Origin of the sequence: uncultured Veillonella sp. (assembly GCF_963522475.1) — a bacterium.
GTDB lineage: Bacteria > Bacillota > Negativicutes > Veillonellales > Veillonellaceae > Veillonella.
Genome location: NZ_CAUQYW010000012.1, coordinates 1 through 57,671 on the forward strand (window position 1 = coordinate 1; position 57,671 = coordinate 57,671).

Consider the following 57,671-nt stretch of genomic DNA (forward strand, 5'->3'; position numbering starts at 1 on the left):
TTATCGACCCCCAGTTTAACTGGGGGTTTAGTCATGCCTATTCGGCGTGCAATAAAAAATGTGGATTGCTCGTAAGCAATCCACATTCTATTAGTCTTTAAAGTAAGGTTTGAAACCTTCACCTTGATGACGAGGTTTTTTTTCACCACGCGGACGATCAGATCTACGATCATCTCTGCGGCGGTCCCCTTTGCGGTCATCACGACGATCACTTCTACGGTCATCGCGGCTGCGACGTGGACGATCATCACGACGACGATCTCCGTCACGGCGACGATCACCATCTCTACGACGGTCACCACGGCGACGGTCACTACGTCCACCTTCGCGGCGACGGCGTACACGCAATGGTTTTTCTTCTGTAATATTTACAGGAGTTGTATCTGGTTCTTTTGTTAACAATTTAAGAGCTGCTGCCAAAAGTGTTACGGAATCTGTATCATTCAACAATTCCTCTGCACTAGATTTGAATGGCGCTAATGCTTCTAAATTATCTGTCATTTCAACGAGGCTTTCAATTGCCAAACGTTGTTGACCTTCAAGAACTTCACCTAAGGAAGGTGCACGGCGGCGTACGATTTTACGTTTTGTTAAACGCTCGATAGCATGTAAATGCTCCATTTCACGAGGGATAACGAACGTGAAAGCTTGACCAGCTTTACCGGCACGGCCTGTACGACCTACGCGGTGCGTGTAGCTTTCAGGATCTTGAGGCATATCATAGTTATATACGTGAGATACGCCTGAAATATCAAGACCACGAGCTGCCACATCAGTAGCCACGAGAATATCAATGGTACCTTCGCGGAATTGACGAATTACGCTGTCCCGTTTTTGTTGAGACAAATCGCCATGAATACCTTCCGCCATGTAACCACGTTTTTTAAGACCTTCTGTTACTTCATCAACACGACGTTTTGTACGTGTGAAGATAATAGCAAGTTCAGGTGTTTGGATATCAAACAAGCGGCAAAGAACATCGAATTTTTGACGGTCTTGCACTTCGATATAATATTGTTCAATTAAGTCCATCGTAACTTGAGTCGGTTTCATACGAATCAATGTTGGCTCTGTCAAATATGTTTCAGCTAATTGTTGGATAGCTTTAGGCATAGTTGCGGAGAACAACAATGTTTGATGGTCTTCTGGGATAGCACCCAAGATTTTATTGATATCATCAACAAAGCCCATGTTTAACATTTCGTCGGCTTCGTCCAATACCACAACTTTCACATTGTCAAATTTAATAGAACCGCGATCCATATGGTCCATCAATCGGCCTGGAGTGGCAACGATGATTTGAGGGTTCTTTTTCAAGGCACGGAACTGACGATTAATATCTTGACCACCATAGATAGGTAGTGCTGTGATATTTGTGTATTGAGCCATTTTGTTAAGCTCTTCAGCTACTTGGATAGCTAATTCTCGTGTAGGGGATAAAATAACTACTTGAACGTGACGCTCATTCCCGTCTACGCGTTCCAATACAGGCAAGCCAAATGCTGCTGTCTTACCAGTACCTGTTTGAGCTTGACCGATCATGTCTTTACCGCTCATGGCTACTGGGATAGCTTCCTGTTGAATTGGCGTAGGCTCTTCAAAGCCCATATCGTTTAACGCTCTTAGAACAGGTTCGCTAATCATTAATTGTTCAAATTTTTCTAACATCTAAATGTGTTTCCTCCTATCGCGCACGAATTATGCGCGTTAGAATAGTATATCATATTTCAAAGGTGAACGCTATAAAAGTAATTACAAGTCAAAACTAAATGTGCTTTCTTCTCCCCCTTAACTGTTCTATTAAAACGATTCCACTCAAAACAACACCCAAAAATCTAAATTGATATATTTACTACTAAAAGAACATATGCTTTAATGCATAACCTAAACCGGCAATACCGAATAATATAGAAAAAATAGCAAAAAGGCCACGTTTATAATATAAACTATTTCGCTTTTGATAAAAACCTGTACACATTATCAAAAGCACGAAAATGCTCCAAGCAACACCATATCTCGCAATAAATAAATAATCTCTATCAATTAAAAATTTACAATTTAATAGGACTACAATTATAATTGCAATTATTGTTAAATACTTGGCTAAATTACCAAAAGTTCTATGCTTTTTGATATATTCATATTCTTCATCAATGACACGTTTACTAAGCTCAAGTTTATATAACCCTATACATAACGATATAGATGTGAAAATCCAAATATATCCTAACATTTCAAGTTTTTTCATTTTACACCGTCCACTATATGGTTACTTACTCAAATACTGCTGTAGGGTTTGATTTTCTAACGGCCCTAATTGTAAAGCCTTCCTATTTTTAATTGCATTAATAGCTAAGGCTTCAAAGGTATCTTTATCAAAATCAGAAAAGTCATTAAAGGAATTAAACACTATAAATTGTTGATTCAATAAGTTAGGTAATACCTCTAAGTCTTTCGTTCTTACTGTATCTAGCTCATTTCGTGCATAAGATTCATATCTCTCATCACCTGAATTATTCTTGCTAAACCGACCTATATCAAGATTATTAGAATAATAGCTATATATAGCTTTCTGAGAGAAATCAAGTTTAGTCAATTTTCCAAATTCAAAATTATAATAAGCATTATTTCTTAAAATATGCTCACTACCATACTTACCAATAATAGTTCCTGTAGAAAGATCCACTATATCATTATGCTTAACCATATCTTCCTTTCTATATGATACATAGAAAGGTAGCTTTATAGTATATCCAGCGTGTGGACCTGTATATCGTTTCTCACTATCATAAAAAATCTCATGCCATATATCTCTATCATTTTCATCAAGACTAGAAATATTAGGATATAACTCATCAAGACTCACATTAAAGTCTGTTTTTTTAGCATCTATTCGAGGAATGAAAGTATTATATTTATTAAGATCTTTATTCCAAGCATCTAACAAACTTACATTTTCATCAAAAATACCAATACCGTCTAAAGTTATGTAATAGAGTTTATTATCCACCTCATGAACAGCAACTACATTATCAGCAATCTTATGTTCTTCATCGTCATAAAATAATGTACTATTACGAAATTCAGTTAAATGAATGGAGCTATTTTTAAACTCACTGCTACCAGCTAACAATAAAATTACTATTACCATTAAAGTAATATAAATTAATAATATGGCAGCAATAACACAACCAATCCATTTTAATACTCTCTTTGAACTCATAATATCCCTCTCTAAACAATACGATTTTATATGGCTACAATTATAGCATACCGTATCCTTTCACAGATAATAAGCTATTGTTAAGCACAAAAAAGGCACCTCATTCGAGGTGCCTCATTGTTATAGTTCATAGGAGAGTTGAAGTTTATTAATCTAAATCGTAGAAACCAGATGGTTTATCGCTCAAGTTAATAATGATATTTTTCATTTGAGTGTAGTGCTCAAGGATAACTTTGTGAGTTTCACGGCCAATACCAGATTGTTTATAGCCACCAAATGGTGCACCTGCTGGGATGGAGTTATATGTATTTACCCACATACGACCTGTTTCGATTGCTCGAGCTACGCGGATTGCGCGGTTGAGATTTTGTGTAAATACGCCGCCGCCAAGACCGTATAAGCTGTCATTAGCTTGTTCGATCACTTCTTCTTCGCTGTGGAATTTAATAACAACCGCTACAGGACCGAAGATTTCTTCGCGAGCTACGCGCATATCATTTGTCGCATCTACGATAAGTGTAGGTCTAATGAAGCAACCTTTACCAAGTTCACCATCAGTAACGCGTACGCCACCAGCTGCAATGCGAGCCCCTTCTTCTTTAGCTAGTTCTACATAACTAAGTACTTTCTCAACTTGTGCTTCGTAAATCAAGGAACCAAGTTGTGTAGATTCTTCCCAAGGCAAGCCAATTTTTACTTTATCAAATAAAGCAGAAAGTTCAGCTACGAATTTATCATAAATTGTATCTTGTACAAAGATACGGGAACCTGCGCAGCATACTTGACCTTGGTTAAAGAGAATGCCGAGCATTGCCCCATCGAGAGCTTGTTTCCAATTCGCATCGTCAAAGAAGATATTCGCAGATTTACCACCTAATTCCAATGTAGCAGGAATCAAACGTTCAGACGCGGCTTTATATACATCAAGACCTACTTCTGTAGAGCCTGTGAAAGCAAGTTTGCTGAAGCCAGGATGGTCAAGGATATATTGACCAGATTTAGAACCTTTACCAGTTACGATATTCACAACGCCTGCTGGTAAAATGTCTTTCAAAATATCGCCTAATACTAAAAGGCTAAGAGATGTATGGCTAGAAGGTTTAATTACAACTGTACAACCTGCTGCAAGAGCTGGTGCCAGTTTCCAAGCAGCCATTAGGAATGGAAAGTTCCAAGGTACGACTTGACCTACAACGCCAATCGGTTCACGAATGATGAGGCTCAATGTATTTTCATCAAATACTTGGGCGGAGCCTTCTTCGGAGCGAAGTACGCCAGCGAAATAACGGAAATGATCTGCCCCAAACGGAATATCTACATTCAAAGTCTCACGGATTGGTTTACCATTGTCATATGTTTCAACTTGTGCCAAATACTCTTTATGAGCATCGATAGCGTCAGCAATTTTTAACAAGTAATCAGCGCGCTCTACTTGAGATACTGTTTTCCAAGTTTTAAAAGCTTCTGTTGCAGCATCTACTGCTTTATCAACATCGTCTTTCGTAGCCTCTGCACAGATAGCAAGTTGTTCGCCATTAGCAGGGTTATATACATTGAATTCAGCACCATCAGATGCCGGTACCCATTCATTATTAATTAAAAGTCCATATCTTTCTTTAAGGTTCAAGCTCATAGCATTACCTCCTATGTAGAAATATAGATTGAGGAAGATGTCCTCTGTGATTTCATCATACTCCTTATATCTAAATATTTCAATCAGATATATCATTTTCGATATATCACTTCTGCATTAATATACATAGTTTTAAGCTATATAGAAAAACCGCACCCTCAAAATCCATAGAGAGTGCGGTTTTGTGTACAATGACTTTTAGTCAAGAGTATTTCTCAATAATATAATTCAATTGATACTAATTGTTTTGCCGACCACTATTATTACGGTTATTGTTACGATCGTTGTTTCGACGTTGTCCGTTGTTATTTCTGTTTCGGTTATTATCGTTATTCTTTGGCTTTTCTAATTGTAATGCCTTTACAGATAAACCGATACGATTACGTTTTACATCAACAGAAATAATTTGTGCTTCAATGATATCGCCTACAGCCAGCACATCAGATGGATGTTGACGGCTGTTACAGAGTTCACTACGATGTAAAAGACCATTAGTTTTTAAGCCAAAATCTACGAAGGCACCAAAATCAACTACGTTGTGAACAGTACCTTTTACAACAGTACCAACTTGAATATCTTCAAGGCTTACTACATGTTTTCTAGTAAGCGGTGCTGGCAAATCTTCACGAGGGTCACGACCTGGTTTTGCCAAAGCCCCTAAGATATCTCGTACAGTCGGCACGCCTGCATCCAGTTTTGCGGCCATTTTTCCGGCATCAACAAGCGGTAATTTCACTTGTAATGCTTCCAGTTGCGCTTTGTCTTGCAAATCTTTTAAGGTAAAACCTAATTCACCAATAATGCGTTCTGCCAATTCATAGGACTCAGGATGGACAGATGTATTATCTAGTGGATTTTTACCGTGTTGTAAGCGAAGGAAACCAGCACATTGCGTGAATGCTGCAGGACCTAAGCGAGGTACTTTCAACAATTCTTTACGGCTTTTAAATACACCATTCTCTTGACGATATGCAACGATGTTTTTAGCCACTGTACTAGAAATGCCTGCAATATGTTGCAAAATAGCTGGAGATGCTGTATTGAGCTCCACCCCAACGTGGTTAACTACAGTTTCCACTACTTGATCTAAGGTATGAGTCAATTGTTTTTGGTTTACGTCATGTTGGTATTGACCTACGCCGATAGATTTAGGATCAATCTTAACAGATTCAGCCAATGGATCTTGTACACGACGTGCAATGGATACTGCACCGCGTATGGTTACATCTAAATCTGGTAATTCATCGATAGCCAATTTAGAAGCAGAATATACAGACGCGCCTGCTTCATTGGTGATGATGTAATGGCAGTCTAACTTTTCCTCTTCAATCATGGTGGAAGCAAACTGCTCTGTTTCGTAGGATGCAGTACCATTACCAATTGATAAGAGAGTAACTTTGAACTTACGGATTTTATCCGCCAATACCTTTTGCGCTTCTTTGCGAAGCTTTTCACTATTCGTTAAATAGTAGGCACCGTAATCCAGCACATTACCTTGTTGGTCGATGATAGCCATCTTACAACCTGTACGGTAACCAGGGTCAAGGCCCATGATAACGTGCCCTACCAAAGGTGGCTGCAATAATAGGTTCTTAAGGTTTACACCGAATACCTTGATAGCTTGCTCGTCCGCATTTTCCGTCAACTCATTGCGTATATCACGCTCTAGAGCAGGGAAAATTAGACGTTTGTACGCATCGGCTACTGCAGCTACTTTATAATCTGCGAATATGGATTTTGGATTTTTCTCTAATTTCTGCACCATGTAAGCAACATAAGTATCACCTGGTACAGTGAGGGCTAACTTTAAAGCACCTAGTTTTTCACCACGATTAACCGCCAAAATACGGTGAGATGGCATCTGACGAACCGGTTCGGCATATTCTGCGTATTGTAAGAACTGTTGTTGTACCTCTTCATCACCAGTCAACTCAGCTTGAATAAAGCCTTCGTTCCACATCTTTTTACGCAAGTACGCACGGAAGTCAGCACTATCACTAACGATTTCCGCTACGATATCAGATGCACCTTGAATAGCGTCTTCTGGGGTTGGCACCTCTTCCGTTACATATTCTTTTGCAATCTCTAAAGGATCACCAGATGTAACCGTATCGTTAAGGATCATTTCCGCCAAAGGTTCTAAACCACGTTCACGGGCAATCATAGCACGAGTACGCTTCTTAGGACGGTATGGTAAATACAAATCCTCTAACTCTTGAAGCTTTGTGGCGGCCTCTAAGGACTTCATCAATTCGTCGCTCATCTTTTCTTGCTCTGTAATAGATGCAATGATTTCTTGACGACGTGTTTCCAAGTTACGCAAGTATTTAATGCGCTCTTCAATGGTACGCAATTGCTCATCTTGCAATTCGCCCGTTACTTCTTTACGATAACGCGCAATAAATGGCACCGTATTGCCTTCGTCCAATAATTCTACGGCAGCTTGCACCTGCTTTGGCTTAACATTTAATTCACTGCCAATAATGGCAAACATTCTTTCACTCATTTAGATGCCTTTCTGCGATAGGTTACAAAACGATGAGGATATTTGTGCTTTTCATCCACCGCGCCGTCTACTACGGATTCAATGGTGAAAGCCTCTTCTGGAAACTCTGGGAAATATGCATCCCCTTCAAATTCGTGGTCTACTTCTGTAATGTACATCGTATCCACGTAAGGCAAGAAAGCCTCATATACTTGAGCACCACCGATGACATAGGCCGCATCAAGAGCACGTGCTGCTTCTGCAGCCGCCTTAGGACTATGGAATATCTTAACCCCTTCTGGCGCATCAAAGCCCTTATCACGAGTAATCACCCAGTGCTCACGATTTGGCAACAGGAACGGCAAACTTTCAAAGGTCTTACGGCCCATAATGATGACATGACCTGTAGTTTTTTCTTTAAAGAATTTCAAATCATTCGGCAAGTGCCAAATCAAGGTATTATCTTTACCAATCACACGATTATGTGCTACGGCTACGATTAATGCTAACATACTGGCCTCTTTCGGTTAATACTATATGGCAACAGTCATACATATGATTCCATTTAGCAATGGACATGAACTCAGTTCTATACAGCAACAGTCATGGACAACTTACCTAGATGTTCATATCCATCTAATGTAACGTCCTCTGGTGTGAAATCATAGAAGTCTTTTACCTCAGGATTCACAATAATTTTTGGTGCTGGCAACGCTTGATCACAACGTGCTAACTGCTCGCGCAATGCTTCTACATGGTTTTCATAGACATGAGCATTGTTAATAACATGAGTAAATTTACCAGGTTTAAGACCTGTTACTTGAGCAATCATGCATTGTAACGCTGCATATTGAGCAGTATTAAACGGAACGCCAAGGCCCATATCGCCACTGCGTTGGATGAGCATGCAGTTTAAGTGTCCATCAGCTACATCCCATAATGTTTCATACGCACATGGTTGCAATGCCATATCATCTAAATCGTCAATATTCCACAGTGTAACAATCATACGACGGCTATCAGGATCTTCCTTGATAGTCTTGATGAGATTATCAAGTTGTTTGTACTTTGCAATTTGGTAACCATAGGCCTTACCAATGGTACCATCTTCACGCATCCACTCATCCCATACGCGGACGTTCATTTCTTGTAATTTGCGTACATCGTTAGATTGCATTTGCCAAATCCACAGCAATTCTTTTATAGCCGTTTTGAAGGCTACAAATTTTGTGGTCAAAATGGGAAATTCCTCTTGCAAGTCAAATTGCATAATTTGATGTGGCAATTTATAAGTTGCAACACCTGTACGGTTTTGACCATACGTGCCATGTTCTAAAATATTTTCAATAATACCGAGGTATTGTGTATCTGCTAGACTCATATGTCCCCCTAAATCTATGTATAATACGTCGAATAATACTAACCTTATATCTTACAATATATAGTACTATCATACTAAAAAATACATAGTACTACCATATATACAGTAAAATTTATTATCCCTTATATTCTGCAATGGCCTGTAAAAAACTGAGGCCATATTTTTTCAATTTTGCTTCCCCTACACCCTTAACATTGCCAAACTCACCTAATGTTGTGGGCCGTAAATTGGCTAGGTCAATAAGTACTGTATCGGGGAAGATAAGATATGGTCGAAGCCCTGCCTCTTCGGCTAAGAGCTTGCGATGTTGTCGTAAATGTTCAAATAAACCACCTGACCCAGAACTAGATTTTCCTCGTGCTGTAGTAGACGTAGACCGACTAGTTCGAGATGGTACAGACACATGTTGTCTGATTTCCTCCACCTCTTTATGCCCACTGAGGACCTCCTCAGCGCCAGCCGTCAAGGATAGAACAGGATACTTACCTGAAGAACTACGCAAATAACCAGAAGCTACAAATTGTTGGATGAGCCCTTTAATAGATTTCTCGTCTACATTACTTAGTAAACCAAATACAGGGAGTGCATCGTGGCCAGCTCGCATAATACGGTCAGTTCGCTCACCGCGCACGATAGAGGTAATCATAGAGGCACCATAGCGCTCATCAGTGCCCATAATAGCACGGAAGATAGCCTTCGCCTCTTTTGTTACATTCACCTTATCACCGGAGCCTTTACAGGAACTACAATTATCACAAGTAGTCCAAACGGTGCTTTCACCAAAATAGTTAAGCATATATTGACGTAAACAATTACTACAGAAACAGTAGTCAATCATAGACTGTAACTTGCGGAGCTCCACCTCTTGTCGCTTAGGCGTCTCGATGGACTGTTCAATCAAATATTTATGAACTTGTACATCCTGCCCACTGTAGAGCAAGATACATTCTGCAGGAGCCCCATCACGACCTGCACGGCCCGCCTCTTGATAATAAGACTCCATGTTACGCGGCATTTGGTAATGCAATACATAGCGCACATTACTCTTATCGATGCCCATACCAAAAGCATTGGTAGCCACCATGACCTGCAGTTTATCATCTGCATAAGCGTTTTGCATCTCACGGCGCACCTCATCGCTAAGGCCTCCATGATAATGGCCCACCTTAATGCCTGCACGGGTTAGATTTTCATACACTCGATCTACATCCTTGCGTGTCGCACAGTAGATAATACCATTTTCGTTGGCATGTTGACGCACGTAATGGACTACATAATCCATGCGCTTTGGTGTACGGAGGACTGAGAACGATAAATTTGGCCTATCAAAGCCCGTTACGTATACATTAGCCTTGTCTAGGCCCAATAGTTTCTTAATATCATTTTCTACATATTTCGTCGCCGTCGCTGTGAAAGCCCCCACAATAGGGCGCTTTGGCAGTGAGTTGAGCCACTCACCGATAAGACGATAGGACGGTCTAAAGTCATGCCCCCATTCAGAGATACAGTGAGCTTCATCCACAATGACTTGAGCGATAGGCAATGCTCGCAGCACATTGCAGAAAAAATTAGACCCTAATCGTTCAGGTGCAATATATAAGAGTTTAATCTTACCACTTCGCACTTCGTACATCGTTTTATTAAACTCCGCTTGGGTGAGCGTACTATTGATGAGCGCCGCTGGTATATTCTGCACTAACAAGCCATCTACTTGGTCTTTCATAAGAGAAATCAGTGGTGAAAATACGATTGTAAGCCCCGCCTTACAGAGTGCAGGTATCTGAAAGCAAATAGACTTCCCTGCCCCCGTCGGCATAATGCCAATTACATCTTCATTGCATAATAAGGATGCAATAGGAGCCTCTTGAGCCGGTCTAAAGGAGGTATACCCAAAGTAAGTTTCTAACATGCGCAGTGCTTGTTGCTTTGTCACAACTGGTTGCTTAACAGTTTCTTGTTTTCTCATTTCCTGTTGTTCCATGGGCCCTCCTTTCATATTCCGTATTTCATTCTTTTATTTTAACATATTTCATATGCCATTGGACTTATTAGTATATACAATTTTACGCCAGCTAGTCTAATACATATCGTGAAAGACTAGACGTAAATTTATATAGAAACTATGAGTACATCACTAATTTTTTACACTCTAACACATTAATATATGGTACAATAGGAATTATTTATAATACTATAGAATAAAACTACAACCTAAGGAGGTCTTATATAGGCATGACACAAGACAACTTAATGATTATCATCGCCTTTGCCTTATACCTAGGACTCATGATGTATATCGGGGTCTACTATTACAGGAAATCTAACAGCATTGGTGATTACATTCTCGGTGGCCGACAACTAGGACCATGGATCACAGCACTTAGTGCGGAAGCATCAGATATGAGTGGTTGGATGCTCATGGGTGTGCCTGGCCTAGCGTATACTACGGGGATTTCTGGTGTATGGATTGCCGTAGGTCTCACATTAGGTACATGGGCAAACTGGAAGTTTGTTTCTAGACGCTTGCGTAACCATACTGAGGTAGCTAGTGACAGTTTAACTTTACCGGACTATTTGAAAAACCGTTTCCACGATCAATCTCATTCGGTAGCCGTTATCTCCGCCCTATTTATCTTGATTTTCTTCTTGATTTATACATCATCAGGATTCGTAGCAGGTGGCAAACTGTTCAACACCATCTTTGGTCTTGATTACACCGTATCTCTATTTATTACAGCGGGTATCGTCGTATTCTACACATTCCTCGGCGGCTTCCTCGCCGTATCTTGGACAGATTGTATCCAAGGGGCATTGATGTTCTTCGCTATCTTAGCGGTACCAATTACAGCTGCCATGTTTATGGGTGGTCCTATTGAAACATTCCAACTCATTCAACACGAGTTTCCTCAAGGACTTAGCCTATTCGGTGATCCATCTGATTGGTTCACTTGGGTTATTGGCTTGATTTCTTCTCTTGGTTGGGGGCTTGGCTACTTCGGTCAACCTCACATCCTCGTAAGATTCATGGCCATCTCCGATGCAAAAGAGCTCAAGAAATCTACAAATATCGCCATGGTATGGGTTATCCTATCCCTTATGGCGGCCATTGCTGTAGGTCTCATCGGTCACGTATATATGTTGCCAGATAAATTGGTAGGCACTGATGCGGAAACTGTATTCCTCATCATGACAGAACGTCTCTTTACACCATTTGTAGCAGGTCTCATCTGGTCTGCAGTACTCGCAGCTATCATGAGTACCGCGTCTGCCCAGTTATTAGTAACAGCCTCTGCCATTTCTAATGACTTCTATGCGAATATCATTCATCCAAAAGCGAGTGATAAAGAATTGGTACTCGTAAGTCGTATCGTAGTACTTATCGTAGCATTAATTGCCATCTATATGGCAATGGATCCTGATAGCTACATCTTAACCATGGTTGCCTATGCATGGGCAGGTTTTGGTGCTGCTTTCGGCCCAGCTATTTTGTTCTCCTTATTCTGGAAACGTATGACACGTCATGGCTGTATCGCAGGTATCGTCGTAGGTGGTTTAACCGTTCTTATTTGGAAACAATTTGGATTCCTCGACCTTTACGAAATCGTGCCAGGCTTCCTCTTCTCTTCCATCGCTATCTACGTAGTGAGTATCATGGGTAAATTGCCTCCTCGTTCAGTTCTTAAGGACTATCGTGAAGCAGAAAAAATGCACGTTCTATAAATTAGTAATTGTACATTTGAAGATTGCATATACAAAAAAGAGCTAGTTGATTCAACGATCAACTAGCTCTTTTTTATGAGTATTGTTCTAAGCCTTCCTTAATAGCATCTTTCACTTCTGCTACCAAAGATGCTGGTGAAAGTACTTTCACACTTTGCATATATTGAAGTGCCCAATACTTAAATGCATCATGATTTACACGTACACGGCATACAACATCATCAGATGTGACGTTGGTGAATTCCACATTGCCATCGAACCAATCTAAAATTTGGTTTACAATAGACCGCTTTGCCTTAAAACTTACGGTAACGGATTCACCGCCGAACATGTAAATATGTTCTTTTACATATTGTGATACATTGAAGGTGCGTTGCTGGTTATATCCCTTTATCTCACGTAAAGGTTTCCTACGTTCGCTCAGCACCGTAATGTGTGCAATTCGATCGACACGCAATGTAGACATGTCATCATAATTTTCATGGTTCCCAACTAGGTAATAGTGTCCTCGATTCATAACTAGTTGGAATGGATTGAATACATACTTTCGCTCCTTATTATCTGGACCGAGATTGATATGTAATCGTTTATCCACGTCAGGTTGGCAATAAGCCAAGGAAATTTTTCTCCCCTTTTGTATTGCTTCCTCTATGAGATCAATGTTAAGGAATAAGTCCTGACTTCTATGAAGGTAACCCGTAGCACTTTCAATATCAATACCATGGGGCTTGAAATGAGAGCTACCCAATTTAGCAACACGACTAATTAAATCCTTACGTTGAGATGCGGTAATATGACGAGACGCCAATATACCATCAATTAATAATCTCAATTCTGAATCCTCAAAAGTATGAATCATATAAAAATCAGTACGGCGAATAGTACCATCTGCTCCTACGGCAGATTCTTCACATTGAATACCAAAATCACCAGATTCATATAAATCATTTAAATGACGGCCTAAGGTCTTCCGATCGACGGATACCTCGTACCGCTCGGCTAATATACTGCGAATCTCCTCTTGAGATAAAGTATGATTAGCATCCGTTTCACTTTTCAGGATCTCTAGTATATATACTAGAACAGCCTTCTTAGATGCCATAAAAGACTCCTTTTACAAATAATACAATAAAAACAACATTGTAACTAATACAATTTATAATATCATCCACAACACATCGGATGATGTTCACAAAAATACCCATACATAGTATACCACACTTTTCATATATGGTTCATTTATTTCTCATTAATTTTATCGATTTACTATACTTTTTTGGCAATATTAAATAACTAAATGTAATAATTATTAAAAAAGATTAAATTAAATTATATAAAACAAAAACCCATTACTACTTAATACACATAAATGTTATAAGTATAATGGGTCTTATGTTTATCCTGAAGATTATATGAATCACCAAAATATTATCTTAGAAATTTTAAAAGAATTACGAAAGACCATCGTTTTTCTTACTTCTAATAAAGCCTAATTGCTCCATACGCTTCGTCAATTCATTATAGAATGCTTCCGCCATGGCATTTTGGTGTTTACCAGTTTGGGCCTTATCAGCGCTAAAGAGAGAATCTTTAATCTTCTTAATCATCGTAGACTTGGCTTTAGGCTTATTCAATAATTCCATGAACAATAAATCTTCTTCAGAAATATCACCAATAGCGTCATTGAACATATTGGCACCATAAATATATTCACTACCACCATCAGCAATAGCTTTTACAAAGTTTGTAAAACGAGCGGGTACATAGGATAAGCCCTCCATATATTCCTGTTTATCAGGGAATGTTTTATAGAATCGAATACCACCGCGTACCATATGTTCAACGATAGCTTTATATAAACTACATACAGCTGGTTCTAAGTCATCTTCAGATGCATTAGCAGCATCATGAGCAGCTTTTAAAATGGCAAGGGCTTCAATCATATTGAAAGTGCCACCATCTTTAATGAGCGCTTGGAATGTATCTCGCATAAGCTCATTTTCAAACATTTCTAATGCTTCTTCATCAAAGAGGATTTGGAATACAAAACTATTTACGATAGACCGTACAGGTACTGTATTCACCTTATCTGGATTAGCTACATCATAGCTAATATCCTTTGCAGCACTTTCTTTACAAATAATAGACTTGCGGAATGTTGTATCAAGCATAAAGTCTAAATATTGTTCTTGATCCGCTTGGCTATTAGGAGCCAATTTTTCAAGTTTATCGGCGATACTGTCATCATAGGTACGAACCATTGATAATGTTAAATCTGCATCACACACATATGTAAGATTGTGAGCTTTCAAATGATCATTGAATTGATAGAAGTAACATGGATCATTATGAGGTTCTAAATGGTCATGACCTACATAATAATCATCCTTTTGCATAACGGAACGCAAGGCACCTAAGAATTTACTATTACGCTCTTTAAGGTTATCATAATTAAGAATTTGAGCACCTACTAGACTACCTACAGTTTTACCGCGTAATACCTTTTCCTTATGAGTCAACTCATCATAACCACGATTAGCAAATAACATAAGTTGACGAACCTCTTCCATCGTATGCCAACCTGGGTATGTATTATAGGATGCATATGCAATGCCATTATCAGCCAAATGATTGGATATAATATCAAGTAGCTTATCCTTCATTTCATCGCTAATCCAAGAGTAAAAACCATGGGCAATAATGTAATCAAAGTTTCCTAAGGATTCATCAAAGTTCAAAATATCCCCTTGCAATAGAGATACATTATCTAACTTGGCATCACTAATAATTTTGTTGCCCTTCTCTACTTGATCTTGGGAAAGCTCAATACCTACAAAGGTTGCTTCTGGATTATGCACAGCTTGAGAAATAATATTTCCTCCATAGGTAGCACCTAATTCAAGTACACGTGCTGTTTTAGCCGTTGGTGGTTTAAGACCTACAAGTGTACCATACGCTTCTAAATACGCAGGTGTTGTATATGGAAATGGATAGGATTTATAGCCTAACTCTTTATATATTGTTTGTTGCATATCGTCTGTTGCAATCTGTTGATTATCCTTAGCCATAAGCACCTCTATGTTTACTATTAAAGTTATCAAATCATATATCAGTACAATATACCTAGTAGTATATGCACAACTATTTAATATTATACCAAATTCCCAGTATATTACCTATTGTAAAAGCATTAGTAATTCAGGAACTACCTATTCAAGAAATCGCCGCATTAATTTAAGATACAATAACATAAATTCCAGATAAAATTAACTATATTATATACAAAAGAGGCACCCTCGAAAGGGTGCCTCTTATTAGTTCTTAGTCGTTAAATAATGAATTATTTTACGTCTTCGAAACCTTTTTGTAAGCGAACGTAGCTTAAGCGACGATCTTTAGCGTCTTGTTCAGTTTTAGCGAACAATTCTTCTGCAACATCTGGAGCTGCTTTAGCCAAGGAAGCATAACGAACTTCACCTTTAAGGAAGTCTTGGAAGTTTTCAGTTGGTTCTTTGGAATCCAAGGAGAATGGATTTTTACCTTCTTCTTTAAGTTGAGGGTTGTATCTGTAAAGATCCCAGTAACCAGCTGCAACTGCTTTACGTTGTTCTTCTTGAGCTTTACCCATACCAGCTTTGATACCATGGTTGATACATGGGCTGTAAGCGATGATCAAGGAAGGACCTGGATATGCTTCAGCTTCTGCAACAGCTTTCATCAATTGGTTTTTATCTGCACCCATAGCTACTTGTGCTACGTATACATAACCATAAGACATAGCCATCATGCCAAGGTCTTTTTTCTTAGTACGTTTACCAGAAGCTGCGAATTGAGCAACTGCTGCGATGTTAGTGGATTTGGAAGCTTGACCACCAGTGTTGGAGTATACTTCAGTATCGAATACAAAGATGTTGATGTCTTCGCCAGAAGCTAATACATGGTCAACACCGCCGAAGCCGATATCGTATGCCCAACCGTCACCACCAAAGATCCAGTGGGAACGTTTGATCAAGAATTGTTTTTTCTCAAGAAGTTCTTTTAATTCTGGAGTTGTAGCACCTTCAGCTTCGATAGCTGCTACTAAACGTTCGGAACGTTGACGAGTTGCTGCACCAAGGTTAGCAAATTCAATCCATTGTTCCAAAGCGTCTTTCAATTCGCCTGTAGCAGTTTCTACAGCTTTAGAAGCTACTGCAACTAATTGTTGACGAATTTTCTTAACGCCGATGTACATACCATAACCATACTCAGCATTGTCTTCGAACAAGGAGTTTGCCCAAGAAGGACCTTGACCTTGTTGGTTAGTTGTGTATGGAGAAGCTGGCATGGAAGCACCCCAAATGGAGGAACAACCAGTAGCATTCGCAATCATCATACGATCGCCGAACAATTGAGTTAACAATTTAGCGTATGGAGTTTCACCACAACCTGCACAAGCACCGGAGAATTCGAACAATGGTTGTTCAAATTGGGAACCTTTAACAGTTTCCTTCTTCATAGGGTTTTCTTTTACAGGAAGGTTAACACCGTAGTTCCATGCTTCAGCTTGTTCGATTTCAGAATCGATGGAAGTCATTACGATAGCTTTGCCTTTAGGAGCTGGACAGATATCAACACAGTTACCGCAACCCAAGCAATCTAATGGGGATACTGCGATACGGAATTGAAGGTCTTTAGCACCTAATGCAGGAATTGTATCGAAATGTTCTGGAGCCGCAGATACTTCTGCTTCAGTTGCCAAGATTGGACGAATTGTAGCATGTGGACATACGAAGGAACATTGGTTACATTGGATACAGTTTTCTGGTAACCATTTTGGAACGAACAATGCAGGACCACGTTTTTCGAATTTAGCAGTACCAGCAGGTAATGTACCATCTTCGTAACCAGCGAATGTGGATACTGGAAGATCATAACCGGCTTGTGCATTGATTGGTTGTGCAATATTTTGAACGAAGGATGGGCAAGATTCGCAACCAGGTTTAACTGCGTGACCGCCTTCATCAACAGCGTTTTTCCAGTCAGCAGGAACATCTACTTTTACCAAAGCGTTAACGCCTTGATCGATAGCAGCGTTGTTCATGTCAACGATATTTTGACCTTTTTTACCGTAAGAAGTTACTACGGATTCTTTAAGGTATTTAACAGCGTCATCTACAGGGATGATTTCAGTCAATTTGAAGAATGCAGCTTGAGTTACCATGTTGATACGACCGCCCAAACCGATTTCAGAAGCGATTTTCGCAGCGTTGATGATGTAGAAGTTCAATTCTTTTTCTGCGATTTGACGACGTAATTTAGCTGGTAAATGTTCGTTCAATTCTTCAGGAGACCAAGTACAGTTCAACAAGAATGTACCGCCTTTTTTGATGCCGCGGATCAAGTCGTATTCATGTACGTAAGATTGACGGTGACATGCTACGAATTGAGGTTCAGTTACCAAATATGGCAAGTTGATTGGGTTTTTACCAAAACGAAGGTGAGACATTGTTACGCCACCAGATTTTTTGGAGTCGTAATCGAAGTATGCTTGAGCATACATGTCAGTATGGTCACCGATAATTTTGATAGCGGATTTGTTCGCACCTACAGTACCGTCAGAACCGAAGCCCCAGAATTTACATTCAGTCAAACCAGGAGTTTCAACTTCTACGCCTTCAGCACGATCTAAGGACAAGAATGTAACATCATCATTGATACCCAATGTGAAGAATTTCTTGCCGTTTTCAGCAGCCAAGTTATCGAATACAGCTACGATGTCTGCAGGGATAACGTCTTTGGAGCTCAAACCATAACGGCCAGCGATAACTTTTACGTTACGACCACCATCGATTACAGCAGCTTGTACGTCCAAGAACAATGGTTCAGCCAAAGCGCCTGGTTCTTTAGTACGGTCAAGAACTGCAATGCGTTCTACTGTTTGAGGAAGAGCTTTCAACAAACGATCTGTTGCGAATGGACGGAACAAGTGAACGTTGATGAAACCAACTTTACGACCCAATTTGTTTAAGTAGTCAACAGTGGATTGAACTACTTGAGCGGAGGAACCCATAGTTACGATTACATCTGTTGCATCAGCAGCACCATGGTAGTTGAACAATTGGTAGTTAGTGCCAGCCAATTTGTTAACTTCGTTCATGTAGTGTTCTACAACGTCAGGAACGTTCAAATAGAATTTGTTGGCTGCTTCACGATGTTGGAAGTAAACATCAGGGTTTTCTGCAGTACCACGAGTTACAGGAGCATCTGGATTCAATGCATTTTTACGGAATGCATTAACAGCGTCCATATCAACCAATGGTTTCAAATCTTCATAGTCCCAGATTTCGATTTTTTGAATTTCGTGGGATGTACGGAAACCGTCGAAGAAGTTGATGAATGGTACACGAGTTTTAATAGCTGTCAAGTGAGCTACAGCGGACAAGTCCATTACTTCTTGTACGGAGGATTCAGCAAGCATAGCGCAGCCAGCTGCACGAGCAGCCATTACGTCTTGGTGGTCACCGAAGATAGCCAAAGCATGTGCAGCCAATGCACGAGCAGCTACTTGGAATACACCTGGAAGTAATTCGCCGGCTACTTTGTATAAGTTAGGAAGCATCAATAACAAACCTTGGGAAGATGTGAAAGTTGTTGTTAATGCACCAGCTTGTAAAGAACCGTGAGTTGCGGCAGCAGCACCTGCTTCAGATTGCATTTCTACAACTTGAACAGTGTTGCCGAAAATGTTTTTACGACCAGACGCAGCCCATTCGTCAATGTGTTCTGGCATTGGGGAAGATGGAGTGATTGGGTAAATCGCAGCAACTTCTGTAAAACCATAAGAAACGTGAGCAGCCGCTTGGTTGCCGTCCATAGTTTTAAATTTACGACTCATGTGATTATTGCCTCCTTAAGCATTTAGCAAAAATAGAACACTTGCTTAATCTATCATTATGTTTAGGAATAATAACCATTACAAACTTGCGCACATGAAAAAATAATGCAATAATATATATGTTATATATAATATTGGCATTATGTGTGAACATACTTTTGTAGTGGGCACAACCATAATTCCTAATATCATAACTTGATATAGCCCTATAAGCACATTATAACGTGCTGGGCCCTATCAACGCAACACATACAGTGACTGTCGCTTTGCCAATATTGCTATCCATACTTTACATAAAGTAATAGCTAATTGCATTATAGTAATAACTTTTCTCATTTAGTTTAAGTCACTTCCTATAACCAGGTTTTATTTTTAGGGGGTTAATTATGGATTTTCATCATTTGAAATACTTCGTTGAAGTAGCTGATCAAAAAAGCTTTAGTAAAGCTGCGCGGAATTTGCACATCTCCCAATCTGCTATCAGCCGTACTATTAAAGCTTTAGAAGATGAACTTGGTGTTGTTCTCTTCATGCGTAATGCTAAATCTGTAGAACTTACTGATGGGGGTACCATCTTCTTAACCCACGCAAAACGCGTAGTATTCATGTTTGAACATCTTAAAACTGATTTTGAAAACGAATTTCGTTTGGAACAAGGTTCCATCAGAATTGGTATTCCACCAATTACCGATGCACCTATTTTTGCACAGCTCTTAGGGGAGTTCAAAAAAGTATATCCACAAATTGAATTAGAACTTTATGAACAAGGCTCTAAAAAAGTTGAGATCAGTGTTCAGGAAGGCTTAATCGATATTGGTATCATTTGTACAAAACCAAATCCTAAAGAATTTGAATCCTTCTACCTCACTAGCGATCCACTTTCCGTTATTGTTCCTAAATCTAGTCCTCTAGCGAAAGAAAAAGAAATTCGTTTAGAAATGCTGGCTGATGAATCCTTCGTATTGCATAAAGATGATTTTAACTTACATGACGAAATCATCAAAGCTTGTAAACATACAGGTTTCCAACCTCATATTGTATTTGAAACGAGCCAACGTGATCTTATGTTACAAACAGTTAGTGCAGACCTTGCTATTGCATTGTTACCGTCTCGCCTCTGCCCTGAAGTAGGTGAAAACACAGAGGTTGGTTCCAAGGTTGTTGTACGTCCACTTGTACCAGAAATCATTCATACACTTTATGTTATTTGGAAAAAAGGTCATTACCTCTCCCACGCTTCTCGCTTGTGGTTAGACTTCGTAAATTCCAAATTACCATTACCTGGATTACAACTTGAGGATCTTCAATAATGAATAAACCATCTGGGCTCGCATCTAAATTGCGGGCCCTTTTGAAAACTAAAGAAACACCCATGTGGGGCGTTATCATTGTGCTGGTCATCGTCATAATCTTCCAGCAAATACAAATCTCAGAATTGCAATGGCGCGTCGATGAAGACCACGATGGTTCTTCCGTTGATAGTGTAGCTGGTCGCCTTTACATCCTAGAAGGGATGGCTAATAAACATAGCGACCAACTGGATGGTATCTTTAAAGACATTCGCCAATTACAAAACGACGGTGCCAAATACGACTGGGAACTAAAACAACTACAATGGTTGCATCCAGAGCTCAAAGTACAACCACCAGAGGCAAACCCACGCCCATTCAAATCCACAGATCTAAACCTCGATATGAATCCTGGGAAAGTGCCTGATGTAACAAAACAAAATCAATAAAGAAATCAGAAATAAATAAAAGCACCTTACATACCTACAAAAGTCATCACAAATGACTCTTCTCATAGGATATAAGGTGCTTTTATCGTTATTCTATTATAGATTTAATTGCTAGTTTTCCCATACATCTCTGCAACGACAAGTTGCTTCTACTTGCGATACGCTTCTAATTTATATGCATATTCACTTAAAAGCTCCTTTGAATAAATTTTTTCATTTTTTGAATCTCTAACTTCTTTCCAAATAATAGATGCTACTTTTAATTTATTCGAATAATTGCCACTACATTCGTCTGCACAAAAATCCTTAAAAAATTGATTCCATTGACAAACCGAATTGTCATACTTTGCATAATCTGATTCACCATAATATACTTTCAGCAAATCTCCAATTGTAAAGCTTGTATTTTTTTCACTTTTTACTTTTCTCCAAGCAGTAGCCATATCAGCATTAAATTTAAATCGTGAAACACCTATTAAAGCAGAGAAATATTCTCTAAACTTCGTATTAAAGGAAAAATTACATTCAAGTAATGGTGTATCTAAAGTAATACTTTCCACTTGCCTTCTTCTATTTTTTATTGATGATTTTTTAATTAAATCGCCTTTAAAGTACTGCTCAATAATATAATTGAGTTCTTGTTTTGTTCCCCTATATTCTAATCCTAATGATTTACATATTTGTGAAAGTTCATCACGATACCAATAATATTTATTAAATTCATCAAATGATGTAATTTCATCAAACTTAGGTCTACACTCTTTCAATATTTGTCTCCTCAAGTTTAAATAATACTATTTTGTAAATTGTAACATAAAATTGAATAGTACCCAAAATCACACCATTGAAGCATTCGTTAAATATTTTCCTATTAAGTTGTCTATAATCTAGTTATCTATAATATAGCTCTACTTAATCCTCTTTATGTTCCATAGATTTTGGTAAGGTCAAAATCAATAGACCTGCTAGGAACATACAAGCGCCCATTACATAGTAACCGTAAGTAAAGCTACCAGTGTGACCATTGATGAAACCAAGCATGTAAGGACCTACCCAGCCCCCCATGTTACCAGAGGAGTTAATAAGGCCCATCGCCCCTGCCGCAGCAGCACCAGATAAGAAAGTTGTTGGCATTGTCCACCATACACCCATGCCACCGTAAACGCCTACAGCAGTTAAGCAGATAAAGAATAAACTAATTTCTGGAGATGGACTATGTGGTGTTGCTAAGAAACCAATAGTACCAATGAACAATGTAGTAGCAACATGCCAACGTTTTTCATTGCGCTTTTCAGAGGAATGACCACAATATACTTGTACAAGTAATGCAGCAGACATCGGAATTGCAATAGACCATGCTACTACGCTTGGCGGCCAACCAGATAAGCTTTTAAGAACTTGAGGCATCCAGAAGCTAAAGCCCCAGAAACCAATAACCCATAAGAAATAGATTAATGCTAAACGCAATACTTTTGGATCTTTCAAAGCTTGCCATGTAGTATATTTCTTTACAGCTTGCTTTTGTTGTTCTTCTTTTTCAAGTTCAGCCTTGATATAGGCTTTTTCTGTATCAGTTACCCAAGATGCATGGTCGGGACGTTCTTTCATCCAGAACGCAAAAATGAAAGCAAAAATGACTGCCGGAATAGCTTCAACGATGAAGAGTGTGCGCCACCCATGAAGACCAAAGAATGTTGTATCAAGCAAGAGACCTGCCAATGGACCACCGATGATATTAGAGAACAATAACGATGTTAACATCAAGGAGATTGCCTTAGCGCGTTCCTTTGGTAAGAACCAATTTGGAATGAGTAACGAATAAATTACAGGATATAAAGAGGCTTCACATAGACCAAGAAGGAATCGATAAATATAAAACTCCAACTCTGTGGTCATCGTTGTCATAAGAATACATACTAGGCCCCAACTAAACATAATACGCGCAACCCAATGCATAGCATTACAGCGAGCAGCGATTAGGGATGCAGGGACTTCAAATAAAACATAGCCTATAAAGAAAATACCGGCGCCCATACCAAATACCTCAGGCGTCAACCATGGTAAATTCTCCTTCATGGTCAAGCCAGCATAGGCAATGTTTACACGGTCTAAGAAAGCTATAATAGAAACAATAAATAATGGCAAGACTACGTGTAGCATACGACGCTTCGTAAAGTCTTTAAAATCAATAACCCCACTTTGAGGCTCTGGTGTAGATGAGTTCATATAATTCCTTTCTACTACTTAAGATATTACATACCTTATTATCTTAAGTAAACAAAAGTCCTCTGTCAATGGAATTATATAGAATATAGAAATAACAAATAAGAATAGCAAAATCAAAATGATGACATATAAAAATAAAAAAGTATATTCATTAGAAATAACTGTATAAAATAAAAGCACTTTATAGTATAACGCTGTCTCTATTACAAGATAACAAAATACTATAAAGTGCTTTCATATTAATTAGTACTAACAGGGTCATAATCAGCAGGTATAGGAGCAACGATACTCACAAAGATAACATCTTCTGTTCCAGTATTTTTTGCACCATGACATTCACCCTTTTTAGATACTATAACTTGCCCCTTTGTAAAAGGCACCTCCGTATCAGGCGTTGGATAAAATACCCCCTTGCCTTGCAATATAACCCATATATCATCAGAGTTATGATGATAATGCTTTGGTAAGGTTTGACCAGGTTTAATAACCCATACTGAACCACCTGTGGAATCAGTTTCATAAAATGGTGTCCTAACAGCTTTCTCTAGACTTTCAACTTTCACAAGTTCCATGTCAAAAACACGTTGATCACTCATAATGCTCACACCTTTCATAAATTAACAACTAGCGAGTACCAGATGCGTATTCACCCATATTGATATCTATAACAGTACGAACAGGTTGAATTAAGGAGTCCTCATATTGAACCTTCCATTTAATATCTGGATTCATATCTCCATTTTCTAAGCCTGCAATAGTTTGCCCGTCATCAATAGGATTATCATCTTCAAAGATATAATACAACACACTATATAAATAATCAATACTTTCAAAACAATTGCCTCGTTTACAGCTTTCCATATCAAATAGGTTTCGATAAGAAATATCTCCAGGTAACACAGACATCCAGTCTAAGGCATACTCTGATACACCAAATACGGTCTTTTCTGGATTAGGTCCATCTAAATCATCCTGTAACCATGCTGATATTATTTGGTACATATTTAATGTTTCATATTCATCTACTTCACTATAAAACTCACGTAATCCATCTAGGTCAATCTCTAAATTAGCAATATATCGATACATAGAAACTACCTCCTAAAGCTCCCCAATCTTGCTATGGTAAAAGTATAACTATATCTATGTACCATTTTTACCACATTAAATATTATGAATATTTTAAAAGTGAGCACTAAAGTATTATTAAAATACCAAAAGACCCTCTCCATAAGTCCGAGAACTATGGAGAGGGTCTTTATAGTCACTAATCAGTGAGGACTGGTAAAGCGATAGTGACATCACTATAGTTATAGTGATATGCGCCGATTACCAATCAATTATAGAGGTTTACGAACCACGTCGATGATAGAGCCATCACGATATTCTACGATTGCGATGATATCTTCGTCTTTATCAGATACAGGGATATCTTGTGGTTTACCTACTAAATCAAATGCTAATTGTTGTAATTCTTCAATTGTGAAGATAGGCAAGTTGCTATCTTTGAAGCGTTCAATCAAATCAGTACGAGCTGGGTTGATTGCGATACCGTATTCAGTAACGAGTACGTCAACAGAGGAGCCTGGTGTAATTACAGTTGCTACTTTGTCACGGATCATTGGCAAGCGGCCACGAATCAATGGGCAAGTAATAACTGTGCATTTAGCACCTGCTGCTGTATCGGAGTGACCGCCAGAAGCACCCATCAATACACCGTTGGAGTCAGTCATTACGTTTACGTTGAAATCAAGGTCGATTTCAGTAGCACCAAGGAATACTACGTCTAGGTAGTTTGTAGTGCAGTCTGTCCATGGGTTAGCGTACATGGAAGCAGACATTTCGATGTGTGCAGGGTTTTTATCTAAAGATGCTGCTGCAGTTGTATCGAAAGTTTGAGTATCGTAAATTGCACGGATCAAACCTTCTTCAAGCATACCAGTCAAAATACCAGTAGCACCACCGATAGCGAAGCCACCTACTTCACCACGTTTGCAAAGTTTTTCAGCAATGAATTTCGCCACAGTCAATGGAGCACCACCAGCGCCCAATTGGAATACGAAACCATCTTTAATGATGCCAGCTTGGTCAAGGAATTCACCAGCTAATTCAGCAATTTTAATTTGGATAGGGTTTTTAGTGAAACCTACCGCACCAGAAGCGATACCTTCTGGATCACCAATGCTTTCAACCTCAACAACATAATCTACGTCAGTTTGAGGGATTGCATAGTTGTGTACATAGTCAACTAAGTTATCTGTGATAATAACAGTTGTATCTGCATAGTGGGAGTCAACTTTAGCATAGCCAAGCGCACCACATGCGGATTTACCCATACGACCAGTTGCATTACCACGTGGGTCAGCTGTAGGAGCAGCCATAAAAGCTACGTCGATATGTACTTCGCCAGATTCGATAGCACGAGCACGGCCACCGTGGGAACGAATCACTACAGGGCGTTTCAATACGCCTGGATTTTGAGTCAAGAATTTACCAAGACGATCGCGCAAGCCAGATGTTTCAATAGCTGTTACAGTACCATCTTGAATCATTTCTACTAAGAATTCATGGCATGGAGACAAGGAAGAAGACGCAATTGTAATGTCTTTAATGCCTTTTGCTTGAACGCGTTCCATAACCATTTTCATTACATAGTCGCCATTGCGCAAGTGATGATGGAAGGACAATGTCATGCCATCTTTTACGCCAGCTTTTTCGATTGCTTCATCAATAGAAGCTAGTACTTTATTTGTACCAACACGACTCATGTGTACAGGTTTACCTGCGCGATGAGCTTTAGGTTCAATAGCGAATTCACCTTGATATACTTCGCGACCTTCTAGTGCTGGGATATTTGTTGGGATATCGCGACCTACTTTATTTAACATCGTATTCTGCTCCTTCCTCTAATTCAACTTTAATGCCTGCTGCACGTGCTTTATCAACTACGCGTTGTGCACGTACTACGATAGGACCATCGATCATTTTGCCATCTACGGAGATTACGCCTTTATTGTTGCGCAATGCATCTGCGTAGCTGTTCAATACCTTAACGGAGTGAGCGATTTCTTTTTCGTCAGGAGTGAATACTTCGTGAATAATTTTGATTTGGCTTGGGTGGATACAAGATTTGCCATCGTAACCCAAAGCTTTAATGAATTCAACTTCTTCGCGGAAACCTTGTGGGTCTTTCACGTCGGAGAATACAGTATCAATTACGCGGATACCTGCTTCACGTGCTGCGTGAAGGATTGTTTGACGAGCGAACAATAATTCAACAGCTGGTTTATGTTTACCTGTACGAAGGTCCGCACGGTAGTCTTCAGCGCCAAGAGCGATAGCAACTACGCGAGGGCCGTGACAGATTTCGCGAACATTATACAAGCCACGAACGGATTCGATAGCTACGATAATATTGATAGTACCTTCTGGCCAGCCATTAGCTTTTTCTACTTCTTCAATTTTCTTCGCTACGATTTCAACTTCAGACACATCTTCAGTTTTAGGTAAACGAATCATATCAGGTTTAGCTGGAACGATTACATCAAGATCGTCATAGCCATAAGGAGTTTGTGTAGGATGGTTGATACGAACAACTGTTTCTGCACGGAATTTACGAGATTTTAATGCTTCTGCAGTTAAAAGACGAGCTGTATCTTTTTCTGTAATAGGCACGGAATCTTCGATATCGATCATAATGGAGTCAGAGCCGTGAATATCAGCACTGTTAATCATTTTAGGTGTATTACCAGGTACGAACATCATGGAACGAGACAAACGTTTTTTAGCAGCCTCTGTTAATGGATTTGTTTTAACTTCTGGGAATGTTTTATCGTTAGCCATTATGCTTTGCTCCCCCTTTCCAATGCGCCTAATACGCGAGCTTTAATTGTGTAATCCCAAGCATTTTTATCTTGTACGATTACTTTTACGCCATCAAAACCTGCTTCTTTTACTGTGTTTAAGATAACGGATTTAATTTGGTCGCCGTATTGGCGAATAACTTTGGATGTTAATTCAATTTTGATACCGCTAGCAATCGGTTCAACCGTTACTAATGCATCATTTTTTTCGTCGAAGCCAGCTTGTGCAGCTTTTACTAATTGTGCCATGTTGCATCCTTTCCTTATAAAAGATTTTTAAAACCCAAGTCTGTACAGGCTCGTCGCGAGAGCCATATACAGACATTGAATATAACAATTAAATTCTAACACTCCATAGTGAAAGTTTCATATTACATGAAACCAGCGATTTTCCACCAAGGGATACCGATTACGTAGTTCAATACTAAACATACAACGGAGGAGATGAGACCAACTGTCCACCAGTCTTTTACATTGTTGTAACCAGCGGAGAAGATAATTGGACCAGGTGCTGCACCATAGTGAGTTACGGATCCACCATACGCATTTGTACCAATCAAAACGAAAGCTAGTAATGTAGGATCGATACCTGCGTTAATACCTACAATCAAAAATACTGGAAGCATTGCAGAGATGTATGCAGTACCAGATGCGAAGAAGTAGCGAACTGCAACAGAAATAATAGAGATAAGGATAAGCATCATAAATGGATCTAAACCAAAGTTCATATGCACTTCTAAGTATTTTGCTAACCATTCAAAGAATTTACCTTTAGTCAATGCAGAGGATAAGCCCAAGATACCACCGAACCAGATTAATGTATTCCAAGCGGCTTTAGTTTTGAGCAAATCATCCCATGTTATGATACCAAATACAAATGTTGCAAGCATTGCTAAGACAGCAACAGCAGTAGCATCAATTTTAATATCAAATGTTGGTAGAATCCAACCAGTGATTGCAAGAAGTGCAATTACGATAAGGCCCTTTTCAGAACCTTTCATAGGTCCTAATTTAGCTAAACCGTCTTCAGCAATTTTCTTGTTATCGATTTCTTTTACAGATGGGCGTTCATACATATAACCAATAAGAGGAATAAGCATTAACATGATGAAACCAGGTACGAACATAGCTAATGCCCATTGCCCCCAGTTTAAGGATACACCTGTTAATTTAGTAATGAAGTCCAATGCCAATAAGTTTGGTGCCATTGCTGTAGCGAATAGGAAAGATGTTACTTTTGTTGCAAAGTAACCATTCTGTAAGAGGTAAGCACCTGCTTTTTTAGCCGTTTCACCTGGATGAGAACCAACAGCTTCTGCAATGGACAAGTTGATTGGATAAACGATACCTGCCGCACGTGCTGTGTTGGATGGAGTTGCTGGAGACAAGATCAAGTCAAGGAATGCAGTTACATAACCAAGACGAAGTGTAGTGCTACCAAACAATCGAACTAAGTGGTAAGCGATACGGTGACCAAGGCCAGTTTTACCAAACGCAACAGATAATGCAAAAGCTGCAAAAATCAACCATAAGGCTGTATTGCTATAACCAGCTAATACATCTTTTACATTGTTTAATAAAATAGAAGATGTGGCAACACCTAATAATACTGTAATAGGTACTGGAAATGGTTTTAATACCAAACCCACGATAGTTGCTAAATAAATACCAAATAATTGCCATACTTGTGGTTTAAGGCCTTCTGGTGTGCCACCAAACCACGCGATTGCGACAATAGCAGCCATAACTGCAACGCGCCATAATTTGTCTTTCATGCGTGTCTTTACCTTTCTTAACTAACTTAGGCATACATAAAATCATCTAGTCTTTAACAACCTAACTGCTCGCGACGTCAGTTACATTGATTAAGTCTACACTCATTATATATGCTTAAAAGAATTATGAATAATAGATTACCTTTATAGGGGTTATAAAAACTTTTATATCTACCAATCATACTTTTTATGCATTTCGAGCATAGATTTGCAGTTACAAATGAAAAAAATGCATGTATACGTCCCCAAAGGGGGTATACATGCACTTACATGATTACTGCCTTGCTCTTTCGAGACACTTTTATTATGACCTATTATATCGAAAAAGTCTAATACTGAAAAAGCATGGATAAACAGTTATAAAGCCTTATATAGGCTTGATTTGTATAATCTATTCTTTATATTCTCTAAAAATACTATGATCTACAACAGTATGTTTTTTATAGTAATCGCGAACATATTCAATAAACGTTTTAACGACTACAAGATTTTCCGCATCCTTTGTATATACCATATTTGTATCACGAGTGATATATGTACCATCTTTACTACGCAATGGGCTCACATAAATATCTCTATCCTTACAAGATCCAAGCCCCATATAAGTCAATATGGACCAACCAAGACCAGCGCGTACAAAGTGACGGCACGTACTCATAGAGTTTACATCCATCGCAACACTCGGAGGTTCTTCAAAATGTTCGGCACACCAAGTTTCAATAATATTAGCTACGGATGCATCAGTTTGGTATTTAATAAAGGGTACCTTTTCAAGTGATTCAGGTGGTACTAATTCTTTATAAACTAAGCAATACGGTTCCTCTAATAGTAATTCAGACTTACCGGACACATCATAGCCACCACGAGCAAAGGCAACCATACAATCACCAGTATTAAACATCTTGACCACTTGATGACTGAAAGCAGTCTTAACTTGAATATGCACATCTGGATATTGTTCCCGGAAAGATTTTAACAAGGCTGGTAGTTCATAGTCTGCAAAATTGATAGATGATGCGATTTTCAAGGTTCCTTGAATCTTACCAGATGCTGAGTTCATAGCATTTTCTAAAGCCTCTTGATCTTGCATCATTCTTTTACAGTAGTCATAGAAAATCTCGCCTTGTGCCGTAAGGGCAATCCCTTCAGCAGTACGCAACAACAGAGAATGGCCCAAAGCTTTTTCCATATGGCGCAACCGATAGCTTAAAGCCGGTTGTGATAAAAATAATTTTTCTGCCGCCCTTGTAATGTTACCTTCATCCACAACGGTTACAAAGGTTTGCCATTCTCTATCGTCCATAATATCTCCTTTTATCGCTTATTACCAAAAATTCGCAATAAGGATAAGAACAAGTTAATGAAATCCAAGTATAGACTTAATGCACCTGTAATTTCAATGCGGTCTAGAATTGTTTCGTCTTCCACTAGAGCTACTTGTGTCACATTATTTTTAATGCGGTTCACATCAATCGCTGTAAAGATGGAAAATACTACAACCCCTAAATAACCAAATACGAGGCTAATAGTATCACTAAAACCACTAAGTACAGTCCAGTTAAAGTAGCGAGCCCCCATCATCACCAAGGATACGATGATCATACCGAACAAAGCAGCCATTACATACGGTGTAAGAGATGATAAATTGCGTTTTGTAGTAGCCCCTACTATAGCAAAGCCAATAAAGAATGCCAGCGTACCGATTAACGCAGGGATAACCACTTCAAATACATTATAACGCAAGGATATGAGTGTTAATGTAAGACCATTCAAGGCACTATAGAGGAAAAACATACCTTTTAAAGTCATAACATTGGCACTATATGCACGAGCGCTAAATAGGAATACTACTCCTAGTTCAACTAGTAGGATAATATTAAAGTTTTGGTACGCAAAGCGTAACCAGTTAGGATTTGCCAACGCAGCCACTCCAACACCGATAGTAGTAAGTAATCCTACAACCATCCACAAGAAGGAGCCTTTTAAACGTTGGGATACGATACTTTCAACCTGTGCAACCTCAGTTGCAGTAGGTCCTGTTACATTATACGGATTCATGTTATCCCTCCTTATTTAATTATCACTCAGTAAAGATTATCGAGCATTTGCAATGCCTGCAAATACCTTACCACGTTCACCGTCGATAGTTACTTCTTGACCTTCTAAAAGCACTTCATGAGCATTTTTAGCACCTAAAATAACAGGAATACCATAAGTAATGCCTGCAATAGCGCTATCAGATGTATAACCATCCTCTACGGCAATAATGCCACCTGCACGTTTAGCAATAGCCATCAATTCAGGTTCCATAGTACCTACAACGAGGATGTCGCCGTCTTTGAAGCTGTCATAATTATCTTTATGATTTGCCGCCACAAATACATTACCTGTAGCGGATTTACGTAAAATACCATTACCAGACAAAAGTACTTGACCTGCAATGTGAACGCGAATCATGTTTGTAGTACCGCTTGCACCAGATGGTACACCAGCTGTAACAACTACAAGATCACCAGACTCGATAGCACCGGTACCCAAAGCACATGTAATAGCTTGTTTTACCATCTCATCAGAATTAACAATTTCGTGTCCTATGATCGCTTCTACGCCCCAGCACAATTGCATACGACGGATTGTTTCCTCATGTGGAGTAACAGCAATAATTTTACAATTTGGACGATGACGTGCCACACTGAGTGCAGTATATCCGGATTCAGTACATGTCAAAATTGCAGCCGCCCCAAGATTTTGAGCGATGCGCACACTAGCTAAACATACTGCGCTAGTAGTAGTCATGTCTCCATCTTGATGAGCACGGTTTTTATTATCATAAATATCAGCCTGTTCAGTTACCTCCGCAATGCGAGTCATAGTCGTAACGGCCTCTACAGGGTAAGCGCCATTTGCTGTTTCACCAGATAACATGATAGCATCTGTACCGTCTAAAATAGCATTAGCCACGTCACTTGCTTCCGCACGTGTAGGGCGAGGATTTTGAATCATAGACTCAAGCATTTGTGTAGCGGTAATAACTGGTTTACCCAAGTTATTACATTTTTCAATCATCATTTTTTGAAGTACTGGCACCTCTTCTGCAGGAATTTCTACACCGAGGTCACCACGAGCCACCATGAGGCCATCCGCTACTTCTAAGATTTCATCAATATTTTTAACGCCTTCAGCATTTTCAATTTTTGCGATAATCTTGATATCTTTTTGTTCAGATTCAAGAATACGACGAATGGCTACGATATCTTTACCTCGTTGCATAAAGGATGCGGCTACAAAGTCTACACCTTGTTGGCAGCCAAAGCGCAAGTCCGCTTCGTCCTGTTCAGATACAGGTGGCAAGCTAAGTGCTACGCCTGGCACAGCCACACGTTTACGATTGCCGATTTCACCGCTGTTTTGAACCGTAGTAATGATATTATTACCTTCGATAACATCGATAGTAAGTGTTACAAGACCATCGGCCAATAAAATCTTGTCTCCTACAGACACATCACCTACAAGACCTTTATGGTTAACAGAACTAATTTCTTTTGTACCTTCCACATCATCTGTAGTTAATGTAAATTGTTGTCCTGCTTCGAGGAATACTTTGCCCTCTTTAAATAGGCCTAGACGTACTTCAGGACCTTTTGTATCGAGCAATAAAGCGATTGGTTTATTAACAATCATCGCCGCATCACGCACCATTTGCATACGCTCTGCTTGCTCTTCATGAGATCCGTGAGAGAAATTAAAACGAGCCACATTCATGCCCGCTCGCATCATATCTTCTAAAATACCAAATTTATCCGTTCCCGGACCTACAGTACATACGATTTTTGTACGTTTCATCTTTCCTCCTATAAAAACCATCCCTTTCAGATGTTCATATATTATATATATTATTGCACCTCTACGGAGCCTTCTCCTAATATAGTTTCAATAGCCTTGATAGATTCATCGTTAGGATCAAAGCACATATTCGGTGGCAAATTAATGCGCTTCCGTTGACGGTGCAAATATAGCGATGTTGGCACAGAGCCTGCGGTGTTCGTTAACACCCGTTTTAAGGCTTCACTATTTTCTGGCGTGTCATATTTACTGTAAATATGAATAGCTATATGCTTAGCCTGACTATAGTTTACCTTTAACGGCATAATGCGGTCTGCAATAATTTGCACACCCTTTTCATCCGCATCAACGCGGCCTTTTACCTTAACGATCATATCGACCGCCAAGAATTGTTGGCTTTGACTAAAAACCTTCGGGAATGCCACCACATTGACCGCACCAGAGTAATCTTCGATGCGAAGAATGGACATAACCTCATTACGTCTTGTCATGCGGTCCGTCTTATTTTCAATCAAACCGCCAAAGGTAATGGTTTGCCCATCATATTGCTCTGGATTTTCTACAAGAACACCTAGTTCAAATAGGCCCTCTAACTCCTTCGTATAGCCTTGCAATGGATGGCCTGTAATGTAAAAGCCTGTATATTCCTTTTCATCCTTTAATTTATCGTCTTCCGATAAATCCTCCACATTCGGTACAGGGATGAAGTCTACAGACTCCTCTATATCCCCAAAGAGACTCATAGTGCCCATAGCGGCATCCTTTTGCTCTTTAGCACCTACGGCTTGAGCGCTTTCATACATATGCAATAATTGGTTTCGGTTTTCCTTGAAACCATCCATGGCACCACATCGAATAAGACTTTCAAGAAGTCGTTTATTAACAACCTTATTATCAACACGTTTGCAAAAGTCCACAATATCCGTGTAAAGACCGTGCTCATTGCGCTCAGTAATCAAGCGATCGATGGCATTGTCCCCTACATTCTTGATGCCCCCAAGGCCGAAGCGAATGGCATCACCTTGCACGGCAAAGCTGCGTTCAGAATAGTTAATATCTGGACCGAGCACCTTAACATTGTGCTTCTTGCAGGCATTAATGTAGTACGTCAATTTCTGCATATTTTGCATGAAACTAGTCATGGTAGCAGCCATAAATTCAGGGAAATAGTGGGCTTTCAAATACGCCGTTTGGTATGCAATATACGCATAAGCCGCACTATGTGATTTATTAAAGCCATAGCCTGCGAAGTATACGAGCAAGTCGAATACTTCATTTGCAATGGACTCTTCTATACCATTATTTATGGAACCTTGAATAAAGGACTCGCGTTGCGCCTTTAGAACGGATTCCTTTTTCTTACCCATGGCGCGGCGCATCAAGTCCGCTTGACCAAGGGAGAACCCGCCCATGGCGGATGCAATTTGCATAACCTGTTCTTGGTACAAGATTACCCCAAAGGTATCTTTCAATATAGGTTCCAATATGGGATGTAAATAAGTAACCTCTTTTTTACCGTGACGGCGGTCGATAAAGTCCGCTACCATGCCGGAGCCTAGTGGGCCTGGACGGTACAAGGCTACTAATGGAATTAAGTCTTCAAAATGTTCAGGCTTAAGATCCATAACAAGCTTGGTGATACCTTCTGATTCAAGCTGGAACACACCAGACGTATCACCTTTTGTGAGGATATCACAAGCCGCCTTATCATCGAGTGGAATAGCATCTAAATCGAGGTCAATACCACGGTTCGCCTTGATGAGCTTTAAGGCATCCCCCATAACCGTTAAGGTACGGAGGCCCAAGAAGTCCATCTTTAAGAGGCCTAATTCCTCGATGTTATCCTTGTCGTACTGTGTTACAAAGCCTTCATCATTGGCATTTTGAACCGGTACATGGTCATCTAGAGGGTCTGCAGAAATTACGACGCCCGCCGCATGAGTGGACGAATTGCGCGCGATACCTTCTAGCTTTTTACCAAAATCAAATAACTCTTTAACATTAGCATCCGCTTCGTATAAAGCTTTTAACTCCTTGCCTTGCAGAGCCTTATCTAAGGTAATGCCTAATTCGTTGGGAATCATCTTAGCAATGCGGTTCACTTCCGCTAGTGGCAAGTCTAGCACGCGACCTACGTCACGGATAACCGCACGAGCCGCTTCTGTACCAAAGGTAATAATCTGAGATACGCGAGCTTGTCCGTATTTTCGCGTCACATATTCGATGGCTTTACCACGCTTTTCATAACAGAAGTCAATATCGATATCAGGCATGCTTACCCGCTCTGGATTTAAGAACCGTTCAAAGAGCAAATCGTATTTTAATGGATCAAGACCTGTAATACCAAGTAGATAGGCAACTACAGAACCGGCCGCCGAACCACGACCAGGACCTACTAAGATGTCGTGCTCACGGGCATAGCGTACATAGTCCCATACAATAAGGAAGTAATCCTCAAAGCCCATGGTACCAATTACATCTAACTCGTAGTCTAAACGTTTTTGTAATGCTTCTGATGTTTTACCATAGAGGCGAGGAATTTCTCGTTCACAAACCTTACGCAAATAGATCTTAGACGTTTCCCCTTCTGGCACATCAAAGTGCGGCAAGTGATGTTCGTCGAAATTAAACTCTACATTACAGCGCTCTGCAATTTTTAAGGTGTTTTCCATGGCTCCAGGAATATGTCCAAACAGCTCTGCCATCTCATCCCCAGATTTTAGATAGAACTCATCATTTGGGAATTTTAAGCGATCCACCTCAGCACGACGGCGGCCTGTAGAAATACATACCTTAATATCCTGCGCGTCTGCATCCTCTTTTAAAACATAGTGGAAGTCATTAGATGCGACGATGCCAAGACCGTATTCCTTACTGAGCTTAATGAGCTCCTCTTGGGCCTTTGCCTCCTCTGGCAAGCCATGATTTTGGATTTCTAAGAAGAAATTATCCTTTCCGTACGTCTCGATATACCATTCAATGGAACGCTTGGCGCCTTCCATATTATCTTGCAAAATATACTGAGGAATCTCCCCTTGAATACAAGCACTGAGAGCAATTATGCCTTTGCTGTATTGACGCAATAAATCGCGGTCTGCACGAGGACGATACAACATCCCCTCCGTCGATGCTTTCGACACAATTTTTACAAGATTACGATACCCTTCCATGGTCTCAGCTAACAGAATGAGATGTTTCAAACGTTCACGGCTACGACCTTCTGGACGATCGAATCGGCTGTTTTCCGTTACATATACTTCACAACCGATAATAGGCTTAACACCTTGGGCTATACACTCTTTATAGAAATAAATCGCCGCGTACATATTGCCATGGTCCGTAATGGCAAGGGCTGGCTGATTTAACTCCTTCGCACGACGTACCATGTCAGGCAAACGACTGATGCCGTCCAGCAAACTAAACTCTGTATGACTATGCAAATGTACAAATGGCTGCATGGTACACCTCCTTTAAGGGCGATGAGCAAAATACACGTTCAATGACTTCTTACGATCCTTCCAATCTGGCAGGAACTGTGCCACTAGATTGTGAAAGTTCTTGGAATGGTCTAAATATTTAAAATGAGCAAACTCATGAACCATGACGTACTCAATATACGCCTGTGGCCCCTCTAATAAGCGAGTATTCATCTTAATGAGCTGCTTTGCAGGCGTACAAGAACCCCAACGGCTCTTCATACGCTGCTGTTTTATGGTTGGCATAGGCACATCAATACCTTGCTTGTGAAAGCGTTGATACACGACCTTTGCCCAATGGACAAAGACCTTCTCCCCTAAATTACGCCAATAACTTTGCATTAATTTATGCTTCGCTTCATAAGTCGTACCACGAGGTACAACCATGGTAAGAATGGCTTTTCCGTCAAAGCCGATATGAGGCTTCCCATCCTGTTCAACTAAGCGCAACGTAACGGGAATACCGAGGATTGATAAGCTTTCACCATTTACATACTGTAACGCATCGACGCGTTTGGCATTCAATGCATCAATCTTGTAACGAGCCCGTTCAATGAAGGGCATATTCTCGATAACGAACTTGTCCACCCTATAATCCGGCACATACGCATTCGCCGACACATGGACCACACCATCCTTTGTAATGCGCATGTTCATGTTCTTCACACGCTTGATGGTTAACTCATATTCAATTCTGTCGCCATTATAGGTAATAGACCTAGTTGTTGAAGTATTCATACCTTTTATTTTATCATAAAACACTCATAAAATCGTAAAAATCTGGTGATTTTAATAGAACTACTTAGATTTTAAGCAACACTAATTTTTAGTATTATATAATAAAAAATTCTAGCACCTCATACCTTTAAATATACGTTTGCACAATATAGTAGTTTTATTTTTATATTATAGATACTCTAAAATAAACTCTACATAAAATAAGCTATATTATGTAATAAAATACATAATATAGCTTATTAGAATACTTGGATTTAATTTAGTTAATTTACTAATTTAAGTAAAGATATTTTATTTTGCTTCTACATAATACAATAAACCATCTGATTTATAGAAATCGATATCGGCCTCAATCTTCTCCTTAGTAGCAGAGACAAAATACACTCTTAGTTTAATACTAATTTTCTTCAAAAGTAATTGTTGACGTTTAGGATTAAATCTATTCTCATGGAAATCAATCAAATCAAAAAGTTCAATAGCATCGTTAAATGACTCAGAATATTTATAGCTTAAATTTTTAATTTTACTTAAAATATTATCCTTAAATGATAATAGTACCTGAGTAAGCTCATCATCAATTTCTCTTAGTAATAATGTAAATCCTAACAGAAATATCATCATATTAAACTCAAAGTTTGCTAATGAAACATAATCAATTTCAAAACTCAAGTTAGTATCATCTACGAATTCAAACAATTTAAAATCAGTAAAACAAGAATAATATTTAGGATCCATCAACAAACTCTTACAGTCTATCTCAATGGTATCTATCGTATCAACTAACAACATACTTGGAAAAGTACCTTTAACCCATGCTTCAACATCTTCTAGTCCCATACCACGTAAAACAATTTCTTCTAATTCCGAAGATAAATTATTCTTATCAATAATACTCAACATCTTCATTCGATAGATTAATGATTCTAATGTATCTAAATCAATACAATTATATCTATAAGCCTGTAATGTGCCTAGAGCAATTAATAAAAAATAAAACTCAATATTTCGTCTTTCACTAATAGTTATATTCATAATTTCTACCTTTATCGTAATGGAATGTCTAAATTCTTAAGTCCATCAATCTGCTTAATCTTAGGATTAAAAATTTCACCGGCGTCATTAATGAAGTAATGAATTTTTATCCTTCTACCATTAATATCTATTCCTTCCTCATAAACTTTTCTCCAACTACCTCCAACTTCATCTCTTAATTGTTCGCCTAAAGAATCATTTTTCATCTTAATAAATTTTCGTTCAATCATCTTATACCCTTCAGGTAAATTTTTTAACTCTTTTAATGATGAAAAGATTTCTTTAATCTGATTCTTTGCCTTATCTAATACTGTAACACCAATACCAATTTTAGCTAAATCATCATTTGATGGTTTAGGAGATTTTTTATTTAATTTATCTATCCCTTTTTCTATATTATCTTTAAGTAGGGTATCCGCTTTACTTTTATCTTTATACTTATTCGCCTCTAATACAGTTATACTTGAAGATTCAAATGATGCACTAATAGGATTAAATTTTGATTTAAATTGATCTGCAATATTAACACTAACTGGCAATCCTGTTTTAATAGATTCTAGTCTACCTGTGTTGGGATTTCTTATTATTGAATCTGTTGGGTCATCAATTATACTAATATCACCTTTAGTATATGGCAATATTGCAGTTTCACCACTATTAATGTTAACAATATGAATATAAGAGTCATTAAATTTATCTTGACTTGCAATCCAATTGTCAGTACCATCTGTGCCTATAAATCGACCTGTGTAAATGGTACTTCCCGGAATGCTAATACCATCAAAAAATCTTCGGTTAATTACATCATGTTTCCCATTATCCTGATATGTGTTGCCATCTGGTGAATGATACACGTTAATTGGCTGAAAACCAGTATCTAAATTATAATCTAACTGAACCTTTAACGAAGTTCCAGGATAAGACTCGGTTGTAACCCATGGTCCATTATATACAGTTCCAATGCCAGTTTCAGCACTTTCCACTATCACTTCACTAGATTCAACAGGGGCGCTTATACTACTTCTATAAAATGCAGTACCAGGAATACTAGCCATTGTACTTTCATCAAAAGTAGTAGGCTCGCCCGCACCAGTTACAAGAGGAGTACTTACTAAATCACCAGCAATTAAAGCTGGTGATGCATTTTTTACTAAGCCAAAAGCACCTTTACTCGCTGAAGCTAAAGGGGATATTCTATTTGACACTCCTGCATTCCAAACAAGATCTTCATTCCACTTTGTAGCATAAGATGCAACTGCCGAGCCAGCATTTGCATTTTCCCCACTAGCCTTATTAACCACACCACCAACGGCAGCACTCAACCATTGTGCTACAGCTGGATCATATTTGGCCACTTTATTAATTTCACTGATTAACATCTCATTAGTCATAGTAGCTTTAAACCCACTACCAGGTGAATTACCAGCCATACGCGCTGCTACTTCACCTATGATGCCATGTGCAATAGATTTAGCAACTTTACCATCCTTAGTTGTTGGTTGCCAGTTATGTAGTTGTTCAAATGCGTTTTTAGAGAATAGACGTGCTAATTCTTGACGTTCTTCAATTTTCTTTTTATCAAAAATCTTATCTAATTGATGCAACGTATTTTCGGTATTCGTGTTAATGATTTTAGTATCAATTTCTTTACCATCTACTGTTAGTATACCATCAGAGATAGCAGATTGAGTAGTAGAGCTTGCTTTACCTTTAGAGCCAACACCTAGACTAGGAACTAGACCGATATTATTATAAATCTTATCATAGCCTTTTTTATCCTTGGTCTTCATCTCTTCGAGTTTCTTTTTACTGCCATAGTAGTTATAGCCGATACCATTGTTGCTATATGTATACTCAGCTTCGTTTTTGATGTCCTTCATCTCTAGAGATTTGGTAGTCAATTTATTCTTAGCTTTTGGAGCATCACTTTTAATAACAGAGCCCTCTAATGTAGTTTTATTACCTACATTAATATTGTAGCCCTCTTCTCCTGCATAAATGCCAGCTTGTTCTGTTACGCTTTTCCATTTGCTATCAATCCGACCTACGCTAGCATTTATGCTACCAGTTGGATCTTTAAAATTAGGTTTCGAGGATACGGAGAATCCAGCCGACTTACTATGTTCTTTAAAGTTATCTACATCTTGTAAGCTTTGAATATGTAAATCACGGCCTGTATCTACTTCAACTTTTTTACCAGATACAGTAGAAGCAATAATATTTGTATCTCGTTTTGCTTTAAGCTGTGCTAATTGAACCGCTTTAATCTTAGTAGGTACATAACTTTCTTGATGAGTATCCCCATTTTGACGAGCCATATGACCGCTTGCATTAATGTCTAGAATACCACCACCAGTTAAACTAATCCCAGCACCTACACTCCAACCAGAGCTTTTATAGGTATTATTAACATCTACAGTATTTTTACCCGCTGCAAGGTTGATAGCACTAACACTATCTAATACTAATTTTTTAGCCTCTACTTTTTCACCAGTTAAACCAATGCCACTTTGCTGAGCATCACGAGCTTTGATTTGCACGTCACTCTCACTAATAAGAGTGCCACCTTGATATGTATTTGTATCTGCTACTTGCCCTTGTTTTCTAGAAGTGCTGCCAATGCTTACAGATAAATTAATAGCATCATCAATATTTTTAGCGCCTCGTTTAGCTTTACCGTCTACTTTATCAACTTTACCTGTTACGGCATCGCGTATTTTTTCTCCATGTAAAGCTGCATCTACTGCTTCATATCCATCTTGTAATTGTTTACGCGCTTCATTGAGTTCAAGAGCGGCTAACCGTTTATCATCACGGCCACCAGCTTCTTTTATTGTGCGCGTAGTATTTGTAAGTGTATTTGCTATTGCACCACCTAAAGATACGGTAAGACCAGTTTTTTTGTAACGTTCATCATGTGTCATGTGGTTATGATCCACGTTACCATCTAATGTAACAGCAGAGCCATCTAACACAGCACCTTCTTTAGCAACAATATCTGCGCTTGTAATGTGTACTGTATCATTAGCCTTAATATTTACAGTCCCTTTCGTACTAGCAATTGTATTTCGTACAGTAGCCTCTTCATGATTTGCTTCATCAATATTGTGTTTTTCTTTACCAATAGAGAAACCTATACCGGCACCACCAAGCAAGCCAGATTTTTTATGACGGTAAGCACTAGAGCCATCAGTGATGGATTTATCAGCACCTAATTCTACCTTACCACCAGCGGTAACAGATACGGTATTCTCACCCATAATTTGAGCAGATTGACCTGTTACATCTTGAGCACTTGTAATACTTATATCTTTACCACTTACCGTAGAACCGGTTACAGATGTGCTTGTTACGTCATCAACAGCATTTGTACTTTCACGTTTAACTAAGCTTTTCTTTTTATCTAGATACACATGATTAACTGTGCTATTAGCCTTTGCCGTATTTAATGCAACCGTATTACCAGATACTTGTACTGTATCTGCCACTAACACTTGGCTACCTTCCAGTTGTACGGCATCAGAGGCTACAACAGTAACGTTCTTGCCTTCAATGCTACTACCAACAGATGATTGAGCTTTTACTAGATCATGAGACTGAGTCGTTTGAGAGTGTCCACCACCAGATTTACCTTTATCAAAACGATGTTCTTCAAGCTCGTGGGTAGTATTCATTGCTTTCATCGTTACATTGTGACCTGCCGTAACAGTTGTATTCACATCTGAGGAGATAATACCTGCTTCCATAGATACATCACGTCCTGCTACTACTGTTGTTTGACCAGCACCACCAATACGGCCTTGGTCTACACCCGTAATCGTTTCACGACGATTGTTGCTACTATTCCATTCAACTTTGCTATTACCGGCCTCGTACTGCAGACCGTTATTAATTACATCGCGTCCCGCACTAACCTTTGTAGAGCCAGCTGCATTAGTTTGTGTAATGGTGCCACCTTCGTTAATGATGTCTTTCTTAGCATACACAGAGACTGTATCGTTGCCCATAATAGTACCTTGTGTATTACGAACTTCGTCATTTGCTGTAACTGTAGCCGTGTTACCTTTAATAAGACCATTATCATTGTGAATAGAGTTACCAGTAAGAGTTACATCCTTATCTGCTACAATACTACCGCTATTATGCATAGTATCAACAGAAAGGTTAATGGATTGAGCTTGTAAATTAGCGCCACCTTCTACTCGTTTTGTGTTTGGTGCTAAATATAGAGTCGGTACTAGCACAGTTTCAGTTTTGCCATTTGGTAATACAACAGACTTACTCACTAGGAGCACTACATCTTCTTTAAGATTTTTTTGCTCAGCCTCGGTTAAACCTCGACCTAATACAATAGATTGAGATTTAGTTACACTAATCCCTGCATCCATCAATTGGCGATATTGTTCTTCTGCGGAAAGACCAGATTGCAGTCTACTTTTACCAGTTTGACGCATAATCTCTTGTATAACGAGTTGCTGCTCGTAATACCCATCACCCAATCGTTTTTGTATATTCATAGGGTCTAATTTAAGGCGAGATAATACGTAATCAGAAGATAAGAAGTTGCGACGATTTGTGAAGTTAGGATCTGTTTCAATCACATAAGATGTATTAGGGTTCGTCGATAACTGACTCATACTATTTAATAGAGATGCATCTACTGTGGTATCACTTTTACTATTTTCTACATGACCGCCATATACGGCAACAGGTACATCTTTAGGATTCACCTTAGTATTCTTATATTCTGCTTCACGAATATTGGTAGTATCCCACCCGTTTTTATGATGACGGCTATAACTTGTAGCTGTACCCTCTTCAGTTATATATTCATTACCTTTAGGATTGCTTTGCTCATAATGACCTACAGTACCAGTAATATCGCCAGCAGCACTAATTTGACTAGCTTCATTCACCATATGATCTACATCCACATGTAAATTGCCACCAGAAATGATTCGTCCAGGATTAGATGTATCTACTACATCTTCCTCACGTGTACGATCATATTCATATTTAGTCCAACTATCATGATGTTTACCATTTATGGAAAGTTAGATGCTCTAAAAAAGCACCATCTACCTAGGTCCGACTTATGTGTCGTTTCCTATTAGGATAGATGGTGCTTTTATCATTGTTCTAATTAAATTGTTCAAATAAACATGTTCTACTCAATCTACAATGTAGTATATTAAACTACTTTATATTTCGTCTTGCCGCTAAGCTACCAGCACTGTTAGCTAGGCCCGCTCGGTTGATATGTGGGTTCCCATGTTTGTACGTTTTTGGCTTGCTACTTTTATCTTCTACTTTTGATTTCTCAAATTTAGTAAATAGATTATCTAGCTCGCGCAAGAGCGCACGTTTTTGTGAGTCTTTCAACTCGAATACTTCACCTTTATAGGCGATGTATTTATTTTTGAGTACAGGACTGAGATCATAGATGGGCTCGTGTTGTTCTCCATTTACATCTAGCAGCTCATCCAATGTCAATCCATAATAGCGAGACAGGGCACAGAGTGTATCTAAATCTGGTTCGCGATACCCTGTTTCGTAATTTGAAAGCGCCGCATTACTGATACCTACGGCCTTTGCTACTTCGATTTGGCTTTTGCCCATGCGCACGCGAGCACGCTTTAAGTTCTTATAAAACTGCATGTTCATCACCTACATCGATACATAAACAACTACAAACTATATATTTTATAATAATGTATCACTGATTTTTATAGTAGTGTATCACTAATTTTTATAGTAGTGTATCACTGATTTTTTTGAAAGCTTCATCAGCAACGGCTAATGTGCGTTCGATTTCACTGCTCTTATGACAGATAGACACAAAGTTACTTTCATAAGGGCTTGGCGCATAGTAAATACCATGGCTCAAGTTGTGGTGGAAGAACATTTTGAATTGTTCTTCGTTACAAGATGCTGCATCATCAAAGTTCTTAACTGGTTTATCAGTGAAGAAGATAGTGAACATGGAGCCTACCCGTTGTACTACAACAGGCACATTGTATTGTGCTGCCAAGCGTTCAAAGCCTTCACAAAGTGCGATAGTTGCATCTTCTACTTGTTTAAAAATTGTTGGATCTCGTTGCAAAATAGAAAGCGTTGCAAGACCAGAGGTAACGGCAATAGGGTTACCGCTTAATGTACCGGCTTGATAAATAGGACCAGCTGGTGCGATTTGGTTCATAATCTCACGGGAGCCACCAAATACAGCAAGTGGCATGCCACCGCCAACGATTTTACCAAGGCATGTAAGATCAGGTTTGATATTGTAACGTTTTTGTGCACCGCCGCTACTAGCGCGGAAGCCACACATAACTTCGTCAAAAATCAATACTGCACCATGAGCCTTAGTCACTTCGCGCAAGGTTTCAAGGAAGCCTGGTTCTGGAGGCACACAGCCCATGTTGCCCGCTACAGGTTCTACGATAATAGCCGCAATAGTATCGCCGATGTCGTCGAATAATTTGCGAACTGCATCAGAGTCATTGTACGGCAAGGTTATGGTATTTTCTGCTACACCTTGTGGAACGCCAGGGCTATCTGGCACGCCAAAGGTAGCAAGGCCAGAGCCGGCTTTTACCAAAAGGGCATCGCTATGACCATGGTAACAGCCAACAAATTTTACGATACGATCGCGACCAGTATAGCCACGAGCTACGCGCAAGGCACTCATAGTGGCCTCAGTACCAGAGTTAACGAGGCGGATAACCTCCATAGATGGCATGAAGGCTTGCACCTTTTTAGCCAATTCTGTTTCTAGTAGTGTAGGCGCACCGTAGCTAGTGCCGCGAGGAATCGCCTCTTGCAAGCTAGCGATAACCTCAGGGTTCGCATGACCCAAAATCATAGGGCCCCAGCTCAACACATAGTCGATGTATTCGTTGTTATCAATATCATAAATACGGCTGCCGCTAGCGCTGCTAATAAACGGAGGGTTAGAACCTACACTGCGGTAGGAACGAACAGGACTGTTTACGCCGCCTGGCATATAACGTTTAGCCTCTTCAAAGGCCTTTTCAGATTTACCGAGTTGGAACATGGTTTCTCCTTACTTTTGTAACCATTTAGCAATATCTATAGCATGGTACGTAATGATGATTTTAGCACCGGCGCGCTTCATAGAAAGCATTGTTTCCATAACGAGGCGTTCTTCGTCGATAAGACCAGCTGCAGCTGCGGATTTAACCATTGCATATTCGCCAGATACATTGTATACCGCTACAGGTAATTCATAACGGTCACGTGTTTCACGAACGATATCCAAATAGGACAAAGCTGGTTTAATCATGATAATATCTGCACCTTCAGCGATGTCGAGTTCGATTTCTCTGAAAGCTTCCAAGCGATTAGCTGGGTCCATTTGATAGGACTTGCGGTCCCCAAATTTAGGCGCAGAGTTAACAGCACCACGGAACGGACCATAGTACGCAGATGCATATTTTGCAGCATAGCTCATAATAGATACATTAGTATAACCTGCCGCATCAAGGGCTTCACGGATAGCGCCTACACGGCCATCCATCATATCGGATGGAGCCACCATATGGGCACCTGCTTCTGCTTGGCTTACCGCTACCTTACAAAGTAATGGCAATGTTTCATCATTTAAGATTTCATGATGATCAATCATGCCGCAATGACCTGTTGTCGTATATTGGCACAAGCAAACATCAGCTACCACCAATAGATTTGGTACAGCTGCACGGATGGCTTTGATAGCTTGTTGTACAGGTTGGGACATATCCCATGCAGAGGAACCTTGTTCATCCTTATATGTAGGAATACCAAAAATTTCTACCCCAAGAATACCAAGATCATACACCTCTTGCGCCATTTTCAGAGCTTCATCAACAGATAAGTGGTATTGGCCTGGTAATGTATCGATTTCTTTTTTGATACCTTCACCAGGAACGATAAATAATGGATAAATTAAGTCAGTTACGTCGAGTGTCGTTTCCCGTACCAAATCACGCATTTCTGGATTAATACGCAAGCGGCGAGGACGGTATGTTAAATCGTACATGTGATCCTCCTAAATGTCCTTTATAATAGCATTGACTAAGCCATCAGTTGTATAAACATCGCTAATGACAGCAGGTTTAAGGCCTGCACTCATAGCTGTAGCAGCTGTGATAGGTCCGATGCAAGCAATCTTAGTATTGCCTAATAGTTTCAATGCATCATCACCCAATAATTGAATTGTATTGGTTACTGTAGAGGAACTTGTAAACGTAATGTAGTCTACAGTACCTGCAGTTAATGCATTTACTAATGTTTCTTGTTGAGATGTGTCTTGTGTAGTTTCATATAAACGCAAGATATCTACATCTATATCGTGATGACGCAAAGAGCGTGGAATTACGTCGCGCGCTACTTTTGGTTGGATGAGCAATACGGAGTCCCCTGCCTTGAGCTCTTCTTCAAGAGCCTTTACAGCAGATTCAGCTTTATAGTCTACAGGAATAATATCTGGAACAATGCCGTATTTTTGAAGTTCCCGAGCTGTAGCACAGCCAATAGCTGCCACTTTAGAATTACCTAATGCACGTGTATCCTTGCCCTCTTTGTAAAGAGCATCAAAGAAGTAACGAACTCCTTCGCCAGATGTGAATACGATACATTGGTATTGTTTTGTATTATTGATAATACGTTTATCTTCATCAAACAACTCCAATGGAGAAGTTTTAATAGCTGCCGCTTCTACTACATTAGCACCTTGAGCTGCTAATTTTTCGCGGAATGCGCTAGCTTGAGAGCGAGCACGTGTAACTACTACAGTTTTACCGAATAGTGGTTTATTGTCGAACCATTGCAATTTTTCACGAAGGTTAACTACATCGCCTACTACGATGATAGCTGGCGCTTTTAGTTGTGCCTTTTCTACGTCTTCTACTACATGTTCAAGAGTAGATACGAGCACCTCTTGTACAGGTTTTGTACCCCAACGAACAAGCGCTACTGGTGTATTAGCTGAACGTCCATGAGCCATCAATTTTTCTGCAATGGTAGGTAAATTGCCAACCCCCATTACAAAGCAAAGTGTATCAACGGCTGTAGCAAGGCCTTCCCAATGAATGCCAGATACAGCTTTAGTTGGATCCTCATGACCGGTTACAACCGCAAAGGATGTAGCCATAGCGCGTTGTGTTACAGGAATACCTGCATAAGCAGGTGCTGCAATTGGAGATGTTACGCCTGGTACGAATTCAAATGGTACACCAGCTTCCCCAAGAGCCATCGCCTCTTCACCACCGCGACCGAACACGAGTGGATCACCGCCTTTTAAGCGCGCTACGATTTTTCCTTCTTTACCTTTTTGAACTAACAGCTCATTAATTTCCCATTGGTGCATTGTGTGATCTTTACATTGTTTACCAGCGTAAATCAACTCTGCATCTGGGCGAGCCCATTCTAACAAATGAGCATCTGCCAAATAGTCATATACAATTACATCTGCTTTTTCAATACATTCGCGACCTTTTACAGTGATGAGTTTAACATCGCCAGGGCCTGCACCGATTAGATATACCATACCTGTCATTTTATGATTCCTTCCTCTATGAGAGCATCCACAATATGTTTGCCCCCTTCTTCATATAAGGCTTTTGCAAGGTTTTTACCAAGAATTTCAGCTTTTTTTGCTGGGCCAGAAATTTCTCCTTCGTACACAGTTTTACCATCGAGGGATGCAATCATGGCCTTTAAGGTCAATTGACCTTTATTGATAGTACCATGTACCCCCATTGGCACTTGGCAACCACCATTTAACTGACGCAAGAAGCTGCGTTCCCCTTCAACGGTATAGCGTGTAGCTTCATCGTTAATAGGAGCTAGCATTTCAAGCATTTCCGTATCGTCAGCACGACACTCGATAGCAAGTGCCCCTTGACCAACAGCAGGAATCATTTCATCGGCTTTAAATACTTGGGTAATTTGATCATCTAAGCCCAACCGTTTAAGACCGGCTTGTGCCAAGATAACGCCATCTAGTTTTTCTGTTTCAATCTTGCTCAAACGAGTTTGTACATTACCGCGGATAACCTCGACCTTAAGGTCAGGGCGGACATGTAATAATTGCGCTTGACGACGCAAGCTACTTGTACCGACGCGAGCACCTTGAGGCAATTTATCTAATGTTTTATACACAGGGCTCACAAGCGCATCGTAAGGAACTTCACGAGACGAAATAGCACCTAGAGTAAGTCCTTCTGGCAACTCTGTAGGCATATCTTTCAAGCTGTGTACGGCAATATCAATGTCGCCTTTATGCATGGCCTCTTCTAGCTCAGCAGTAAATAAACCTTTACCACCAACTTGAGCCAGTGGTTTTTCCAAGATACGGTCCCCTTTTGTATTAAAGTGAACTAGCTCGACCGTAATGTTTGGATACAGACGCTGTAACTCTGCACTAATATGTTCAGCCTGCCATAGGGCAAGGGCACTTTTTCGCGTGCCGATTCGAATATGGTCTCTCATGGCCTCAGCCTTCTTTCTCAAGATTAAACATATCTTTGAATAAATCCCAGTACAAACCTTCTTCTTCTGTACCAGCGATTTCGTTGAAGTGAATCATCGGTTCACGCAACATCTTGCGGATAATCATGCGACTCATAGAGTCCATAATGCGGCGCTCCTTATCTGAAATATCAGGCAATTTCGCTAATGCGCGATGTAATTCGCGACGGCGTATGCGTTCTGCCTTTTCCGTAAGCAATGCCATCATGGGACGCACCGTTAAATAACTCAATTTATCTAATAATTCTTCAATAGCATCGTGAATAATAGGCTCTGCATGACGAGCTTCCTCTTCGCGCTGCGCCTTATTCTCTTCTACTACACTTTCAAGAGAATCGATATTAAATAAGTAAATACCGTCCATATCTGCCACAGCAGGATCGATATCACGAGGTACCGCAATATCAATCATAACGATAGGTTCGCCCTTACGAAGAGATGTAATTTTCTTAGCTTCTCGTTCCGTAATAATATAGTGCGGCGCTCCTGTAGATGTGATGAGGATATCCGCATCTTTAGCATAATCTACAAAATTATCGAGCTTAACGGCCTTACCATTAAAGCGTTCAGCCAATACTTCTGCTTTTTCAAAGGTCCTATTAGATACGAAAATCGTTTTTACGCCCTTTGCTTGTAGGTGCGTAGCTGTTAACTCACTCATGGTACCAGCGCCTAAGATGAGCACCGTCGCTTCAGATAATGGTTTATCTAAGCTATCCTCAGCGAGGTTAACAGCGGTGTAGCTAACGGATACAGGTGTATTGGCAATACCTGTATTCGTGCGAACCTTTTTACCAACGCCAATAGCGCGTTGGAATAAAATATTAAAAATTGTGCCTGTGCAACCTGCACTATAGGCTTGGATATAAGCCCCTTTTAATTGGCTTAAGATTTGACCTTCCCCCAACACAAGGGAATCAAGGCTCGCAGACACACGGAATAGATGTTCAATACAATCTCGTTCTTCATAGAAGAAAAATGCATCTTCATCGATGTGGTCGGCACCCTTTAAATCCTTTAACACTGCCAACATATATTCTTTAGGGAACTCTACACCTTCTAATGCCGCGTAAATTTCGGTTCTATTACATGTAGACAAAATAACGCATTCTGCTACACAGTCGAATTCATAAAGGCGGTTCAGTGCTGAAACAACCTCGTCCTTATCAAACGAGAAACGTTCACGCACCTCTACAGCGGCACTTCTATGATTTAGACCTAATACCACTAATTTCATGGTCAAGTTTCTCCTCTATAGTCATCCACTCTCCCTTGAGAATGGCTTCAAATGTTTCTACAGTCAGATGATTTCGCCAAAATTTCTGTCGAGCCTCTGGAGTAGGAAGTAGTAGCTTTACTTCTTCTCTAAATATTTTAAGTCTAGGCATGGCCTTTTGCAACTGACCATAACGATTCATCATATCTTGCCTTACTAGACGATTGATACGGGGTCCCACATTATTAGCACTAATAGCAATATGTAAATCGCCTAGCTCAAGTGATGAAGGCATAGTAAACCTACACGCTGTAGGGTCATCGCTACGATTAGTCCAAACGCGATATTTTTTCCCCATCTTATATAACGTATCGTTTAATTCGCTATTATCTGTGCAGATAAAGAACAAACTGCTCGTTATAATGTAGTGTTCATCGTCCATTGTGAAAGCACGGTCGTACCAAGTGATACGATTATCCTTTGCCCATTGGCTAATCCTATCTGTTACAGTGGGAGCGATTACCACAATGTTGCACGGCTCATCAATAAAGAGCTGTATTCGTCGCTCTGCGACCTCCCCGCCGCCAACGAATAGGATTGTATCTTCAGTTGTAGGTTGAAATGTTATGGATACCATGGCTGTCCTACTATATATAAAAAAATCGGCTTGATGGTCAAGCCGATTTTCAATTGCCTACATGAATCGTTTCAGATATACGCCGATACGCCCCTTACGAGATGTACCTGTAATGGCTTCTACCTTCATTCGGCCACGACCACGCATAGAGATCACATCCCCTTCTTTAACTTCTTGGGATGCACCCTTAGCTGGTTGCCAGTTTACTTGCAATAATCCTGCATTAATTGCGCTCACCAATTTAGTACGAGACACACTAAAGCCAGAACTTGCTACCGCATCTAAGCGCAGGGATGCAACTGTAGTGCGGACTTCTTTAATTTTTTCTTCTTTTGGTGCAATATCTGACAGCTCAATAGCCTCTACAGATACGGAAACCATAGCAATTTTCGTAAAGTTCTGAATTACGAAATCTGCTACACTTTCATCTACCAAAATTTGAGCGCCCCCTTGTTGAACGATAACGTCCCCAAATTTGGAGCGATCAATGCCGAGCCCCATCAAGGAGCCAAGCACATCGCGATGGGTAAGCAATCGGAACCGTGGGTCCCAATTTACCTTAAGGGCGCGAATACCCATGTCCACAGTACCATTAAAGTCGCAATCTACAAAGGCGATACGGATACGTTCCGCCCCTTCATAGCCACCATCGGTTTTAACGATGAGCTGTGGGTAGTTAGCCTTGATTGCATCTGCAATGACAAGGCCTGCAGGGCTTGTAAAGTCCGCCACGCGGTACGGGCGACCTTTTACAACCTGCTCAGCCAAGTCTAACATGCGACGAGCTTCCTCGCCACTGCCACTGGCTTCAAAATATCGTATTAATTTACTAGTATCTGCCAAAATTATTTCCCCAATTCATTTGACCGAGCAAGACATGCTACTACGCCATCTTGGAGAGCACTGCGAAGTCCACCTTTTTCCATGGCACCAATACCAGCGATGGTGGTGCCACCTGGGCTTGTTACTTGATCTCGTAGTATTGCTGGATGATTACCGCTTTCAAGAGCCATCTTACCAGCACCGTACATGGTTTGAGCCGCAGCCTTGATTGCCAAATGACGAGGCAACCCAATGCGAACGCCCGCATCAGCTAACGCATCAAGAATGACGAACATATAGCCAGGGCCTGCACCAGATAGTGCACCTAAGCGATCTAAATCGGCTTCACTTACCACCGCGACTTCCCCAACAGCCTCAAATAATGCGTGTACATCGCGACCAAGGTCTGTATTCACATCATCTCCAGCAAGAGCCGTCATGCCAGCACCGATAGAAGCCGGTGTATTCGGCATCGCTCTAAACCAGTTAGCTTGTGGAATTGCTGCATCCAATGTATCTAAGGTGATACCTGCAGCAACGGAAATCATAATAGTCCCATAAGGCACTTCTTTTAAATCCTCTAATACGGATGGTAACACTTGCGGTTTTACAGCTAATAGGATTGTATTGTACTCGTGTACATTAGGCATGGTAGTAAAACCTACTACACCAAGCTCTTCTGTAAGAGCCTTACATTGTTCTTCACGACGCACTAGAATATGAGTGTCGCTTGCTTTCAATACGCCATGCTGTAACGCACCGCGCAATAAAGCACCACCCATTGATCCAACGCCGATAATTAAGGTTTTACCTAACATCGTTGTCACCACCATTTATAGAGAAATTATTTATTTTCCCAAGCGTATTCGTTTTGCTCAGTTTTGTTACTGTCATTATCAGAATAATCAATAGAAATGTTTACAGGTACGCACATAAAAATGTCCTTACCTACTTTTTCCAATTTGCCATCCAATGCAAAAGTCGCACCAGATACGAAATCCACAATACGTGCTGCTTCATGAGGATCTGTATTTTCAAAGTTGATCAATACAGGGCGCATGTCGCGTAATTGATGAGTAATATTTTCAGAATCTTCAAATACTTTTGGTTCAATTACAACTACTTTCATAGCTGTTGGACGTTGTGTCATCGTAGATTGTCCTCCTACCTTGCGTGGATGAAATTCAGATGCGCCGGATACTGGAGCAGCTGGAGCTACTGGTGTAGGTTCCGCTTCGTATTCCTCTTCATCTTCATCTTCATAGTCATAATCATCATATTCATAGTCATCATCATTTTTGCCTAAGAATAAGTTTTTTGCTTTGTCTAAATAATCTCCCAATGCCATTTGGATTTCCTCCTAATACATAACGCTACCGATTACTAGGCAACCCGAGCCTTAATAATACACACGTTCCCCAAAAATTGCTGTGCCCACACGAACAATATTAGCCCCTTCTTCCAAAGCGACTTCAAAGTCGTGAGTCATCCCCATAGATAAATATTGAATCTGTCCTTCTTCAAAATAGCCCTTCATATCCTCATATAAAGCATTGGCTATACGGAAAATTGGACGTGCTTCCTCTGGATCATCGAAAAATGGTGCCATACACATCAACCCCTGTACACGAACATGAGGCAAGGTCTTTGCATAGTCTCGAATTTCTGGAAACTCTTCTACGGACATCCCCGTTTTAGAGGCTTCTCGAGCTACATTGACCTGCAACAACACGTCTTGCACCTTGTCGTGCTTAGCTGCAACCTTTTCGATTTCATCTAATAATTTACGGCTGTCTACAGAATGAATTAAACCAAACATAGGCACCGCTTGACGCACCTTATTGACCTGTAAATGACCAATTAAGTGCCATGTTAACTGTGGACCTTTATAGGTGAGCTGTTTTTCTTTAGCCTCTTGTACTCGATTTTCCCCTACATGAGTGACACCGAGACGAGCCACCTCTTCCACCGCCGATACGGGGTGATTCTTAGTAACTGCTACCAATAATGCAGTATCTACGCGACCAACACGCGCCATAGCATCCGCCATACGTTGCTGTATAGCGTGTAGGGATTCTTCAATCATGTGATTCCCCTTCAATCTATATTAAAAAACCATAAAATATATTTGTATAGACTCTTCTATTATATAGTATTTATTATCGATTGTACATCATTTAGACCTTATAAAACACATAAAACTATGCATTTATATACTAAAGAATATACAATTAATTCTAATTTTGGTAAAAAATCAATACTAATGTTGATGAAAGCCAAATACTATCATTGTTGTAACATGCCAAATAAAGCCATACGCCCTGTTTTCCCATCCTCGCGTCTATAGGAATAACAATCTCTATCTGTTACTGTATCGGTACCGCCAATAGCGATATTTTCTTTAGACACACCATTCACCATAAGTCCTTCGGCGATAAAGTTCCATAAATTGATATAAGCTTTATCTAGTTTATCACCTGGATAGTTTACAATATCAGCCACACTACGGTCGGTCATACCACGCCAAGCTAATTCAAAACGTTTCCCCAACTCTACATCGACTTCAAAGGATTCTGGCCCAATACTAGGTCCAAGATATGCATAACAATCTTTGAACTCCGTACCATAAGCTTCTTTCATAGCCTCAATAGTAAGAACTGGCAAATGACCTATTGCCCCACGCCACCCTGCATGGACGGTAGCCATAGCATGATGCTTAGCATCGTAAATACCCACGGCCACGCAGTCTGCTGTAAATAAAAATAGCGGTACATTCGGTAAATTTGTAAACACCGCATCACAATCGGCGATTCCTGTATCCTCTCCAAAAGCTCCAGCACCAATAAGATCTTCTGTAATTTCTACAGCCTTGAGACCATGTACTTGATTACCACAAGAAATACGTGTTGGTTCAACCCCTAAATATTCAGCGATAATAGCACGGTTTTCACGAACATGCTTTGGTTCATCCCCTACATGAAAGGCTAAATTTAGTGATTCATAGGGAGCTTCAGATACACCGCCATGACGAAATGTATCCCCCATAACGATAGGAAATTGATTCGCCCAATTAGGAGCTTCATATGACCAAGTACCATGAGGTCCATTAACATCTATACGTTTTACAGATTCATTCATAAGTGCCTCCTATTTACATACGCCACATCGCTTACAGCCTTGTACACATGGCGGTGTATACGCTTCATCCACAGAACGTTTCCATTCCATTTCAAGATATCCATCGTCCATCCCCATGTCGAGGTGACTCCAGGGTAAAAATTCATCAAAGCTACGTTCACGATAGTTCATCTCATCCATATCTAGACCTGCTGCCTTCATTTCAGCCTTGAAGGACTTACTGCCACGATCTGCTGCACATGCCGCAAGAACAGCACCAAGACGGCGATCACCACGAGCGAGAACACCTTGAATATATGCCTCTTTTGGCGACTCTACAAGCACTTCAATACGTCGATTTTTTTGTAGAGCCTTTTTAATATATTGTAATTTTTTCTCTACCGTTTTTTGATTATCCATAGCCATCCATTGGAATGGTGTAAAAGGCTTTGGAATAAATGGATTAATACTGAGCGTTAAACGACCTTTACAGCCTACCTCTGCCATATGGGCTTGCGTCCGTTCTGCAAGTCCTACAATTGCTTCAATATCCTCGTCAGTTTCCGTTGGCAATCCAATCATAATATAGAGACGCATATGTTGGATACCAGACTTAGCAGATAAAGTAGCAGCATTTTTCAAATGCTCTTCACTGATACCTTTATTGATAACACGACGCAATCGTTCACTACCCGTTTCGGGAGCAATGGTAATCGTCTTTTGACCGCTATCGGCTAATCCGTCTACTACGGCTTGCGTCAAAGAATCTGCTCGCAAAGAGGCACAAGAATAGCGCATATCTTTAGAACGAATATACGTAACTAACTCATCTACCTCTGGATAATCGGAGATAGCAGCCCCCATAAGGCCTACCTTTTTACCTAATTTCTCTGCTCTATCTACGCCTTCTTTTAATAGTTCTAAAGGTCGTACGCGCGGTACACGGAAACAATAGCCGGCCATACAGAAGCGACAATGCCGACCACAACCACGTGCAACCTCGATGATGTACATAGCGCCAAATTCTGTATAGTTTGTTGCTACTACGGTTTCGCCGCCACTAGTGAGCATTTCAAAGTGGCGATTAATCGTTTTTGGTGCGCCTTCAGCAATATCGTAACCTTTAAATTCGCCGTCGTCGCTGTAAATTGGCACGTACAAGGATGGTACATACACGCCAGATACATTCGCTAATTGACGCAAAATAGTATTTCGATCTAGGCCTTCCATTTTTCCATCGCGAATGATATCTAGAACGCGACTAACGATACCTTCCCCTTCACCGATGATGAAAGCATCGATAAAGTCCGCAAAAGGTTCTGGATTAAAGGTAGCACATGGACCACCGGCAATAACGATAGGATCAAATTCTGTGCGGTCCTTCCCCATAATAGGTACGCGTCCATGACGTAACATCAACGGAATATGGAAATAGTCCATTTCAAAGGTTACGTCAAAGGCCACCACATCAAATTGATGCATAGGCCGCTGTGTTTCCACACTCATCAACGGTGTCTTAGTCTTATCGTATGCTTCTAATTCCTTTTTCTCAGGTAAAAAGATACGTTCACATACGCTATCATTGCGTAAGTTGATTTCCTCATAAATAATGTGGAGACCAAGATTACTCATGCCTACAAAATATGTATTGGGATAGACGATTGCTACCTTTTGCCCTGCATGAGGATTTACAGTAACCCGACTATCTTCATCTTTATATAATTCTTGTAATCGATCAATTAAATCTTTACGATTCACTAGTTCCCTTTCTCTGTATATTAACGAGAACGTTTTTTACGTTCATATGGGTAAATAACAACTTTACCCCCATTATATTCCGCAATATATACATCCTTAATAGAATACCCTTGAGCTTGCACCTCTTGCTCAAGCCACTCTCTATCTTTTTCAATTACATCAAGAGTGAATTGATTGATTTGCCCATCATCAATGAGGTCAAAACGAATATTATCTTCCCCAAATTGAACTATGTTAAGTTGACCATTTTGTTCTAATACAGCACGTTTAACATCTGTTACATATTGAACACCTGCTGCACGCAACTTCAACTTAAGTTCCGCTGCTTGAATACCATAACGCATACATTCATCTGTTAAAATATGCCCTCGTTCAATTACAATGACTGGATGTCCATCTAAAATTGATTTAAAGAAACGAAGATTACCTTTTAAAAATTTAAGAGACATTACTAGGATAGTCCATAAAATTAAGACTAACATAAACTGTAAAATACCAATTTGATCATTGTAAATGATGGCACCAATAATACCACCAAGTACATAGTTTTGTAATTGGTCTAACGCAGAGGTTGGCGCCAAATTCCCCTTCCCCATTAAGTTAATTTGTAAAATAATCGCCAAGAGACCGATGGCGAGTTTGGCAAAGACCATCCCATAGACGGCCATAGCTTCTGTCATATGTGGTCCTCCTTATTGTAATGCATCCGCAATATCATGAATTCGATCAGTAGGGCTTACCTTATATACACGAGTAATCGTATAGGTTGAAAACTCTGGATTGAACTGAACCTCATAATAAGCATCATTAACCTTTAAAATCATACCATTGCGAATCTTTAAGGAATTAACCGCCAATTGCTCACTCGGTATAGAACGGTCGGTGCTAAAAGAATGTAGAAATTGAGCCATACGAGAAGAGTCTTCAGAATATGTTTTCATTCGATTATATTCTTGATACTCTAGACCCAAGAAAAATACCACAATCAAAGACAAAATAACCAACAGATCACGATAGCGATTAGTAAAACCATTTCGCAATACCTGTACACCTATAATGAGCAGTGCTAACAGAATAGCTACAAAAACGATAAAGTCCCATGTTTGTCCTGCTACAGTCTGACTTTCAACATAGGCTAATGTGTAAAAATCCATATCGTTCTCCTTTCACATATTACTCTTTATTATATCATATCCTATGCCAATATTTTCGATATAACAATGTATGGTATGGTAACAGGAAACATCTTATAAAACGATAAAAAAAGCGACCCCCTAAGGGGTCGCTTTCAATAAGCATATGCTTATATAAGAGATTATCTAAATAATACTCTTATTTCAACCAGCTCATCAAGTTACGAAGTTCTGCACCAACTGGTTCGATTGGATGAACAGCTGCTGCTTCACGATGTTCTTTAAGGAATTTTTGACCATTTTTGGAATCAGCCAAGAATTCATCAGCGAATTTACCAGATTGGATATCAGCCAAGATTTGTTTCATAGCTTCTTTAGTTTCTGGAGTAATTACGCGAGGGCCTGCATAGTAGTCACCATATTCTGCTGTATTAGAAATGGAGTTACG

The 57,671-nt window shown here is 39.8% G+C and carries 45 protein-coding genes (1 of these 45 running past the window's edge); 3 read left to right on the top strand and 42 right to left on the bottom strand.

What is annotated here, in order from left to right:
* Positions 1 to 90 precede the first annotated feature (90 nt).
* From RWP19_RS07210 to recQ, 8 genes are all read right to left on the bottom strand, one after another.
* A complete protein-coding gene (locus RWP19_RS07210) occupies positions 91 to 1,668 on the bottom strand; it encodes a DEAD/DEAH box helicase (RefSeq protein WP_314357096.1) in 1,578 nt (525 codons plus the stop codon).
* A gap of 187 nt (positions 1,669 to 1,855) precedes the next feature.
* On the bottom strand, positions 1,856 to 2,248 hold the full coding sequence (locus RWP19_RS07215) for a hypothetical protein (RefSeq protein WP_314357098.1): 393 nt from the start codon (positions 2,246 to 2,248) through the stop codon (positions 1,856 to 1,858).
* Positions 2,249 to 2,269: 21 nt separating this feature from the next.
* Positions 2,270 to 3,223 (bottom strand): hypothetical protein, encoded by a 954-nt coding sequence (locus tag RWP19_RS07220; RefSeq protein WP_314357100.1) that lies wholly within the window; start codon positions 3,221 to 3,223, stop codon positions 2,270 to 2,272.
* A 148-nt stretch (positions 3,224 to 3,371) separates the two neighbouring features.
* Positions 3,372 to 4,856: an aldehyde dehydrogenase family protein gene (locus RWP19_RS07225; protein WP_314357102.1), complete on the bottom strand. Its 1,485-nt coding sequence runs from the start codon at positions 4,854 to 4,856 to the stop codon at positions 3,372 to 3,374.
* A 238-nt stretch (positions 4,857 to 5,094) separates the two neighbouring features.
* On the bottom strand, positions 5,095 to 7,362 hold the full coding sequence (locus RWP19_RS07230; protein ID WP_314357103.1) for a Tex family protein: 2,268 nt from the start codon (positions 7,360 to 7,362) through the stop codon (positions 5,095 to 5,097).
* Positions 7,359 to 7,853, bottom strand: a complete 495-nt coding sequence (locus tag RWP19_RS07235; RefSeq protein ID WP_314357105.1) for a dihydrofolate reductase — start codon at positions 7,851 to 7,853, stop codon at positions 7,359 to 7,361. Before RWP19_RS07235 ends, RWP19_RS07230 begins: the two co-directional genes overlap by 4 nt.
* Before the next feature lie 77 nt (positions 7,854 to 7,930).
* On the bottom strand, positions 7,931 to 8,722 hold the full coding sequence (locus tag RWP19_RS07240; protein ID WP_314357107.1) for a thymidylate synthase: 792 nt from the start codon (positions 8,720 to 8,722) through the stop codon (positions 7,931 to 7,933).
* Positions 8,723 to 8,837: 115 nt separating this feature from the next.
* Complete coding sequence (gene recQ, locus RWP19_RS07245; RefSeq protein ID WP_314357109.1) at positions 8,838 to 10,703, bottom strand: DNA helicase RecQ; 1,866 nt, start codon at positions 10,701 to 10,703, stop codon at positions 8,838 to 8,840.
* Between the two features lie 251 nt (positions 10,704 to 10,954).
* On the opposite strand from recQ, the gene putP reads away from it, so the two are divergent.
* Positions 10,955 to 12,442 carry a sodium/proline symporter PutP gene (putP, locus tag RWP19_RS07250; RefSeq protein WP_295259787.1) on the top strand — a complete coding sequence of 496 codons (1,488 nt, stop codon included), beginning with the start codon at positions 10,955 to 10,957 and terminating at the stop codon, positions 12,440 to 12,442.
* 73 nt (positions 12,443 to 12,515) lie between these two features.
* Here putP and RWP19_RS07255 read toward each other — a convergent pair whose 3' ends face one another.
* The 3 genes from RWP19_RS07255 to nifJ all read right to left on the bottom strand — a co-directional run bounded on the left by RWP19_RS07255 (position 12,516) and on the right by nifJ (position 19,319).
* Positions 12,516 to 13,544: a YafY family protein gene (locus RWP19_RS07255; RefSeq protein WP_295259786.1), complete on the bottom strand. Its 1,029-nt coding sequence runs from the start codon at positions 13,542 to 13,544 to the stop codon at positions 12,516 to 12,518.
* A gap of 349 nt (positions 13,545 to 13,893) precedes the next feature.
* Positions 13,894 to 15,510: a methyltransferase regulatory domain-containing protein gene (locus RWP19_RS07260; RefSeq protein ID WP_314357110.1), complete on the bottom strand. Its 1,617-nt coding sequence runs from the start codon at positions 15,508 to 15,510 to the stop codon at positions 13,894 to 13,896.
* A gap of 272 nt (positions 15,511 to 15,782) precedes the next feature.
* Entirely contained in the window at positions 15,783 to 19,319 is a 3,537-nt protein-coding gene (gene nifJ, locus RWP19_RS07265; RefSeq protein ID WP_314357111.1) for a pyruvate:ferredoxin (flavodoxin) oxidoreductase, read from the bottom strand.
* A 386-nt stretch (positions 19,320 to 19,705) separates the two neighbouring features.
* On the opposite strand from nifJ, the gene RWP19_RS07270 reads away from it, so the two are divergent.
* The gene (locus RWP19_RS07270) at positions 19,706 to 20,629 is read left to right on the top strand and encodes a LysR family transcriptional regulator (protein WP_105094131.1); all 924 of its coding nucleotides are present in this window, start codon (positions 19,706 to 19,708) and stop codon (positions 20,627 to 20,629) included.
* Complete coding sequence (locus tag RWP19_RS07275; protein ID WP_314357113.1) at positions 20,629 to 21,057, top strand: hypothetical protein; 429 nt, start codon at positions 20,629 to 20,631, stop codon at positions 21,055 to 21,057. The genes RWP19_RS07270 and RWP19_RS07275 overlap by 1 nt, the downstream gene beginning before the upstream one ends.
* Positions 21,058 to 21,206: 149 nt before the next feature.
* Here the strand turns inward: RWP19_RS07275 and RWP19_RS07280 are convergent, their stop codons facing one another.
* From RWP19_RS07280 to ilvC, 31 genes are all read right to left on the bottom strand, one after another.
* Positions 21,207 to 21,824, bottom strand: coding sequence for an SAP domain-containing protein (locus RWP19_RS07280; RefSeq protein WP_120055969.1), 618 nt, complete (start codon positions 21,822 to 21,824; stop codon positions 21,207 to 21,209).
* 145 nt (positions 21,825 to 21,969) lie between these two features.
* Positions 21,970 to 23,283: an MFS transporter gene (locus RWP19_RS07285; RefSeq protein WP_314357114.1), complete on the bottom strand. Its 1,314-nt coding sequence runs from the start codon at positions 23,281 to 23,283 to the stop codon at positions 21,970 to 21,972.
* A 239-nt stretch (positions 23,284 to 23,522) separates the two neighbouring features.
* A complete protein-coding gene (locus RWP19_RS07290; RefSeq protein WP_295288453.1) occupies positions 23,523 to 23,879 on the bottom strand; it encodes a cupin domain-containing protein in 357 nt (118 codons plus the stop codon).
* Positions 23,880 to 23,907: 28 nt separating this feature from the next.
* Positions 23,908 to 24,372, bottom strand: a complete 465-nt coding sequence (locus RWP19_RS07295; protein WP_314357115.1) for a DUF4261 domain-containing protein — start codon at positions 24,370 to 24,372, stop codon at positions 23,908 to 23,910.
* Between the two features lie 251 nt (positions 24,373 to 24,623).
* Positions 24,624 to 26,171 carry a citrate lyase subunit alpha gene (gene citF, locus RWP19_RS07300; protein ID WP_314357117.1) on the bottom strand — a complete coding sequence of 516 codons (1,548 nt, stop codon included), beginning with the start codon at positions 26,169 to 26,171 and terminating at the stop codon, positions 24,624 to 24,626.
* Positions 26,161 to 27,126 (bottom strand): CoA ester lyase, encoded by a 966-nt coding sequence (locus RWP19_RS07305; protein WP_005382238.1) that lies wholly within the window; start codon positions 27,124 to 27,126, stop codon positions 26,161 to 26,163. Before RWP19_RS07305 ends, citF begins: the two co-directional genes overlap by 11 nt.
* Positions 27,126 to 27,395, bottom strand: coding sequence for a citrate lyase acyl carrier protein (gene citD / locus RWP19_RS07310; protein WP_314357119.1), 270 nt, complete (start codon positions 27,393 to 27,395; stop codon positions 27,126 to 27,128). Before citD ends, RWP19_RS07305 begins: the two co-directional genes overlap by 1 nt.
* Positions 27,396 to 27,517: 122 nt before the next feature.
* A complete protein-coding gene (locus tag RWP19_RS07315) occupies positions 27,518 to 28,921 on the bottom strand; it encodes a DASS family sodium-coupled anion symporter (protein WP_314357121.1) in 1,404 nt (467 codons plus the stop codon).
* Between the two features lie 391 nt (positions 28,922 to 29,312).
* The gene (locus RWP19_RS07320) at positions 29,313 to 30,224 is read right to left on the bottom strand and encodes a LysR family transcriptional regulator (RefSeq protein WP_295210373.1); all 912 of its coding nucleotides are present in this window, start codon (positions 30,222 to 30,224) and stop codon (positions 29,313 to 29,315) included.
* Positions 30,225 to 30,235: 11 nt separating this feature from the next.
* Entirely contained in the window at positions 30,236 to 30,979 is a 744-nt protein-coding gene (locus RWP19_RS07325; protein WP_295210375.1) for a Bax inhibitor-1/YccA family protein, read from the bottom strand.
* A gap of 36 nt (positions 30,980 to 31,015) precedes the next feature.
* Positions 31,016 to 32,764: a pyruvate kinase gene (pyk, locus tag RWP19_RS07330; protein WP_314357122.1), complete on the bottom strand. Its 1,749-nt coding sequence runs from the start codon at positions 32,762 to 32,764 to the stop codon at positions 31,016 to 31,018.
* A gap of 50 nt (positions 32,765 to 32,814) precedes the next feature.
* Positions 32,815 to 36,222, bottom strand: a complete 3,408-nt coding sequence (locus tag RWP19_RS07335; protein WP_314357123.1) for a DNA polymerase III subunit alpha — start codon at positions 36,220 to 36,222, stop codon at positions 32,815 to 32,817.
* A gap of 12 nt (positions 36,223 to 36,234) precedes the next feature.
* Positions 36,235 to 37,002, bottom strand: coding sequence for a SprT family zinc-dependent metalloprotease (locus RWP19_RS07340; RefSeq protein WP_314357125.1), 768 nt, complete (start codon positions 37,000 to 37,002; stop codon positions 36,235 to 36,237).
* Positions 37,003 to 37,269: 267 nt separating this feature from the next.
* Positions 37,270 to 38,010 carry a DUF3969 family protein gene (locus RWP19_RS07345; RefSeq protein ID WP_314357126.1) on the bottom strand — a complete coding sequence of 247 codons (741 nt, stop codon included), beginning with the start codon at positions 38,008 to 38,010 and terminating at the stop codon, positions 37,270 to 37,272.
* 11 nt (positions 38,011 to 38,021) lie between these two features.
* The gene (locus RWP19_RS07350) at positions 38,022 to 42,944 is read right to left on the bottom strand and encodes a hemagglutinin repeat-containing protein (RefSeq protein WP_314357127.1); all 4,923 of its coding nucleotides are present in this window, start codon (positions 42,942 to 42,944) and stop codon (positions 38,022 to 38,024) included.
* Between the two features lie 262 nt (positions 42,945 to 43,206).
* A complete protein-coding gene (locus RWP19_RS07355) occupies positions 43,207 to 43,668 on the bottom strand; it encodes a helix-turn-helix domain-containing protein (protein WP_105097369.1) in 462 nt (153 codons plus the stop codon).
* A gap of 91 nt (positions 43,669 to 43,759) precedes the next feature.
* On the bottom strand, positions 43,760 to 45,064 hold the full coding sequence (gene hemL / locus RWP19_RS07360; protein ID WP_287536648.1) for a glutamate-1-semialdehyde 2,1-aminomutase: 1,305 nt from the start codon (positions 45,062 to 45,064) through the stop codon (positions 43,760 to 43,762).
* Positions 45,065 to 45,073: 9 nt separating this feature from the next.
* A complete protein-coding gene (gene hemB / locus RWP19_RS07365; protein WP_314357129.1) occupies positions 45,074 to 46,048 on the bottom strand; it encodes a porphobilinogen synthase in 975 nt (324 codons plus the stop codon).
* 9 nt (positions 46,049 to 46,057) lie between these two features.
* The gene (gene cobA / locus RWP19_RS07370) at positions 46,058 to 47,566 is read right to left on the bottom strand and encodes a uroporphyrinogen-III C-methyltransferase (RefSeq protein ID WP_314357131.1); all 1,509 of its coding nucleotides are present in this window, start codon (positions 47,564 to 47,566) and stop codon (positions 46,058 to 46,060) included.
* Positions 47,563 to 48,501: a hydroxymethylbilane synthase gene (gene hemC / locus RWP19_RS07375; protein WP_314357132.1), complete on the bottom strand. Its 939-nt coding sequence runs from the start codon at positions 48,499 to 48,501 to the stop codon at positions 47,563 to 47,565. Before hemC ends, cobA begins: the two co-directional genes overlap by 4 nt.
* Before the next feature lie 4 nt (positions 48,502 to 48,505).
* Positions 48,506 to 49,777 carry a glutamyl-tRNA reductase gene (gene hemA, locus RWP19_RS07380; protein ID WP_314357133.1) on the bottom strand — a complete coding sequence of 424 codons (1,272 nt, stop codon included), beginning with the start codon at positions 49,775 to 49,777 and terminating at the stop codon, positions 48,506 to 48,508.
* Positions 49,746 to 50,393: a bifunctional precorrin-2 dehydrogenase/sirohydrochlorin ferrochelatase gene (locus RWP19_RS07385; protein WP_314357135.1), complete on the bottom strand. Its 648-nt coding sequence runs from the start codon at positions 50,391 to 50,393 to the stop codon at positions 49,746 to 49,748. The genes hemA and RWP19_RS07385 overlap by 32 nt, the downstream gene beginning before the upstream one ends.
* 57 nt (positions 50,394 to 50,450) lie before the next feature.
* The gene (locus tag RWP19_RS07390) at positions 50,451 to 51,236 is read right to left on the bottom strand and encodes a YlmH/Sll1252 family protein (RefSeq protein WP_314357136.1); all 786 of its coding nucleotides are present in this window, start codon (positions 51,234 to 51,236) and stop codon (positions 50,451 to 50,453) included.
* Between the two features lie 2 nt (positions 51,237 to 51,238).
* On the bottom strand, positions 51,239 to 52,033 hold the full coding sequence (proC, locus tag RWP19_RS07395; RefSeq protein WP_295209634.1) for a pyrroline-5-carboxylate reductase: 795 nt from the start codon (positions 52,031 to 52,033) through the stop codon (positions 51,239 to 51,241).
* 26 nt (positions 52,034 to 52,059) lie between these two features.
* Positions 52,060 to 52,563, bottom strand: coding sequence for a cell division protein SepF (locus tag RWP19_RS07400; RefSeq protein ID WP_314357137.1), 504 nt, complete (start codon positions 52,561 to 52,563; stop codon positions 52,060 to 52,062).
* Positions 52,564 to 52,614: 51 nt separating this feature from the next.
* Positions 52,615 to 53,301 (bottom strand): YggS family pyridoxal phosphate-dependent enzyme, encoded by a 687-nt coding sequence (locus tag RWP19_RS07405; protein WP_314357139.1) that lies wholly within the window; start codon positions 53,299 to 53,301, stop codon positions 52,615 to 52,617.
* A 200-nt stretch (positions 53,302 to 53,501) separates the two neighbouring features.
* Entirely contained in the window at positions 53,502 to 54,353 is an 852-nt protein-coding gene (gene pgeF, locus RWP19_RS07410) for a peptidoglycan editing factor PgeF (protein WP_314357141.1), read from the bottom strand.
* 9 nt (positions 54,354 to 54,362) lie between these two features.
* Entirely contained in the window at positions 54,363 to 56,090 is a 1,728-nt protein-coding gene (locus RWP19_RS07415) for a radical SAM protein (protein ID WP_314357143.1), read from the bottom strand.
* Positions 56,091 to 56,110: 20 nt separating this feature from the next.
* On the bottom strand, positions 56,111 to 56,770 hold the full coding sequence (locus tag RWP19_RS07420) for a DUF421 domain-containing protein (RefSeq protein ID WP_295209620.1): 660 nt from the start codon (positions 56,768 to 56,770) through the stop codon (positions 56,111 to 56,113).
* Positions 56,771 to 56,782: 12 nt separating this feature from the next.
* Positions 56,783 to 57,244: a DUF3290 family protein gene (locus RWP19_RS07425; protein WP_314357145.1), complete on the bottom strand. Its 462-nt coding sequence runs from the start codon at positions 57,242 to 57,244 to the stop codon at positions 56,783 to 56,785.
* A 178-nt stretch (positions 57,245 to 57,422) separates the two neighbouring features.
* A protein-coding gene (gene ilvC, locus RWP19_RS07430; RefSeq protein ID WP_296007835.1) for a ketol-acid reductoisomerase crosses the window boundary here: on the bottom strand, positions 57,423 to 57,671 show its final stretch. 759 nt of this gene lie beyond the right edge of the window; 249 of the gene's 1,008 nt are visible here — the last part of the coding sequence; the start codon falls outside the window, past its right edge — the gene reads right to left on this strand; its stop codon occupies positions 57,423 to 57,425.

What these genes read in the sequence shown, in the direction of transcription:
- RWP19_RS07210 (WP_314357096.1), bottom strand. Translation starts at nt 1,668, where the DNA reads ATGTTAGAAAAATTTGAACAATTAATGATTAGCGAACCTGTTCTAAGA.
- RWP19_RS07215 (WP_314357098.1), bottom strand. Translation starts at nt 2,248, where the DNA reads ATGAAAAAACTTGAAATGTTAGGATATATTTGGATTTTCACATCTATA.
- RWP19_RS07220 (WP_314357100.1), bottom strand. Translation starts at nt 3,223, where the DNA reads ATGAGTTCAAAGAGAGTATTAAAATGGATTGGTTGTGTTATTGCTGCC.
- RWP19_RS07225 (WP_314357102.1), bottom strand. Translation starts at nt 4,856, where the DNA reads ATGAGCTTGAACCTTAAAGAAAGATATGGACTTTTAATTAATAATGAA.
- RWP19_RS07230 (WP_314357103.1), bottom strand. Translation starts at nt 7,362, where the DNA reads ATGAGTGAAAGAATGTTTGCCATTATTGGCAGTGAATTAAATGTTAAG.
- RWP19_RS07235 (WP_314357105.1), bottom strand. Translation starts at nt 7,853, where the DNA reads ATGTTAGCATTAATCGTAGCCGTAGCACATAATCGTGTGATTGGTAAA.
- RWP19_RS07240 (WP_314357107.1), bottom strand. Translation starts at nt 8,722, where the DNA reads ATGAGTCTAGCAGATACACAATACCTCGGTATTATTGAAAATATTTTA.
- recQ (WP_314357109.1), bottom strand. Translation starts at nt 10,703, where the DNA reads ATGGAACAACAGGAAATGAGAAAACAAGAAACTGTTAAGCAACCAGTT.
- putP (WP_295259787.1), top strand. Translation starts at nt 10,955, where the DNA reads ATGACACAAGACAACTTAATGATTATCATCGCCTTTGCCTTATACCTA.
- RWP19_RS07255 (WP_295259786.1), bottom strand. Translation starts at nt 13,544, where the DNA reads ATGGCATCTAAGAAGGCTGTTCTAGTATATATACTAGAGATCCTGAAA.
- RWP19_RS07260 (WP_314357110.1), bottom strand. Translation starts at nt 15,510, where the DNA reads ATGGCTAAGGATAATCAACAGATTGCAACAGACGATATGCAACAAACA.
- nifJ (WP_314357111.1), bottom strand. Translation starts at nt 19,319, where the DNA reads ATGAGTCGTAAATTTAAAACTATGGACGGCAACCAAGCGGCTGCTCAC.
- RWP19_RS07270 (WP_105094131.1), top strand. Translation starts at nt 19,706, where the DNA reads ATGGATTTTCATCATTTGAAATACTTCGTTGAAGTAGCTGATCAAAAA.
- RWP19_RS07275 (WP_314357113.1), top strand. Translation starts at nt 20,629, where the DNA reads ATGAATAAACCATCTGGGCTCGCATCTAAATTGCGGGCCCTTTTGAAA.
- RWP19_RS07285 (WP_314357114.1), bottom strand. Translation starts at nt 23,283, where the DNA reads ATGAACTCATCTACACCAGAGCCTCAAAGTGGGGTTATTGATTTTAAA.
- RWP19_RS07290 (WP_295288453.1), bottom strand. Translation starts at nt 23,879, where the DNA reads ATGAGTGATCAACGTGTTTTTGACATGGAACTTGTGAAAGTTGAAAGT.
- RWP19_RS07295 (WP_314357115.1), bottom strand. Translation starts at nt 24,372, where the DNA reads ATGTATCGATATATTGCTAATTTAGAGATTGACCTAGATGGATTACGT.
- citF (WP_314357117.1), bottom strand. Translation starts at nt 26,171, where the DNA reads ATGTTAAATAAAGTAGGTCGCGATATCCCAACAAATATCCCAGCACTA.
- RWP19_RS07305 (WP_005382238.1), bottom strand. Translation starts at nt 27,126, where the DNA reads ATGGCTAACGATAAAACATTCCCAGAAGTTAAAACAAATCCATTAACA.
- citD (WP_314357119.1), bottom strand. Translation starts at nt 27,395, where the DNA reads ATGGCACAATTAGTAAAAGCTGCACAAGCTGGCTTCGACGAAAAAAAT.
- RWP19_RS07315 (WP_314357121.1), bottom strand. Translation starts at nt 28,921, where the DNA reads ATGAAAGACAAATTATGGCGCGTTGCAGTTATGGCTGCTATTGTCGCA.
- RWP19_RS07320 (WP_295210373.1), bottom strand. Translation starts at nt 30,224, where the DNA reads ATGGACGATAGAGAATGGCAAACCTTTGTAACCGTTGTGGATGAAGGT.
- RWP19_RS07325 (WP_295210375.1), bottom strand. Translation starts at nt 30,979, where the DNA reads ATGAATCCGTATAATGTAACAGGACCTACTGCAACTGAGGTTGCACAG.
- pyk (WP_314357122.1), bottom strand. Translation starts at nt 32,764, where the DNA reads ATGAAACGTACAAAAATCGTATGTACTGTAGGTCCGGGAACGGATAAA.
- RWP19_RS07335 (WP_314357123.1), bottom strand. Translation starts at nt 36,222, where the DNA reads ATGCAGCCATTTGTACATTTGCATAGTCATACAGAGTTTAGTTTGCTG.
- RWP19_RS07345 (WP_314357126.1), bottom strand. Translation starts at nt 38,010, where the DNA reads ATGAATATAACTATTAGTGAAAGACGAAATATTGAGTTTTATTTTTTA.
- RWP19_RS07355 (WP_105097369.1), bottom strand. Translation starts at nt 43,668, where the DNA reads ATGCAGTTTTATAAGAACTTAAAGCGTGCTCGCGTGCGCATGGGCAAA.
- hemL (WP_287536648.1), bottom strand. Translation starts at nt 45,064, where the DNA reads ATGTTCCAACTCGGTAAATCTGAAAAGGCCTTTGAAGAGGCTAAACGT.
- hemB (WP_314357129.1), bottom strand. Translation starts at nt 46,048, where the DNA reads ATGTACGATTTAACATACCGTCCTCGCCGCTTGCGTATTAATCCAGAA.
- cobA (WP_314357131.1), bottom strand. Translation starts at nt 47,566, where the DNA reads ATGACAGGTATGGTATATCTAATCGGTGCAGGCCCTGGCGATGTTAAA.
- hemC (WP_314357132.1), bottom strand. Translation starts at nt 48,501, where the DNA reads ATGAGAGACCATATTCGAATCGGCACGCGAAAAAGTGCCCTTGCCCTA.
- hemA (WP_314357133.1), bottom strand. Translation starts at nt 49,777, where the DNA reads ATGAAATTAGTGGTATTAGGTCTAAATCATAGAAGTGCCGCTGTAGAG.
- RWP19_RS07385 (WP_314357135.1), bottom strand. Translation starts at nt 50,393, where the DNA reads ATGGTATCCATAACATTTCAACCTACAACTGAAGATACAATCCTATTC.
- proC (WP_295209634.1), bottom strand. Translation starts at nt 52,033, where the DNA reads ATGTTAGGTAAAACCTTAATTATCGGCGTTGGATCAATGGGTGGTGCT.
- RWP19_RS07400 (WP_314357137.1), bottom strand. Translation starts at nt 52,563, where the DNA reads ATGGCATTGGGAGATTATTTAGACAAAGCAAAAAACTTATTCTTAGGC.
- RWP19_RS07405 (WP_314357139.1), bottom strand. Translation starts at nt 53,301, where the DNA reads ATGATTGAAGAATCCCTACACGCTATACAGCAACGTATGGCGGATGCT.
- pgeF (WP_314357141.1), bottom strand. Translation starts at nt 54,353, where the DNA reads ATGAATGAATCTGTAAAACGTATAGATGTTAATGGACCTCATGGTACT.
- RWP19_RS07420 (WP_295209620.1), bottom strand. Translation starts at nt 56,770, where the DNA reads ATGACAGAAGCTATGGCCGTCTATGGGATGGTCTTTGCCAAACTCGCC.
- RWP19_RS07425 (WP_314357145.1), bottom strand. Translation starts at nt 57,244, where the DNA reads ATGGATTTTTACACATTAGCCTATGTTGAAAGTCAGACTGTAGCAGGA.